At 35.3% G+C, this 57,671-nt stretch carries 52 protein-coding genes and 4 pseudogenes (2 of these 56 cut by a window edge); 39 read left to right on the forward strand and 17 right to left on the reverse strand.

Features of this window, described 5'->3' with window-relative positions:
* On the forward strand, positions 1-2,547 hold the 3' portion of the coding sequence (locus tag WQ54_RS31810; RefSeq protein ID WP_052737705.1) for a polysaccharide lyase family 8 super-sandwich domain-containing protein. 1,095 nt of this gene lie to the left of the window's left edge; 2,547 of the gene's 3,642 nt are visible here — the last part of the coding sequence; its start codon lies beyond the left edge, outside the window; its stop codon occupies positions 2,545-2,547.
* Positions 2,548-3,241: 694 nt separating this feature from the next.
* On the opposite strand, the gene WQ54_RS31815 is transcribed toward WQ54_RS31810, so the two are convergent.
* Complete coding sequence (locus WQ54_RS31815; protein WP_052737706.1) at positions 3,242-4,780, reverse strand: hypothetical protein; 1,539 nt, start codon at positions 4,778-4,780, stop codon at positions 3,242-3,244.
* 125 nt (positions 4,781-4,905) lie between these two features.
* On the opposite strand from WQ54_RS31815, the gene WQ54_RS07705 reads away from it, so the two are divergent.
* From WQ54_RS07705 to WQ54_RS07715, 3 genes are read left to right on the forward strand one after another with little or no spacing between them, the layout of a single operon-like run.
* Positions 4,906-6,486, forward strand: coding sequence for a PTS transporter subunit EIIC (locus WQ54_RS07705; RefSeq protein ID WP_046514387.1), 1,581 nt, complete (start codon positions 4,906-4,908; stop codon positions 6,484-6,486).
* On the forward strand, positions 6,483-7,859 hold the full coding sequence (locus WQ54_RS07710; RefSeq protein ID WP_046514389.1) for an adenylosuccinate lyase family protein: 1,377 nt from the start codon (positions 6,483-6,485) through the stop codon (positions 7,857-7,859). Before WQ54_RS07705 ends, WQ54_RS07710 begins: the two co-directional genes overlap by 4 nt.
* Positions 7,852-8,346: a PTS glucose transporter subunit IIA gene (locus tag WQ54_RS07715; protein WP_046514392.1), complete on the forward strand. Its 495-nt coding sequence runs from the start codon at positions 7,852-7,854 to the stop codon at positions 8,344-8,346. Before WQ54_RS07710 ends, WQ54_RS07715 begins: the two co-directional genes overlap by 8 nt.
* A 227-nt stretch (positions 8,347-8,573) precedes the next feature.
* On the opposite strand, the pseudogene WQ54_RS07720 reads toward WQ54_RS07715, so the two are convergent.
* Positions 8,574-9,428 (reverse strand): annotated as a pseudogene (locus WQ54_RS07720) (aldo/keto reductase); the annotation flags it as partial.
* Between the two features lie 132 nt (positions 9,429-9,560).
* On the opposite strand from WQ54_RS07720, the gene WQ54_RS07725 reads away from it, so the two are divergent.
* The 18 genes and pseudogenes from WQ54_RS07725 (at position 9,561) to WQ54_RS07815 (ending at position 28,613) form a co-directional block, all read left to right on the forward strand.
* Complete coding sequence (locus tag WQ54_RS07725; RefSeq protein WP_046514396.1) at positions 9,561-10,463, forward strand: AraC family transcriptional regulator; 903 nt, start codon at positions 9,561-9,563, stop codon at positions 10,461-10,463.
* Positions 10,464-10,641: 178 nt separating this feature from the next.
* Entirely contained in the window at positions 10,642-11,532 is an 891-nt protein-coding gene (locus WQ54_RS07730; RefSeq protein WP_046514398.1) for a LysR family transcriptional regulator, read from the forward strand.
* Positions 11,533-11,825: 293 nt separating this feature from the next.
* Entirely contained in the window at positions 11,826-13,697 is a 1,872-nt protein-coding gene (locus WQ54_RS07735) for a beta-glucoside-specific PTS transporter subunit IIABC (RefSeq protein ID WP_231597472.1), read from the forward strand.
* 34 nt (positions 13,698-13,731) lie between these two features.
* Complete coding sequence (locus tag WQ54_RS07740; protein ID WP_046514401.1) at positions 13,732-15,159, forward strand: 6-phospho-beta-glucosidase; 1,428 nt, start codon at positions 13,732-13,734, stop codon at positions 15,157-15,159.
* Positions 15,160-15,372: 213 nt separating this feature from the next.
* The gene (locus WQ54_RS07745) at positions 15,373-16,554 is read left to right on the forward strand and encodes an MFS transporter (protein WP_046514402.1); all 1,182 of its coding nucleotides are present in this window, start codon (positions 15,373-15,375) and stop codon (positions 16,552-16,554) included.
* Positions 16,555-17,003: 449 nt separating this feature from the next.
* Positions 17,004-17,750, forward strand: a complete 747-nt coding sequence (locus WQ54_RS07750; protein ID WP_046514404.1) for a MerR family transcriptional regulator — start codon at positions 17,004-17,006, stop codon at positions 17,748-17,750.
* Between the two features lie 226 nt (positions 17,751-17,976).
* Positions 17,977-18,333 (forward strand): MmcQ/YjbR family DNA-binding protein, encoded by a 357-nt coding sequence (locus WQ54_RS07755; RefSeq protein ID WP_046514406.1) that lies wholly within the window; start codon positions 17,977-17,979, stop codon positions 18,331-18,333.
* 211 nt (positions 18,334-18,544) lie between these two features.
* On the forward strand, positions 18,545-18,760 hold the full coding sequence (locus WQ54_RS07760) for a hypothetical protein (protein WP_156177807.1): 216 nt from the start codon (positions 18,545-18,547) through the stop codon (positions 18,758-18,760).
* 182 nt (positions 18,761-18,942) lie between these two features.
* Positions 18,943-19,596, forward strand: a complete 654-nt coding sequence (locus WQ54_RS07765; protein WP_231597473.1) for a hypothetical protein — start codon at positions 18,943-18,945, stop codon at positions 19,594-19,596.
* 197 nt (positions 19,597-19,793) lie between these two features.
* Positions 19,794-21,088 (forward strand): annotated as a pseudogene (locus WQ54_RS07770) (IS110 family transposase).
* A 659-nt stretch (positions 21,089-21,747) separates the two neighbouring features.
* Entirely contained in the window at positions 21,748-22,227 is a 480-nt protein-coding gene (locus tag WQ54_RS07780) for a hypothetical protein (protein WP_046514416.1), read from the forward strand.
* A 610-nt stretch (positions 22,228-22,837) separates the two neighbouring features.
* Positions 22,838-23,914: a hypothetical protein gene (locus tag WQ54_RS07785; RefSeq protein ID WP_046514419.1), complete on the forward strand. Its 1,077-nt coding sequence runs from the start codon at positions 22,838-22,840 to the stop codon at positions 23,912-23,914.
* Between the two features lie 288 nt (positions 23,915-24,202).
* Positions 24,203-24,481 carry a hypothetical protein gene (locus WQ54_RS07790; protein WP_046514422.1) on the forward strand — a complete coding sequence of 93 codons (279 nt, stop codon included), beginning with the start codon at positions 24,203-24,205 and terminating at the stop codon, positions 24,479-24,481.
* Between the two features lie 64 nt (positions 24,482-24,545).
* On the forward strand, positions 24,546-25,040 hold the full coding sequence (locus WQ54_RS07795; RefSeq protein ID WP_046514424.1) for a hypothetical protein: 495 nt from the start codon (positions 24,546-24,548) through the stop codon (positions 25,038-25,040).
* A 128-nt stretch (positions 25,041-25,168) separates the two neighbouring features.
* Positions 25,169-25,567, forward strand: a complete 399-nt coding sequence (locus WQ54_RS07800; protein ID WP_046514427.1) for a hypothetical protein — start codon at positions 25,169-25,171, stop codon at positions 25,565-25,567.
* A 415-nt stretch (positions 25,568-25,982) separates the two neighbouring features.
* Complete coding sequence (locus WQ54_RS07805; protein ID WP_052737707.1) at positions 25,983-27,014, forward strand: DUF1835 domain-containing protein; 1,032 nt, start codon at positions 25,983-25,985, stop codon at positions 27,012-27,014.
* 138 nt (positions 27,015-27,152) lie between these two features.
* Entirely contained in the window at positions 27,153-27,602 is a 450-nt protein-coding gene (locus WQ54_RS07810) for a hypothetical protein (protein WP_046514429.1), read from the forward strand.
* A 342-nt stretch (positions 27,603-27,944) separates the two neighbouring features.
* Positions 27,945-28,613: a DNA alkylation repair protein gene (locus WQ54_RS07815; protein WP_046514432.1), complete on the forward strand. Its 669-nt coding sequence runs from the start codon at positions 27,945-27,947 to the stop codon at positions 28,611-28,613.
* 483 nt (positions 28,614-29,096) lie between these two features.
* On the opposite strand, the gene WQ54_RS07820 is transcribed toward WQ54_RS07815, so the two are convergent.
* Positions 29,097-30,416, reverse strand: coding sequence for an MFS transporter (locus WQ54_RS07820; RefSeq protein WP_052737708.1), 1,320 nt, complete (start codon positions 30,414-30,416; stop codon positions 29,097-29,099).
* 84 nt (positions 30,417-30,500) lie between these two features.
* Positions 30,501-31,556: a zinc-binding dehydrogenase gene (locus tag WQ54_RS07825; protein WP_084821888.1), complete on the reverse strand. Its 1,056-nt coding sequence runs from the start codon at positions 31,554-31,556 to the stop codon at positions 30,501-30,503.
* A 210-nt stretch (positions 31,557-31,766) separates the two neighbouring features.
* On the opposite strand from WQ54_RS07825, the gene WQ54_RS07830 reads away from it, so the two are divergent.
* From WQ54_RS07830 to WQ54_RS07865, 9 genes are all read left to right on the forward strand, one after another.
* Positions 31,767-32,987: an ROK family transcriptional regulator gene (locus WQ54_RS07830; protein ID WP_046514435.1), complete on the forward strand. Its 1,221-nt coding sequence runs from the start codon at positions 31,767-31,769 to the stop codon at positions 32,985-32,987.
* 16 nt (positions 32,988-33,003) lie between these two features.
* Entirely contained in the window at positions 33,004-34,098 is a 1,095-nt protein-coding gene (locus tag WQ54_RS07835) for a Xaa-Pro peptidase family protein (protein WP_046514438.1), read from the forward strand.
* A 25-nt stretch (positions 34,099-34,123) separates the two neighbouring features.
* On the forward strand, positions 34,124-34,900 hold the full coding sequence (locus WQ54_RS07840; protein ID WP_231597477.1) for an SDR family NAD(P)-dependent oxidoreductase: 777 nt from the start codon (positions 34,124-34,126) through the stop codon (positions 34,898-34,900).
* Between the two features lie 35 nt (positions 34,901-34,935).
* Positions 34,936-35,889: a sugar kinase gene (locus tag WQ54_RS07845; protein ID WP_046514443.1), complete on the forward strand. Its 954-nt coding sequence runs from the start codon at positions 34,936-34,938 to the stop codon at positions 35,887-35,889.
* A 16-nt stretch (positions 35,890-35,905) separates the two neighbouring features.
* A complete protein-coding gene (locus tag WQ54_RS07850; protein WP_046514446.1) occupies positions 35,906-36,544 on the forward strand; it encodes a bifunctional 4-hydroxy-2-oxoglutarate aldolase/2-dehydro-3-deoxy-phosphogluconate aldolase in 639 nt (212 codons plus the stop codon).
* Between the two features lie 6 nt (positions 36,545-36,550).
* Positions 36,551-37,699 (forward strand): galactonate dehydratase, encoded by a 1,149-nt coding sequence (gene dgoD / locus WQ54_RS07855; RefSeq protein ID WP_046514449.1) that lies wholly within the window; start codon positions 36,551-36,553, stop codon positions 37,697-37,699.
* A gap of 49 nt (positions 37,700-37,748) precedes the next feature.
* Positions 37,749-38,621 (forward strand): SMP-30/gluconolactonase/LRE family protein, encoded by an 873-nt coding sequence (locus tag WQ54_RS07860; RefSeq protein ID WP_046514451.1) that lies wholly within the window; start codon positions 37,749-37,751, stop codon positions 38,619-38,621.
* A gap of 260 nt (positions 38,622-38,881) precedes the next feature.
* Positions 38,882-38,998 (forward strand): alpha-galactosidase, encoded by a 117-nt coding sequence (locus WQ54_RS35610; RefSeq protein WP_084821889.1) that lies wholly within the window; start codon positions 38,882-38,884, stop codon positions 38,996-38,998.
* A gap of 100 nt (positions 38,999-39,098) precedes the next feature.
* Positions 39,099-39,317, forward strand: coding sequence for a hypothetical protein (locus WQ54_RS07865; RefSeq protein WP_046514454.1), 219 nt, complete (start codon positions 39,099-39,101; stop codon positions 39,315-39,317).
* A 194-nt stretch (positions 39,318-39,511) separates the two neighbouring features.
* Here the strand turns inward: WQ54_RS07865 and WQ54_RS07870 are convergent, their stop codons facing one another.
* Entirely contained in the window at positions 39,512-40,069 is a 558-nt protein-coding gene (locus tag WQ54_RS07870; RefSeq protein ID WP_046514457.1) for a hypothetical protein, read from the reverse strand.
* Positions 40,070-40,342: 273 nt separating this feature from the next.
* A pseudogene (locus WQ54_RS07875) lies at positions 40,343-40,540 on the reverse strand (small, acid-soluble spore protein, alpha/beta type).
* Positions 40,541-40,800: 260 nt separating this feature from the next.
* On the opposite strand from WQ54_RS07875, the gene WQ54_RS07880 reads away from it, so the two are divergent.
* The 4 genes from WQ54_RS07880 to WQ54_RS07895 all read left to right on the forward strand — a co-directional run bounded on the left by WQ54_RS07880 (position 40,801) and on the right by WQ54_RS07895 (position 43,256).
* Entirely contained in the window at positions 40,801-41,196 is a 396-nt protein-coding gene (locus WQ54_RS07880) for a nucleotidyltransferase domain-containing protein (RefSeq protein WP_197089566.1), read from the forward strand.
* On the forward strand, positions 41,186-41,590 hold the full coding sequence (locus tag WQ54_RS07885) for a DUF86 domain-containing protein (RefSeq protein WP_046514462.1): 405 nt from the start codon (positions 41,186-41,188) through the stop codon (positions 41,588-41,590). Before WQ54_RS07880 ends, WQ54_RS07885 begins: the two co-directional genes overlap by 11 nt.
* Before the next feature lie 90 nt (positions 41,591-41,680).
* The gene (xerS, locus tag WQ54_RS07890; RefSeq protein WP_046514465.1) at positions 41,681-42,802 is read left to right on the forward strand and encodes a tyrosine recombinase XerS; all 1,122 of its coding nucleotides are present in this window, start codon (positions 41,681-41,683) and stop codon (positions 42,800-42,802) included.
* A gap of 121 nt (positions 42,803-42,923) precedes the next feature.
* On the forward strand, positions 42,924-43,256 hold the full coding sequence (locus WQ54_RS07895) for a DUF3895 domain-containing protein (RefSeq protein ID WP_046514467.1): 333 nt from the start codon (positions 42,924-42,926) through the stop codon (positions 43,254-43,256).
* 137 nt (positions 43,257-43,393) lie between these two features.
* On the opposite strand, the gene WQ54_RS07900 is transcribed toward WQ54_RS07895, so the two are convergent.
* Entirely contained in the window at positions 43,394-44,422 is a 1,029-nt protein-coding gene (locus WQ54_RS07900; RefSeq protein ID WP_046514470.1) for a hypothetical protein, read from the reverse strand.
* Between the two features lie 91 nt (positions 44,423-44,513).
* A complete protein-coding gene (locus tag WQ54_RS07905) occupies positions 44,514-44,906 on the reverse strand; it encodes a hypothetical protein (protein WP_046514473.1) in 393 nt (130 codons plus the stop codon).
* Positions 44,907-45,350: 444 nt separating this feature from the next.
* On the opposite strand from WQ54_RS07905, the gene WQ54_RS07910 reads away from it, so the two are divergent.
* Together WQ54_RS07910 and WQ54_RS07915 are read left to right on the forward strand one after the other, a co-directional pair.
* Positions 45,351-45,905 (forward strand): recombinase family protein, encoded by a 555-nt coding sequence (locus WQ54_RS07910; RefSeq protein WP_046514476.1) that lies wholly within the window; start codon positions 45,351-45,353, stop codon positions 45,903-45,905.
* 29 nt (positions 45,906-45,934) lie between these two features.
* Positions 45,935-48,892 (forward strand): annotated as a pseudogene (locus tag WQ54_RS07915) (Tn3 family transposase).
* Positions 48,893-49,703: 811 nt separating this feature from the next.
* Here WQ54_RS07915 and WQ54_RS07920 read toward each other — a convergent pair.
* The 9 genes from WQ54_RS07920 to WQ54_RS33480 all read right to left on the reverse strand — a co-directional run bounded on the left by WQ54_RS07920 (position 49,704) and on the right by WQ54_RS33480 (position 56,935).
* The gene (locus WQ54_RS07920; RefSeq protein ID WP_046514479.1) at positions 49,704-50,567 is read right to left on the reverse strand and encodes an RNA polymerase sigma-70 factor; all 864 of its coding nucleotides are present in this window, start codon (positions 50,565-50,567) and stop codon (positions 49,704-49,706) included.
* A gap of 13 nt (positions 50,568-50,580) precedes the next feature.
* The gene (locus tag WQ54_RS07925) at positions 50,581-51,876 is read right to left on the reverse strand and encodes an NAD(P)/FAD-dependent oxidoreductase (protein WP_084821891.1); all 1,296 of its coding nucleotides are present in this window, start codon (positions 51,874-51,876) and stop codon (positions 50,581-50,583) included.
* A 71-nt stretch (positions 51,877-51,947) separates the two neighbouring features.
* Complete coding sequence (locus WQ54_RS33465; protein ID WP_156177809.1) at positions 51,948-52,103, reverse strand: hypothetical protein; 156 nt, start codon at positions 52,101-52,103, stop codon at positions 51,948-51,950.
* A 127-nt stretch (positions 52,104-52,230) separates the two neighbouring features.
* On the reverse strand, positions 52,231-53,418 hold the full coding sequence (locus WQ54_RS07935; RefSeq protein WP_046514485.1) for an MFS transporter: 1,188 nt from the start codon (positions 53,416-53,418) through the stop codon (positions 52,231-52,233).
* A gap of 169 nt (positions 53,419-53,587) precedes the next feature.
* A complete protein-coding gene (locus WQ54_RS07940) occupies positions 53,588-54,169 on the reverse strand; it encodes a TetR/AcrR family transcriptional regulator (protein ID WP_046514487.1) in 582 nt (193 codons plus the stop codon).
* Positions 54,170-54,674: 505 nt separating this feature from the next.
* Positions 54,675-55,970 (reverse strand): beta-N-acetylhexosaminidase, encoded by a 1,296-nt coding sequence (gene nagZ, locus WQ54_RS07945; RefSeq protein WP_197089565.1) that lies wholly within the window; start codon positions 55,968-55,970, stop codon positions 54,675-54,677.
* On the reverse strand, positions 55,967-56,110 hold the full coding sequence (locus WQ54_RS33470; protein ID WP_156177811.1) for a hypothetical protein: 144 nt from the start codon (positions 56,108-56,110) through the stop codon (positions 55,967-55,969). The genes nagZ and WQ54_RS33470 overlap by 4 nt, the downstream gene beginning before the upstream one ends.
* A 207-nt stretch (positions 56,111-56,317) precedes the next feature.
* Positions 56,318-56,485, reverse strand: coding sequence for a hypothetical protein (locus WQ54_RS33475; RefSeq protein ID WP_156177813.1), 168 nt, complete (start codon positions 56,483-56,485; stop codon positions 56,318-56,320).
* Positions 56,486-56,776: 291 nt separating this feature from the next.
* Positions 56,777-56,935, reverse strand: coding sequence for a hypothetical protein (locus WQ54_RS33480; protein ID WP_156177814.1), 159 nt, complete (start codon positions 56,933-56,935; stop codon positions 56,777-56,779).
* A 170-nt stretch (positions 56,936-57,105) separates the two neighbouring features.
* Here WQ54_RS33480 and WQ54_RS34610 point away from each other — a divergent pair, with 170 nt between their 5' ends.
* On the forward strand, positions 57,106-57,423 hold the full coding sequence (locus WQ54_RS34610) for a hypothetical protein (protein ID WP_231597474.1): 318 nt from the start codon (positions 57,106-57,108) through the stop codon (positions 57,421-57,423).
* Positions 57,424-57,671, forward strand: partial view of a glycosyl hydrolase family 18 protein gene (locus tag WQ54_RS07960; RefSeq protein WP_231597475.1) — the start only. The gene runs 601 nt beyond the window's last position; the window shows 248 of its 849 coding nt (coding positions 1-248); its start codon is at positions 57,424-57,426; the stop codon falls past the right edge of the window.

Below are 57,671 nucleotides of genomic sequence, written 5' to 3' on the forward strand. Positions count from 1 at the left end.
CTGGCTTATTCAATCGAAGGTTCAACATTAAAAGGCAATCAAACGTTGAAGGAAGACATTGTTAGTGGCTTAGATTGGTTATATGCACATCGCTATAATGAAAATAAAAATCATTATGGAAATTGGTGGGATTGGGAAATAGGAACCCCTCAAGCGATGAACGATATAGTGGTGTTGATTTATAACGATTTATCTTCCACTCAAATAAAAAACTATATGAGAGCAGTTGATCGGTTTGTTCCAGATCCTACAACCCGTGAATCTCTTAATAATCCAGACTTTCGAGAAACAGGGGCAAACCTTTTAGATAAGGCTCTTGTCGTATCTATTCGTGGTGTAATCGGAAATAATAGTGCAAAAATCTTGCTGGGAAATCTTTCAATTGGTGAAGAATATCATTATGTTGAAAGCGGTAATGGCGTTTATAGGGACGGTTCTCTTGTTCAACACTCTAATATAGCTTATACAGGGGGATACGGAGCTGTTTGGCTTGGTCGTACAGCTGACATGATGTATTTGTTAAAAGATTCCCCGTGGGAAGTCAATAATCCGAATGTAAATAATGTGTTTAACTGGGTAACAGATTCCTTTGAACCACTTATTTATAAAGGTGCAATGATGGATATGGTATCTGGAAGGGGGATTTCAAGGCAGGGATCTACCGATCATTCAAAGGGAAGAGCGACAATATTAAGCTTACTGCGATTGTCTGATGCTGCTCCTCCTGAAAAAGCAATGGAGATCAAGCGGATGGTCAAAGAGTGGATCCAAACAGATTCTACATTTACCAATTATACCGAAGGATTATCGATTTATGAAATCAATCTTGTAAAGGATTTAATAAGTAATTCAAACATTGAGCCAAGGGGTGATTTGGTTAAGAATCAGGTCTTTGCAGGTATGGATCGGGTCGTACATCTTCGTCCTGGATTTGGCTTTGGGATTGGTATGTTTTCTGATCGAATTTCAGGTTTTGAGTATGGTAATGGAGAAAATAAAGAAGGATGGTATACAGGAGCTGGGGCTACTTATTTATATAACAATGACCTAAAGCAATTCAGCAATGATTTTTGGCCAACTGTAGACAGTTATCGATTACCAGGTATAACAACAGATCAATCAAAAGGAATATTGAGAGATTGGGCAAGTTACTATAACCCAAGAACATGGGTTGGGGGTTCTAATCTTAATGGAATTTATGGTGCCGTGGGGATGGATTTCTCCTTTGAGAAATTAACAGGCAGCTCACTGCAAGGTAAAAAATCATGGTTTATGTTCGATGATGAGATTGTTGCTTTAGGAGCGGATATTTCGAGCTTAAATGAGTCTAAAGTAGAAACGATTATAGAAAATAGACACATAAATGAAAATGGTAACAATAAGCTGATCGTTAATGGGGAAGAAAAACTGAGTCAACTCGATGATTCCGATACGTTCAACGAGGTCAAATGGGCTCACATAGAGGGGAATGTTCAAGGCTCAGATATAGGCTATTATTTCCCTGCATCATCAAGCGTGTTTGGATTACGTGAATCGAGAATAGGCTCTTGGAACGAGATTAATAATGGTGGATCCTCTGATTCTATTACAAGAAACTATATAAGTTTAGCGTTTGATCATGGGACAAAGCCTGTAAATGCCGCTTATTCTTATGTACTTCTCCCTAATAAAGATGTTACTCAAACAGAAAATTACAGTAGTAATGCTGATATAACGGTCCTTGCAAATACGCCAGCGGTTCAGGCAGTAAGGGAAAAGACTCTTGGGATAACAGCAGCAAACTTTTATGAAGCAGAAACGGTTGACTTTATTACCGTGCAAAACCCTGCATCTGTTATCGTACAAGAAGAAAGCAATGGATTGACACTTTCTGTGTCTGATCCAACGCAAAAACAAGCGAAAGTTATAGTTGAATTAAATAAAACAGGCTTGGATATAGATGTAAAGGATGAAACAATTACAGTTCTACAAACATCACCAACACTAAAGGTTGAAGTAAATGTTGCAGGTTCGATAGGGAAAACACATTCTAGCAAATTTAAGGATATGACGTCCCCTACCATTACAGCACCAAAATCATTAGAATTTTATCGTACAGATTCAGTCAATCTGGATTTTGAGATTTCTGATTCCTTTAGCGTGATTTCAAGGAATGAATTCAAGTTAGATGGAGTGAAGGTAAGTCACCCAATTAAAATAGAACCATTTTCATTATCAATAGGAGATCATACTATTGAGGTCACTGCAACCGACCGAGCTGGAAATGTTACAAACGAAACCTATAAAGTAAAGGTTACCATGGACATTGATCATTTAGATGAGGCTATTAACTATGCAAGCGAGAAGAAATGGATTACTAATAAAGGAATAGTTACTAGTTTGCTGGCAAAAATTAACAATATTCAGAATGACGACAAACAGACTCTTGATGGTTTATATGCATTAGAGAATGAAGTTCGAGCACAATCTGGAATAAAGGTGAACACAACCTTTTCAAACATGTTGCTTGTTGATATTTCTTATTTAAAAAAGCTTTATGAGGAGTAAAACTAAGATTAATAATATATCCGCTTTTGGTGAGTTTTCGTTTCGAAGCTTGACCTGGATTGATGAAGTGCAAGAATAATTTTTATTGAACTATAATACCTGTCAGAAGTACCATGTTCTGTCAGGTATTATTTTGCGATTTTATTTATTGACCTAGCATGGTATGATTGTTCGTTTGGTTTTCGACCAAAACGCAATACCTATCAAGTATGGGTAAAATAAGAAAAGCCAGTAAGAAATGTTTTTGGGTAGTAGACGTCAATATCCAAGGATATTTTGATAACATTAATCAAACCAAATTGATGAAATTATTAGAACAAAAAATTAGCAACCAACGGTTCCAATGTGTTTGTTAATAATGGATAACACCAAGAGGCATGAATTCCATAACTATTACTCTGTGGTTTATTAACGAATGTAGAACTTTATGTTCTCTATCTTTTAAACCATTTTTGGACCTTGCCAAGTCCACCTGGCCACTACAGCTACTATAATAGTTGTAATTATCCTATGAGAGAGGGGACAATCTTTAGATAATTAAATTTCGTGTATAATCCTTCTCTTATGAGTATTTGAAACAATCCAAATAATGGAAAATATAATTAACAACTACATTCATAAATTATAAATAAAAGAAATAAGGGTTTCCTAAATATTAGGGAACCCTTTTAAGTAAATAATTATTGAGTCACGTTTAGAGGAAATGAGAAGGATAATGATTGATTAAGAATTCCTTAAGATCCTTTAGGGGTCTCTTTCCTATTTCCTTTATAAAATCATCTGTAATAATTTTTCGTCTAGAACTGCTAGAAAATCCGAACTTTAACAGTCTATTTATATCTTCATCCTTAAAATAATATTGAAGTTTAATACATTGAAAACCATACTCTTGAATTAAAGAAGCGAGCCGATTAGAAAATGTAATGATAAAGTCATACTCAAGACTATTTAATTCATGAAGTTCATTAATGTGTAATGTTTTAATAATTTTAATATCAAGAAAATGAATTAAATTTGAAGCAAAAAAGTTGGCTTTTTCAATTGATGAATTTGTTACAATCACAATATTTTTTGTGTTCCTCCCTAACACTTTATTTTCCATGATATGTTTTCTAAAGATAAGAGTTAGAGTTGAGATTTGATCTTGCGAAAGGTTGAGTTCATTTGCTATAAATGAACTTTCTGAGATAAGGTTAAATAAGTTAGGTAACTCGATAGATGTCTCATCTAATTTATTATCATAAAAGTTAAAATGGAAAGCAGTACGTAACATACATTTAATTATAAATTGATAGACCTCATTGAAAAGATCGTTGTAAGAAAAAATTTTAGTGATAATTCCCTTTTGAATATGATTGATAAACTGAGTAACTCTTTCTTTAAAAGCGATACTTTCAATATACGGTTGTGATGACTTGGTATCCAAAGAAAGCAAGAGCGCATATAAAGTTTTGTTCTCAAGGGGATTCTCAACTATGTAAAATGAATTATCTACTTCAAATGGCAAAGCAACTACTTTATTTATATAATGACCACGGTCATTACGGTATAGCATCAAAATAAGATAAAGATAAATGAACTTCTTAGATGGATAGGATAAGTCATAGTAACCAGGAATAAGTTCTGTTACTATTTTTTTTGCTGTATTTGCATGAAGAGCAGTTTCTCTTATGAAATATTCTGCAATTAATACTTCCATTGGATTATTAGCTTGTCTCAATTTTAGTTGATTGTTTGCATCAAGTTCAAGAATCTTTAAAAGAATCTTAGTTCCTTCAATTCTTATAAAAGTCTCATTCCCTTTGATAGTGATCCCTTTTTTACGAGCAATCTCCTTAGTCAACTCCATTTTAAATAAATAATCAGTTAAGCATCGGTTATCTTTTTTCTTGGTTGATAGACTGAGCCCTAGATGCTCATAAAGACTAGTTGTATTTACTACTTCCTTTAGAATCGATTGAATGATAATAAATGAGAAACGCTCACTTTGTGAAGAAGAGTAAGTATAAAAAGGAATGCTTTGAATGGCTTTAATATAATCTTGATAATTTATGTTACTATACACAACATGATTTTCAATATATAGCTTTTTATTATCTGGTAGTAAAGAATTGATCGATTCTATCCGACGATGAATACTTAGTTCGCTACGCTTAATAATTGAATTATCTAGTGTATGTAATGAGCCGTGTTCTTGAAGGTGGCTTAGAATTTTTATATCAAGTGCATCCATGATTGGACTCCTTCCTTTCATTTGAAGGTCATTTAATGAAAATGAAAACGCTAATAATGTTGCCTTGTTTACCCTTTATTTCAAATCTATACTTAAAATCAACCTAGAGAGAAAGGAAGAACATAATGAAATTAAAAGACATTATTCAACAATTTGGCCGTTCTTTATTATTACCCATAGCCGTTATGGCGCCAATTGGTATGATAATGGGGATATCTGGCGCACTTGGCCAAGAATATATGATCGAGAAACTACCTTTTTTAGATCATACCATTATTCAAACCATCATAAGTAGTTTAGGTAATATTTCATCAGTTGTATTTAACAACATTCCTCTTTTATTTGCAATGGGAGTTGCTTATGGAATGTCAAAAAATGAGAAAGGTATCGCTGTATTTGCTTCTGTGTTGGGTTATTTAACATTAATGATAGTTATGAATGTCTATTTAACTGTTACAGGTACTTTAGAAAATGATCCAGAAAAATTATCTAGAGTGGGTCAAGGTGTTATTCTTGGAATACAAACTTTGCGCATTGATGCATTTGGGGGGATTATTGCTGGGCTAATAGCAGCTAAAGTTGCTGACCGCTTTTATAAATTGGAATTACCTTTAGCATTTGCCTTTTTCGGAGGGAAAAAATCGGTTCCGATTATCACATTTTTAATTATGATACCAGTTGGACTTATTATACCTTTTATATGGGGATATTTTACTCAGTTCTTATTGAGCATATCATTTATCTTTTTGAATGAATATTACGGTGTAGGAGTATATTGGTTTGCTCACCGAGCCCTAATACCATTTGGTCTTCATCATGTACTTGCATCCATTGTTCGTTTTTCTGAGGCCGGCGGAGTTTATATGATCGATGGACAGAATTATATCGGAATTTTAAATGCGACAAATAAAATTCTTTTTGATCTAGGGCCTTCTCATGAAAGTTGGGATCGATTAATGCCGGATTTAACTAAATATCTAGCTTCGGGACAAATGTTAATAACCTTATTTCGTATCCCAGCCATAGGTTTAGCGATGTATCATACTGCTTTTGCTTCGAATAAAACCATTGCTAAAGGGACGATTATTACAGTTGTACTAACTGCATTTTTAGGAAATGTCACTGAGCCATTAGAGTTTACATTTTTATTTATCGCTCCTGTACTATTCATTGTTTATGCTGTTTTAAGTGGAATTATGGCGTTGCCGTTAAGCTTTTTAGATGTGTCAATTGGATATATTAGAGGAACCATCTTTGACTTTGGGATATTCGGTTTACTTTATGAAAACACAAATTGGTATCAACTTGTAGTTTTAGGGATTATTAACTTTGTCGTTTTCTATGCTGCTTTTAGATTTGCTATTACAAAATTTAACTTAAAGACACCAGGCAGAGAAGCAGTGATAAGAAATGTTAACTTGTTAAAGGAAAAAAGATATCCTGAAATTGCATCAATTGTAATTGAAGGATTGGGTGGTAAAGAAAATATTAAAAATGTTGATAATTGTGTTACAAGACTACGAGTAGACTTAGTAAATGATGAAAAGGTAGATCAAGAAAAACTGAAAGATTCAGGAACATCAGGTACGTTTATGGCACAAAAGAATCATATACACGTAGTATTTGGCCCACATGTTGAATTTATTAGAAATGCTGTTGATGATTCCATGAAAAACCAAATAAACACCAAGGAGATTAGTAGATGAGAGCACTATATGATTCTAAAACAAAATCAATGAATGACTACGGAATTCGTTCCTTTTTAAATAAAGAACAAAAATATCAGGCATGGTTAGAAGTAGAAGCAGCATTGGCAAAAGCTCAAGGAGAATTAAATATTATTCCAAAAGAAGCAGCAAAAAATATTCAAAAGGCAGCAAAACTAGGAAATATTGATTTATTAGAAATGGAAAATCTTCAAGAAAAAGTTGGTCATGGTTTTGTACCATTTCTCAAAATGCTTGTTAAAGCATGTGATCAGGAGAGCGGTAAATATGTACACTACGGAGTAACCACTCAAAATATACAACAAACAGCACAATTATTAATAGTGTCTAAAGTACATGAAAAATTCAAAATCGTTCTAGCGGATATTTTAGGAAATTTAGCCGATTTGGCAGAAGCAAACAAGAGTACAGTGATGCCTGGAAGAACGCACGGAAGACATGCAATTCCCATAACTTATGGATACAAAGTTTCCGTTTGGATTAGTGACATTATAGCATCCATTGATCGTTTAAACGAAGTTTCAAAGCGCACTTTTCAGGTGATGATGGGTGGTGCTGTTGGATCGTTTAACTCATTTGGAGAGATTGGAAGGGAAGTACAAAATAAGGTTGCAGAATACCTTTGTCTTGGCTCCATGCCTGTTCCATCTCGAAATATAACAAGTCATAAAACAGAATACATCATGGCATTATCTTTACTTTCAAGTGCTTTTCATAAAATCGCTGAAGAAGTATATTCAACGTCTCTTGAAGAGATTGGTGAAGTTATGGAGGGTTTTACCAATGGAACAGTTGGATCAAGTACTATGCCACACAAAATTAACCCAAAGCTTTCAAAAGGTATTATTGCTAACTCACAGAAGTTATATTCACTACCCCAACTTTGCTTAAACTCTGCTGCAAGGCCTTATGAAGGTGATAGTAGTCAATACATGCTGTTTGACGCAGTACTTGAGGAAGCAATTGAGTTAACAACCGAGATTTTGTTGCGTGCAGAGGAATTAACAAGAGACCTCTATGTTAACACAGAGAAAATGTTAGAAAATGCTTACTTGAATAAGGGGTTAGATAATAGTGAATACGTTATGATGCAACTTGCTAAAAGGTTAGGAAAAGATAAAGCGCACTCTATTGTCTATGAAAAAGCTATCAAAGTCCAGAGAGAAGCAAAAGATTTTAAACATGCATTGTTAGAAGATAAAGAAATTAAATCTTCTTTTACAGAAGGTGAAGTTGAAAGTATGCTTAATCCTAAGTCTTACACTGGGTGTGGTGAAAACATAGCTATGGAACAAGCTGAACGAGCTAGAAAAGTAGAACAAATGTTAAGAGGAGGTCAAGTTTATGTTTAAAAGCTTATTTCGAAAAAAACACGTTGAGCAAATCACAAGTCCAGTTAATGGAACTGTTATTGAGTTAGCAAATGTACCAGACCCAGTATTTAGTCAGAAAATGATGGGAGAGGGACTAGCTGTACAACCTGCAGTTGGGAATGTAGTTGCTCCTTTAGATGGTGAAATTGTTCAACTTAGCGAAGAAACAAAACATGCTTTCGGAATACGATCGGAAAATGGTATAGAAGTGCTTGTGCATATTGGTTTAGAAACAGTTGCTTTAAAAGGAAAAGGTTTTGAGGTGTTAGTTAAAGAAGGACAAAAGGTAGAAAAAGGTCAACCTATGATTCAAGTAGATTTGACTTACATTAAGCAGCATGCTTCCAGTGACCTTGTTATTCTCGTTATAACAAACTCACAGGATGATCGCTTTAGTCTAGAATTTTTAGACGAGCAAACTGTACTCGCTGGTCAAACTGATTTAGTAACTGTTATAGTAAAATGAAAAAAAATTTTTAAGCAAAGAGTCCGTAATTGGATTCGTTTGTTTTTTTATATAACATTGTACAGTTTCAAATTATATGTGCCCACTAATTTTAGAGAATATTAAAGATCTTCTTTGAATTTGAATTAAACTTTAAATAAACAGAGTTACTTAATCCAAGTATAGAAGAAAAACCCAACCTTATCATTATGGAAGATTGGGTTTCCTTTTATTTATCAGCAAAACACTTAGTTGTAACCAACTATTGGATGTGGTACATATGGCTCTTCAAGAAACGTAATTTCTTCGGGTGTTAGCTTAACCGATAAAGCACCTACAGCATCTTCAAGATGGGATATTTTCGTAGCACCGATAATTGGTGCTATTACTGTCTCTTTCTGTAATAACCAAGCAAGTGCAATGTGTGTGCGAGGGACACCATGTTTTTCTGCGATGGATGCTACTCGCTCCACAACCAATCTGTCGGCATCAGCAGTCGCATCATACTTGGATTTTTGGACCTGGTCTGTCTCAGACCTATGTGTTGTTACTGACCAGTCACGCGTTAATCTCCCTGATGCAAGAGGGCTATATGGAGTGACACCAATTTTCTCCTCCTTACAAAGAGGTAACATTTCTCGTTCTTCTTCACGGTAGATTAGGTTTAAGTGGTTCTGCATGGAGACAAACTTCGTCCAACCATTTTTTTCAGCCATATGTAAAGCCTTTTGGAACTGCCAAGCATACATGGCAGAAGCACCAATGTATCTTACTTTTCCAGACTTCACCACATCATGCAATGCTTCCATCGTTTCTTCAATAGGGGTATTGTAATCCCAACGGTGGATGATATAAAGATCTACGTAATCCGTTTCCAACCTCTTAAGACTTTTATTAATTTCACACATGATTGCTTTTCGAGAAAGTCCCGAACCATTTGGACCTTTATGCATTTGTCCGTGTACTTTTGTCGCTATTACGACTTCATCACGATTCGCATAATCTTTCAGAGCTCGTCCAAGATATTCCTCACTTGTTCCTAGTGAGTATACATTTGCTGTATCAAAAAAATTAATCCCTATCTCAAGGGCTTTTTTTATAACGGTATGTCATAAAAATTAAACAAACCCTTATCACATTACTATCAAGTTTTTGCCTAATCCTCTCATCCGTCTTACTCATTCAATGAATATCAGATATAATAAACCGAGGATGAAGAAAAAGGAGAATACGTTATGTCTGAGAAAACCTATAAACAGCAATATGAACTCGCTAATCTTATTGAGTGTTTTTCAAAAAAGGACGGGGTTCACCCTACACCTATTCCATCTTTATTTCTCATCCGTGAATCCATTATTACTGAACCTATTTCTAGAGTTAACGAGCCGTCTTTTTGCATTATCCTCCAAGGAGAGAAGGAGGTATTATTAGGACAGGAACGCTTTTTGTACGGTCCTGGCAATTATATTGTGGCATCCGTTGACTTGCCAGTTACAGGACAAGTGATTAAAGCCTCAACAGAATCGCCCTATTTAGCTCTAAAACTTGAATTTACACCGAGCCAAGTTTTAGAAGTATTAAATGAAATAGATATTCAATTAGGACAGGGAAAGAACACTAAACGAGCTATGTTTGTTAGTGAAGTAGAACCTTCTTTGTATGATGCAGTAATCAGACTAGCTTCTTTATTAGAAAATCAGAAGCATATCCCTGTTCTTGCTCCATTATTTAAAAAAGAAATTATCTATTGGATTTTACAAGGTCCACATGGCGAAGCGCTTGAACAAATGGCATTAGAAGGTAGCAATGCCTCTAGAATAAGAGACGTTATAGACCATATAATCAATAATTATGAAGAGTCTTTTCGAATTGAAGAGCTTGCTGAAATAGCGAATATGAGTGTTTCATCGCTACACCGACATTTTAAAGAGGTATCGGCAATGAGTCCTATTCAGTTTCAAAAACAACTGAGATTGCAGGAAGCAAGACGTTTATTATTAGCTGAATCAACAGATATAGCTGATGTTGCATTTAGGGTTGGTTACGAAAGTCAATCACAATTTAGTAGAGAATATTCACGAATGTTTGGATTTCCACCTAGAGTAGATATAAGGAGATTGAGAGAGAACTACATTTAATGGCGTAATTACACAAATTGATGAAAAGTTATATGTAAAATAACGGGGTATTGATCCTAGAAGGACAAATGCTTATTGACAGTTAAATACTATGATGATGTATAACGATAGTATGAAAGTAACGAAAATGTGGGAAAGTGAGAGCTAGGTATAAGTATTAAAGTGATGGGGGAACAGCATGGAATTAAGGATGCTTCGATATTTTCTAACAGTTGCTCGTGAAGAAAATATAAGTCGTGCGGCTGATATTTTACATATAACTCAGCCTACACTTAGCAGGCAACTGATGCAATTAGAAGAAGAATTAGGTACACAACTCTTTTTACGAGGAAAAAGAAGAGTGACATTGACTGAGGACGGTGTCCTTTTATCTCAAAGAGCAGAAGAAATTCTTACTTTAATGGATAATTTAGAAAGAGATGTTGGACAGAACCATATTTCCGGGACAATATCTATAGGTAGTGTAGAGTCTATATTGGCTTCACAAATTTTATCTAATCTAATAAAAACTTTTTATTTAAAATACTCGCAAGTTAAATTTAATCTCTACACTGGAAATGCGAATGATATTAGGGAAAAGATAGATAAAGGTTTACTAGATATTGGTCTTTTATTAACGCCAGTTAATATTGAAAAATACGATTCAATTAGGCTGCCTCAACAGGAAAGATGGGGGATTCTTATGCCTAACAATGCTGCGCTTACTAAGAAAGAATATGTCATGCCAGATGATGTTGTTGGCTTACCATTAATTATTCCGAATCGACCAGTCGTCCAACAAGAGATAGCAAATTGGTTTGGTAATCGTTACGATAATTTGCAAATCTTTGCAACGTATAATCTAATATATAACGCTGCTGCACTCGTACAACAGCACTTAGGATATGCTATCTGTCTTGAGAGTGTAATGGAGATTCGAGGTATTGAAAATACTTGCTTTAGGCCATTTTCCCCTGAATATACTTCAAGCTGTTTGTTTATTTGGAAAAACACGAAAGTTTTTACTCCAACTACCGCAAGATTTATTCAATTTATGAAAGAGACTTATGAAATAGATAAGTTTTATTAATACAAAAAAAAGCCAAAACCGTTACTAATAAATGGTTTTGGCTTTTTTTAATTTAATCATTTTCCTTATCCATCTTATCTTTCCTTTATTATTAAAAACTATGCCTTATAGGCATAGTCATACATGTAATATAGGTATTAGTTATACTTTGGTATTCTTGCTATATTAAGGATGTTAAGGTCTTATCGATAAGAAATTGCTCTACTATTCATGAATAAGGAAAAGTTAAGGTCCAATTTTAGGGTTTTAAGAGGGATAAAGAATAATAAATCTGCAATAAGTTTGGAGGGGAAATGATGAGTCAAAAATACGAAAGCCTAGCTCTAGAAATTGTAAATAATATCGGTGGAAGTGATAATGTATCAACACTTACTCATTGTATGACCAGGCTTAGATTTGTTCTAAATAATAATGATAAGGTTGATAGAGAAGCTTTTAAAACGTTAGATGGAGTTATTAATGTTATAGAAAGTGGCGGACAATATCAGGTAGTTATCGGAACGCACGTTGAAGAGGTTTACGAAGAGGTAATAAAGTATATCAAGCCTCATTCTGATTCAGACCATAAAACTTCTAAAAAAGAAAAAGTAAGCGTTTTAGACAAACTTATAGATTTTGTTTCAGGAACATTTAGTCCCCTCGTTCCAGCTATTGCTGGTGCAGGGATGATAAAAGCACTTTTAGCTTTACTCGTTTTATTTAATTTGGTTTCAAGAGAGTCACAGACCTATTATGTAGTGAGCTTCATTGCTGATGCTGCTTTTTATTTTTTGCCCTTCTTATTGGCATATTCAGCTGCTAGTAAATTAAAATGTAATCCTGTCTTAGCAATGGTGTTAGCAGGTATATTAATACATCCAAATTTTATTCAATTAAATACAGCCGGAGAAGATGTTCACCTTTTTGGTATTCCTATGAGACTTGTTTCTTATGGCTCCTCTGTAATCCCAATTCTTTTGATTGTTTGGGCACAGTCCTATATAGAGCGCGGGGTAAAAAAGATAATTCCGGATGCTATTAAGATTATTTTCGTACCTATGATTACAATTTTTGTTACTGCAATTATAGCTTTAACTATATTAGGCCCACTTGGTTCTTTTGTTGGGGATTATATGGCGATGGGATTTGAGTATTTAGGATCCTATGGATCTTGGTTAATTATTTTCTTGGTTGCAACTTTATGGCCAATACTGGTTATGTTTGGTATTCACCATAGCATTGTTCCATTGTCGTTAGCGCAAATTACAACATTAGGGTATGAAAATATCCTAGGCCCTGGAGCTATTATTTCAAATATTTCTCAAGGTGTCGCTGCATTGGTAGTAGGCTGGAGAACGAAAGATCAATCATTAAAACAAATCGCAAATACCGGTGGAATTACAGGTTTGATGGGAATTACAGAACCAGCACTTTATGGTGTTAATTTACCTAAAAAATATCCTCTTTATGCTGCAATGATAGGTGGAGCCAGCGGTGGACTTTATGCTGGATTAATGGGAGTTTCCCGTTATGCGACAGGGGCCTCAGGTATTCCAGCTATTCCACTTTATGTCGGAGAAAACATTTGGAATTTATATAACATATTAATTGCTTCAGTAATTACAGCCGTTGTAACTGCAGTGGTAACTTATTTCTTAAGTTTAAAGTTCGAAAAAGAAACGCCTAAGCAGTTAGAAAATAGCAAAGAAATAAAAACGATTACGATTGATAGCACAACGATAACGAACCCAATTAAAGGGCATGTGGTTTCATTAAAAGATGTAAAAGACGATGCCTTTGCCTCAGAAATAATGGGAAAGGGAATTGCCATTGAACCGAGTGAAGGTAAAGTGATTGCACCCTTTAATGGGGAGATCGTTTCACTATTTCCAACAAAACATGCAATAGGTTTATTGTCAGATGACGGGGTTGAAATACTTATCCACGTTGGGTTGAACACAGTTGAACTGAATGGAAAGTATTTCGAATCATACGTTGAGCAAGGTCAAAGAGTTACCAAAGGACAGACTTTATTAACGTTTGAATTAGAGAAAATTAAACAGGAAGGATTTGTAACACAAACCCCTATTATTGTTACGAATACTCATAATTATTCTGATGTGATAGTAAAGAACAGTAACCAAAATATTGATTTCAACAATGAGTTGTTAGTTCTAAAATCATAATCATATAAAAAAATAGATTTCAGGAGTGTATAAAATGGGATTAAGAAAAGATTTTCTCTGGGGAGGAGCAACTGCTGCAAACCAGTGTGAAGGTGGATATCTTGAAGGGAATAAGGGATTGACTACAGTGGATGTTATACCGGCAGGAAAGGATCGCGTCGCTGTAATGAAAGGCAAAATGAAAATGTTAGAATGTGATGAACAGCATTTTTATCCAAGTCATGAAGCAATAGACTTTTATCATCATTATAAGGAGGACATAGCTTTATTTGCAGAAATGGGCTTTAAATGTTTCCGATTATCTATCGCATGGACACGAATCTTCCCTAATGGAGATGATGCAATACCGAATGAAGAAGGTTTGAAATTCTATGAAAATGTTTTTGATGAGTGTTTAAAACATGGTATAGAACCATTGGTAACCATCACTCATTTTGATGTACCTATTCATTTGGTAAAGGCAATCGGTTCTTGGAGAAATCGTAAGATGGTTGATTATTATGAAAGATTATGTGAAACCATTTTTTCTCGTTACAAAGATAAAGTAAAGTATTGGCTTACTTTTAATGAAATTAATATGTTGTTACATTTACCATTTGGGAGTTCAGGTTTAGTATTTGAAGAGGGTGAAAATGAAGAAGCTGTAAAGTATCAGGCAGCACATCATCAGTTAATTGCAAGTGCGAAAGCTACTGAAATTGCACATAGGATAAATCCTGAATTTAAGATTGGCTGTATGCTTGCAGGCGCAAGTACTTATCCGTATACATGTGCTCCGGAAGATGTATGGAAAGCAATGACAAGGGATAGGGAACATTACTTTTTTGTTGATGTCCAATCCCGGGGGGAATATCCGAATTACGCCAAAAAAATGTTGGAAAGAATGAACATATCCTTAAAAATGGAAGAAGGCGACGAGGAACTTCTGAAGAATAATACAGTTGACTTTGTTTCATTTAGTTATTATAGCTCAAGATTAACAAGTGCTGATCCAGAAGTAAATACCCAAACGGCTGCAAACCTATTTCCAACATTACGAAATCCATATTTAAAAAGAAGCGAATGGGGATGGCAAATTGATCCAATTGGGCTGAGAATAACTTTGAACGCTTTATATGACCGTTATCAAAAGCCTTTGATTATTGTAGAAAACGGATTGGGTGCTAAAGATACACCTGATAAAAATGGTTTTATTGAAGATGATTATAGAATTGAATATATTCGTGAACATATCAAAGCATTTAAAGCTGCTGTTGAAGAGGACGGAGTAGACTTGCTTGGCTATACTACCTGGGGTTGTATTGACTTAGTTAGCTCTAGTACTGGAGAAATGAGCAAAAGATATGGTTTCATTTATGTCGATAAAGATGATAATGGAAACGGAACTCTGAAACGAAGTAAGAAAAAATCCTTTGATTGGTATAAAAAAGTAATAAAAAGCAATGGTGAAGATTTAGATTGATAATTGAAGGTGGCACTACACATAGCTATCAAAAAGTTATGGTGTAATGCCTCCTTTCATTTTTTTGAAGTTTATGGGAAAGTTTGTTCGTTGTGAATTTGTATATGAAAATTGTTGATTTATAAATTAATATTGTTACCTAATCTATTGATATATAAGTAATTAATAAAAAGAATAAAGAACACTATTCCCATAACCCAGGAGGAATGAAATATGGAACGACTATGGACAAAATCATTTATTCTTATGACTGTAGGGATGTTTTTTTTATTCACTGCATTTTATATGCTGTACCCAACGCTCCCGCTGTTTATCAAGGAGATAGGTGGCAACGAATCGCAGGTCGGTTTAGCCATGGGGGCATTTATGCTATCTGCCGTCGTTTTTCGTCCCTTTGTGGGTGGGCTGTTGGATCGGTTCGGTAGACGACCTTTCATAGTCTCGGGACTGCTACTCTTTGCGATATCAATGTACATGTTTAATTTGATTGTTGGAATTACTGGTTTGATGGTTATTAGAATATTACAAGGGATTATCTGGGGTATATCCACAACGGCAATTCTTACCGCGGTTACGGATTTAATTCCAACCTCGCGTCGTGGAGAAGGAATGGGTTGGTCAGGCATGGCAATGACTCTAGCTATGGCAATTGGCCCGATGTTCGGTCTATGGGTTACTCAGAACCTTTCCTACCATTCACTGTTTCTAATTGCAGTAGGGCTCTCTGCTACATCTCTGTTCTTGACATTAGGTGCAAAAATGTCTTACCAACCACGACCTGAAGCAAGGAAAATAGAATTTTTTGAAAAATCAGTTTTACCCATCACTACATCAGTCTTTTTATTGTTTATTGCTTACGGGGGCATTACCTCCTTTGTACCTTTGTTTGCTGATTCGATTAAAGTCAATTCGGGAACTTTCTTTCTTGTCTATGCAGCAACACTTGTCCTTATCCGTCCTGTTGCGGGGAAACTTTCAGACAGGAAAGGTGAGACGTTTGTCATTATACCTGCCCTTGTGATTACGATTTCAGCCCTCCTTGTCTTAGGGTTTTCGACCAATTTGTTAGGTATCATTTTTTCGGCAGTCTTGTACGGTATTGGTTTCGGTTCTGCACAACCCGTTCTTCAAGCGGCAACAATAAGTCTTGTTAACCCAGAAAGAACTGGGGTTGCTAATGCTTCATTTTCGACTGCTACCGATCTCGGTATCGGACTAGGTGCAATCATACTAGGGTGGGTTTCCGAGTACACTAGCTACCAAGTTTTGTTTTCCGTAAGTGCAGTATCTGTCGTGTTTTCTTTATTGATGTTCATTTTTTTAGTAAGACGTTTATTAAAAAAACAAAGTCTTTCGACTTTAAAACAGCCGTTTACGATCAAAAATACTGGTTAAAGTAGATTTACAATAAAAATTTAATTGGGGGTTATTATATAAAAAATTTATGAAACATAGTAATATTATTTGGGGATTATAACTTAAAAGTTTTTGCCTTTGAAAAAAGACAACCTTTTAAGTATTGCAAATATTACAAACTTCTAACTCCTTCAGATCTATACACCTTAAACTTTTCACCTGGCGCCAGAACGTGTAATTTGATTTTCCCATGCACTAATTCTTGAGGCCAATTCCATTGGATTACCATCAAGAGCTTCAATGTCAGTGTATAATAATGGATCTTCCAGTGAAGATCCTTTTTTCATGCCGATAATACATGATTATGTTAACTCTTTACATAATTCGAGAGAGGTTTTCTAATAAAAAAATTTTCATCTAAATTATAGATTTAGTTATTGACCTTTACCTTAGAGTAGCCTTTAGACTGAAAAACGAGGTGGATAAGTGTGCTATATACAGTAAAACAAATATCTGAATTAACAAATGTGACGATAAAAACCCTATATCATTACCATAAAATTGGTCTTTTATTGCCTTGCAAAATAAGTGAGGCAGGTTATCGTCTCTATGGAATAAAAGAGCTGGAGCGTTTACAACAAATCTTATTTTATCGAGAGTTGGACTTTCCCCTCAAAAAAATACACCAACTATTGGATGGTGAGCCAGAACGATTATCTATATTGTCTGATCAAAGAAAACTACTTCTTGCACGAATGGAAAGAATAAAGCGTTTAGTTCAGACACTAGATGAATCGATTCACTTCACCATGAAAGGAGAAATTATGGATAAATCAGAAATGTTCAAAGGATTTGAAAGTGAAAAAGAGTGGGTGGAAGCAATGACGAATCAAAATGAATATCTAAAAGAGAAATATGACTACGATTTACTTAAAGAAAATCAAATTGATGTTCAGTCAATGAATGAGCAAGCTTTAGAGGCAAAACACTTTATGGATGGTTTAGCTAATTCGCTTAAGAAAGGATTAAAGTTTAATGATGAGAAGGTACAAGCTTTAATAAAACAACATATTGATTTCTTAAATAATCAGGGACATAATACCAGAGCAGAAGATTTTGCCATACAAGCACGCTTCTTTTTAAATGATGATTTTCATAGAAATATGCTTGAGTCTCAACAAACTGGACTTTCTTATTATCTTTGCATTGCAGCCGAGACATTTGCTCTTAAGTAAGAAGTTCTAATATAGAGTAACAAAATAAGTCAATCTTTCTGGATTGACTTATTTTGTGCCTATAATGTTTCATTATGTTAACTAAAAATGTATAGAGTATTCATCCAACTCTTGGAGAGCTTTTTCAGCAAACGGGGCTGGTTAGTGCAATAAAGGGTCCAAGGGTTATAATTAAGGATGCGATTAAAAAACTAGCAAGTTTATTATGTTAGAGAAGAGGTTAACAATGAAAAATAGAGAGGAAGCTATCGGTTACTGTTTGGGGATGGGTAATACATATGAGGATTATCCATTTCGCGATAAGAATTGGACGTTAATGCGACATATAGATAACAAGAAAGTGTTTGCGTGGATATTTGAAAAAGATGGCCATATTTGGATTAATGTGAAATGTGAACCCGGTTTTTTGGACTATTGGCGTCAGATTTACAATTCGGTAGTTCCGGCATTTCATCTTAATAAGGACCATTGGAATTCGATAATTCTTGATGGTACTGTTCCAAAGGAAGAAATTTACGAAATGATAAAACAAAGCTATATGTTAACTAAAAAAAGTAATAGTAAAGTTAATTTCAAAAAGTGAAGGCATTGATTCAGCAGGAAGGATTAATGTCTTTTTCTGTGGAACTTACTATGATTGTGAAATAATCTACTTAAAGTAACGGGTAGCGTTTATAAAATTAGCAGTTATTCTTCTTAAAGGGGTTGAAAGTAAAAGTCTTATGATTATTAAAATTGACTTTGGTAACGACTTTATTCAATACATTTCTTGTTCAACAAAAGTAGGTAGGAAGATGAAATTTATTCAAAAAGACTTTCTAGATTGGATATTTGATGAGGAAAAGAATACAAAATATTGGGCTTTAGAAAATGGAGAGAAAATTCACCCAAATTATGATGCAAATGCAATTATAGAGTGGTTGAACAATGTAAGATTTAAGAAAGGAATAGCGAAAGCCAGATTAATTACTACACCTCAATTATTAGCGAAAAAGAATTTATATTACTAAATTGATTTTAAGATTGTGAAAATGGGTATTTAAGCTAACGGGTGCAAGAGTTGAAGAGCTGTCGTAGTGGCAGCTTTTTCTTATTCAATTAACGATGCAATTTAGTTTAATAAGTCCAAATGATAAAATAAAAGAAATACTGGCAAATTTCGGGGTGATTCAAAATGGATAGCTGGAGGAATATGGCGATTTGGTTTGAACAAATACCAGATAATCTTCAAGCTTACTTAAACTTAAAAGAAGATAAATTTAATGAGATGGAGCTTGAAAACATTCAATATTTAACTCTCTGGCATCATAAAAAGAATAAGCTCGGCAATTTTGTTGGTTTTCCAGAAAATCTCCTCTATCTAGAATTAAACTGGTCTAATATACAAGATTTCCTTGGTATAGATAAAATGAATAAATTAAAGCGTTTAGAATTACATTATTGTACTAAATTACAAAATGATTTTGGATTGTCTGGATTAGCTGATACGCTAGAACATTTACATATTAATCAATCAAAGAAATTTATACCAAATGAAGAATTATTCTGTTTGAAAAATCTTCGGGTTCTGTGCCTTAATTCTTGTGGAAATCTTGAGAATCTGAATTTTTTAAATCAATTTCCTAACCTAATTGACTTTAGATTTGTTGATACTAATGTGTTAGATGGTGACTTAACACCAATTTTAGACCATCCTACAATCCGAAGTGTGGGCTTTCTAAATAAGAGACATTACAATATCAAAGATGATAAGATGGATGCTCTATTAAAGGATAAAAATGGTGGAGAAGAATTTGAAACTGTTATCAAGTATGGAAAGTATGAGACTTTTAGATATATCTATTAACTCAGATTGTTATTGAACTAACGAAAAAATGGGTTGCTGCGGCATCCTTTTTTCTTTATTGTTCTTCAACCAAAGGGGCAGCATTCCTGTAATAAAGGAAAATAGAGTTTCAACAAAAAAATAACCTCTTGGTAGAATGAGAGAGTCCAAAAGCTGGCCAGCGAAAAGGACAATACTCAAATACCAGGAGGCCTAAAATGAATTATAACCAAAATAAAAAGATTGCTCAAATTACTTCTCAAACTCTAATTATAGGGGTCGACATCGCAAAGTTCAAGCATGTGGCACGTGCCCAGGACTTTAGAGGAATGGAGTTTGGATCACCTTGTTATTTTGAAAACACAAAAGAGGGATTTCAACATTTTATTAAGTGGATTTCAGATATAAAGAAAGAACAAAGCATGGATAAAGTAGTAGTTGGGATGGAACCGACAGGCCATTATTGGTTCAACTTAGCTCACGTTTTGAAAGAAAATGAGATTAAGTTTGTAGCTGTTAATCCCTTGCACGTTAAGAAAAGCAAGGAACTTGATGATAATTCACCAACTCAAAATGATGTGAAAGATGCCAAAGTAATTGCCCAGCTTGTCAAGGACGGAAGATATGCCGAACCTACAATACCACAAGGAGTTTATGCCGAACTCCGGGTGGCTAAGAAAATACGCGATCTTTTAACGGATGACCTCCAGACGGTACAAGGCCAGGTTCATAACTGGATTGACCGGTACTTTCCAGAATTTCTTACAGTCTTTAAAAAGTGGGAAGGCAAGGCGGCATTACAATTCTTAAAACTATATGCTTTACCGCATGAAATAATAAAATACTCTGAACATGAACTGCTTATCCACCTAAGAAGAGCAGTAACTCGAAGTGTGGGACTAAATAAGATTAGAGAGTTAAAACAAGCAGCCGGTAAGTCCATCGGACTTCGACAAGGGTCTGATATGGCTAAACTAGAGCTGAAAACGTTACTTGATAAATATGAATTAATCTAGATTAAATTCAAAGAATTAGATGCCAAAATAGATATTTTACTTGATGATATACCAGGTGTACCACAAATGTTGGCCATTAAAGTTGTTGGAAGGGATACGGTTGCCGGTTTCTTTGCGGAAGTAGGTGACCTAAATGATTATACTCATCCCCGAAAATTATTAAGCTGGCTGGCTTAAGTTTAAAAGAAAATACATCAGGTAAGCACAAAGGAAAAACGACAATTACAAAGAGGGGCCGGAAGAAATTAAGGGCTCTGTTGTTTAGAGTTTGTATGATTCTAGTCGCAAAAAATTCAGCTTTTAAAGCATTACATGCTTACTATACTCAACGTTCTGATAATTCATTAAAGAAAATGCAATCTATTATCGCTTTATGTAATAAACTGATCCGTATTTTCTTCAGCATAGGTAAAAAGCAATATGAATTTAAGGAAGAAAAGATGTTAAAGGATATTCCTCACTTTTCAGTAGAAAAGAAGGTAGAAATGGCCGCTTGATTTTGTTTTAGATTAGATTCAATAGTAGCTGCAATTTTAAAGATTTGGGTACATTTGAAGCACGGATTAGTCGGCAAAGTAACTAAATTACGGGCATAGGACCCTGTGGGGCAGCATGGCTGACATCCACCTCATGGAAAGGTTGGACGAAGGAATTTGAGAGTGAAGACTCTGTGAGGCATGGGAGGGTAGACCTCCATGAGAAATGTGGAGATCTACCAGTGCGATCATATTTTAACTCATTCACCAATTTCTGTAAGTAATTGGTTGGTGGGCTATAAGTCTTTTTTCTCAACGGGTCCAGATTTATCCTTTTCAGTAATATACACCCAACTATTGAGCAATTACCGCAAGGTAAACTACTATGAAAATCTAAGAAAAATGGAGAAATCGGGAGTTTTTCCTTTCTTTATTGAGGGAGGATAGTTAAAGAAGGTATTTAGGACATTTTATTGAATATTATAATTTGAGATGAGTTAAGTTGAGAGAAGAAGAGAAAGGTGAGATGAGTTAGATGTTTTTTATTAAAGTGTTGGTTTCAGCTATTATTATTGCATTGGTTAGTGGACATGGATTGAAACCTTATTGGTTTGGAAAAAGTAATAAATACAAAAAAGGGGAAAGATACTTAATAAAAAACATGTAGGTGTATATATTATATGGGCAAAAGTTTTAATGTCATTAAACCGAGGGCAACTAAATCGGATATTTTTTATAAAGTTTATGTTACGAATAACTCTTTCTATTTTATTAAAATTGGTGGTCAATTCCATAACCGTTATGCATACGACAAACAGCTTCCCGATATCCTTGAATTTTTATTTTGGTTTTGGTTTAAAAAAGTGGAGCAGAAGCAAGCTGATTTGGAAATTGAGTATGATGAAAAAGTAAATAGTGGTCAAGTATCTGACTTGCTTCAAAAAAAGCATAACTTTTCTATTAACATCACCGATATAAAGGAAATCGTAATAAATCAAAAGGGAACTTTACATACGGGTTTTCATGATAATGGAACCATTTCATTTATTTTGACAAACGGAAAAATACTCAAATTCATTATTCCAAAAACAACTTTACGAAGCTCGGTTATAGAATGCATTAAGGAAGCTCAACCAACAATATCAGTTAAAGAAGTATAGTAAGGATTAAATTTCATGGTAGTTCAGATAAAAATTAAATTATTCGTCGATAACTTTTATTGATTTTATCTTTTTAATTTTTATTGAACTCATATCTTTGGTCTTTTTTCTTGTTTCTTGTTTTCTATATAAACTTGAACCATCGTACACATATATTCTGTCTTCATTAAAAAAAGATAAATTACGTTCGGTAGTTTCTCACCGTTTTTAAGAAAAATTGAAAGGCTATCTCCCTCATTTATATTCTTTAATCTTGGATATTTTTTTAAGGTTTGTGTTTCCTACCGTAATACTCAATTTTCTTAGTAAGTAAAATATCAGATATGACTAGTATAATTGCAATTATCACCAAGAACCACCAACCATAATTTCTCCAATATGTAGTACCAAAATATAACTTCCCAAATATATTGTAAGTTTTAATAACTAAAAAAGATTTTTCATAGTACCCCTTCTTGCTTATATATTCTTAGTTGGTATTGTCCCCCATTAAATAGGTGTTATTAAACTATCCTGGCCCGTTAGCGTACTGTTACCTAATTGAATAGAATTTACACCATTTCTTAATAATAAATGGTGATGCTTAACCTTTAGTTAAAGGGATGAAGAAATGAGCTACGATATTAGTATATGGTCTATAAATAAAACTTCATTTGAGAATAATTTTTTTAAACAAGAGGAGATTAAGTGGCAAAATAATGGATTCACCTATGATGGTCGGAATTGGCAGATTATGGTGAGTAATCCTTATGAAGTAATGGAAGAAGATATTCCAGAACAAGTAATGGGGCAATTACCTGGAATCAGGTATTTTACAGAGATTATTTTAGAACCTATGGGGGCACCAAAACGAGCTTTTCAAATATTAAAGAAGATATCTAAAATTCTAGCTCAATCTTCCCATGGAATAATATTTGATCAACAGGAGGGTACAATCTCATCCCCATCTGGTGTAAAAAGACTGGAAAATGTCTTGGTAAAAGAAGACCCAAGCTTTCTTCAAATGACATGGTGGTTCATCGATGATGATACGTTTAAAAATACTGGATTTGAAGCACTTTTAGATTTAATTGAATCTATTATGCCGGAAGCTATGCCTAGAAGATACGGACTTTATGAGCCTCCACAATTTAAACTATCGGATAAGGGAAAAGGCCATTTTATTGAGTTTATATTAAAAAATTTACATGAAGGGGTAGTTTGGTATCCAAGTAAACCTTTCACTGATGTACATATTGGGATTCCAGATAAGGTAGGCCCTACACGTGAAGGATTTAGATCATGTTATATCTCGATCGACTTTTTGGAAGATGTGATGAATCAACCGGGATGGCCATTAGAAATAAAGCGATTTTGGCTGAAGACCTCTGAGGTGCTAAATTCCTTCTACGGTGAAATTAGAAGGGGATGGAGTCCCGTATCTGCTTGGTGGTGGAGAGGCCTACCTAAAAAGTTAGGAAATGCTGCAATTTTAGGAAAGCCCTATACCGATTTATGGCCGGATTTTGTCAATAGAGCTAAACAAACTGATAATGGTTTGTTTTATATTGAAAATATAGACCAAGATTATCAGGATCTCCATTCAATTATTACAGAAATACCAGAAGACATTGTACAACCCAAGAATACGAAAAAACACTCAAGAAATTGGCCATTTGAGGGGCCATTCTTGAAATATAGTAAATAACATTCCATGTGTATTTTTTAATAGCTTAATCATTTTTCTACACTAATGTTTTGAGGACAAATAAAAGCTAAGTGTCAACTTTCAATTAGGTTGTCACTTAGCTTTTTTGGCATGTCCGTATATTACAGGAGATTTAGTGCTGCAAAAGCCTTCCTTAGCTCAATAATGAAATCCCACAATTTAGTCATAGTAAAAATCATATTACAGAATATATAGTTAAGATATAGAAAGGCAATTTCTATTATAAGGATTAATTTCAATTTTTAATCGCATCGTGGGGTCGATAGAGTGTTAAGAAAAATATACAATGTAGTAATGGCGAGCATCTTTATAGGAGCATTTTGGTTATTTTTCGCTGTTGGTTTTGGATACTTTGGACTCCTTAGTTTTTATATTAATGCATCTGAAAAAGGATTTAGAGCCACACTTTGCGGAACTTCAGGTTGTAGCAATGGTGAGTTTTTCTTGAGTGTAACCTGGCTTTTTGGGGTAATATTTGTTATCTACATCCTTCCAATTTTCATAATTATTTATATTGTTCGCAGAAAAAGAAAAAAGAAACAATAAGAATTCGATTCTTTTTATCAACTATTTTATATGATTATTTATAGTTAAATACGGAGGACAAACTTTGAAACATCAACGAATTATTAAGGGAAAAGTATTGAGGACCCTACTAATTGTTGGAGTATTTGTGTTATTTTTTGTTATGTTTTATACTCCCTCATTAAGAATGCCGATAAGTTGGGCACCCTTTTGGGTAGGAATAAAAGCTGAACCTAGTTATATACCTTTTGAATATAGTGAAAGTTATATGACTAGTACTTCATGCGGTAAAAATTGCCATAAACTAAAGATACATTACTTATCAACGGAAGCCGAACTTGTGGTAACAGCTACTGATTATGTAAGTTGGTATGATGATCCTAAGTGGGATAAAGAAGCCCTTATTAAAGGGACAAAATACTATTATCACGAAAAAAATGGTAAACAATACTGGTATTGGGAAGTGGAGAAAGAAGAGTTAGAATTAGCAATTGAGTATAAAAGTGAAAATGAATTGGCTAAATCAGAAATAGTAAAAATTGCAAACTCGATAAAAGCTGATGGTAAGTTATTAAACTAACAGGTGCTAGAGTTAAAGATGGGGATCGCTGCGTCGATCCTTTTTCTTATTGTACAAGGCAGTTTAGTTTAATAACACTTTTCTAATTGGGAACAATACCAACTAAGAATTTATAAGGAAGGGCTACTATGAAAGGCCTTTTTTGGATATTAAAACTTGTAGTATATATGGGTAGTTATATTTTAGTGACTACATATTGGAGAAGTTTCAGTTGGTGGTTCGTGGTAGTTATTGCACTTATACTAATTATATCCGATAGTTTTCTAACTAAGAAAATTCAGTATTACGAGAGGAAACAAACGTTAGAAAAGTATCCAAGATTAAAAAATTTAAATGAAGGACAAAACATTTCTGTTGTTTTGAAAAGTGGAGAGAAACTAACGAACGTAATTTACCTTTTTTTAGACAAAGACAGAATGTATGTGTACGATGCGTCCAATCTATATGGTAAACAAGAAAAAAAGACTAAAGATATGACTTCAATAAAATTAAAAAAGATAAAATCAATTATGGTAGTCGATGATTGAAAAGAGGTTCCTTAATGAGAGACACTCAATGAAAGAATTTTCAAAATATAAAATTTTATTTGTAATATCAGTTTTGGTTACACTTTATCTATATTACACCGATTATGGAACAGGATTTCTTTTTTATTCCAGAGTATATTTGTCGGTCTTGTTTTACTTTTTGATTTTTTATTTCAGTGTTTCAGAAAAAAACCATTTGCAATATTTATGCTTAAGTTTTTCGTATGGCTTCACCTAATTATAATTATTATTATTTTTGGAGTTACTTTGATTCAAACATTATTTAAGTAACGGGTGCAAGAGTAGAAAAAAGGGTCGCTGTTCGTTCCCAGTTGAGTATTTGGACGAAATAACTTCAAAAAGAACGTTTTTATTATGATTAATACTTTTAATTGATTATAGAAGGAGTTTTTAGGTGGATATTCTCGATATAAAGAATAAAGTAAAGGACTTGCCAGAACAGGAAGTAAGGTCATACTTGCAATTTATCCTTTACAGGATTGCATTGTTGGAGGATAAAGAGAATTCTTTAGTTAAGTTTGAAAAAGATCTTAAAGAAATTTTTAATGAAATTCTCTATCCAAAAGTTACAGACCCAGACCCATTTGGAAAAAGTAATTACAAAAAAATTCATATACAATTTGGATACCCATATTTAAGACAACCATTAAAAGAATTAAACATCCTTGAAGAAGAGTTTATTATAGCTTTCCACGAAAATTTCTCTATTGCTCCTATATACAGTTTAGATACTGAAATGGGCCAAACAGATAGATTTGATTGGTTAAAAAACAACTTATCTAATGAATATGAAATTGAATTTTATAAAGAAAGTTTACCAAAAGTCATTTCTCAAGTATTATCAATTCCTGATAATCTTCCAATTTACATATGGGTATCAGAAAATGCAAATGAACAAACAGCACTTCTTTTTACACTGTATTTGTTACGGGAACGAAAGAATAATATTTGTATCATTAATACCGCAGCATTGTACAGGAGAATGTTTGAAAAAAAGGCTAAGAAATATGTACCCTTTTTTTCGGGTGAAATAATTTTAAAAGAATTACAAGCAATTTATAAATATAGCCAAGAAAATAAGCAGATTTTATCGGACATTGATCGTAAACATTTTGAAAAAGAGTGGTTAGATCTCTCAAATAATGCTGGTACATTAAGAATATGGGAAAACGGAGAAATAAAAGTTGTCTCGGAAGACTATTACGATGATTTTATAATTGAAAAAGCTAAAAAGCTAATAGGGAAGAAAAAAGGGTTTATTATGTGTGCAAGATTAGTCGGTGAAGTGTATGGGCATATTTTTCAATATATCGGTGACGGTTTTTTGGAATATAGGGTTAGAAAATTAATCGAAAAGGGAATTTTTGAATATGAAGGAAGCTTAGAGGCAATGCGTTTATATAGTATAAAATTTAATGTTAAATGATTGTGAAAGTATAGAAGGGGAAGTTCAATAAATGAGTTTCTCTTTTTTTATTGTTGTTAATTAACGGGCAGAATAATGTAAGAATTTATGTTTAGAACTAAAGAGAAAATACATAAGATTAGGAAAGGAATAGGTAAATTGTTCGAATATTACTTTATGCTATTATTATCTGTTCTTATGTTAGTAGGTTCAATTTTTTCTATTCGCTATTATGCAATAAAGAAAAAGAAATCTGGCAATACCTACGTAATGCCAATGAAAGATAAGTTTATTGTTATTGCCTTTTCACTTTTATCATTTATTCTGTTTTTATATACTGTACGATTTTTACCAGCAGTTATATTAAATCAAACTGATGAATATAAAGGGGATTGTGAAATCTATATATACGATAATGCTAGAGGTGGCGGCTTACAGGTTTACTTTGACGAAAAGAATATTTCTTTTTATCGACAAGGATATAGTGTGGAACAAGAAGGTAACTACTATTGTCAAGTAGAGTATTATCATAATTCTGAAATAGGTAAAACAATAATGATATACGAATCTGAAGGAGGAAAAATAGTCAAACCCAAAAAACAATATTAAGGTTAATTAAAAAAGAGAACGTCAGTTGACTGTCCCTTCTTTTTCGTATGAGTATTGGTGTAAGTTTGTGAAGAAATGTACTTAAACTATTGGGTGCGTTTCTTTAAAAAGGAATGCTCTTTTCGTATCCAATTAAAAGGAAGTAAATGTTATTAATATATTAAAGATGGTTGCTCTTCTATTATAGGTGGAGAAAGCTTTAATACTATATATGCTACAATATTAAAAAAGGTAAACTTTGGAGGCACACCACTGCAATAAGCTTATAACGAAATTAAGTTCTTGATATATCCCGTCAAGGACATATTATGAAACAGTGCTTTAATAAAGGAGTTGTATAAAATGGATGAAAAAAAAGATACAGAAATAAAACGCTCTTCAAAAGCAGAAAACATTCTACCTCAGATCAATAGTAAAACTAAGCTAGGCGACTTACGAAAAATCGCGAAGGATATTAAAAAAGATCACGAACTAGCTATGGAACTTTGGTCAACCGAAGAGTTTTTGCCCAGACTATTAGCAATCTTAATTATGGACAAAAAACTTCTTTCACAAGATGTGCTAAATAAGCTTGATAAGGATATGCAGACTCACACTTTTGATGAGCGAAATAACTTAATGGATTGGTTAATGGCTAATCAGCTCACCAAAGACAAGAAGAAAATTGCATTGATGGAGTCATGGGAAAATAGTCCTTCTGCTCTTCAAAGGCGAGCTTTCTGGTATTATCAAGGGCGATTGAGATGGACTGGACAAACACCTCCTGATAACACAGCAGACTTGCTATCTGCATTAGAAGCTAATATTACGCAGGAAGAACCGGAAGTTCAATGGGCTATGAATTTCACCGCAGGCTGGATAGGCGTTTATGATGAAAAGAATCGTGCACGTTGTATTAAACTTGGTGAGAAAACAGGTCTTTACAAAGATGAAATAGTAGCAAAAGGATGTACTCCCAGCTATTTGCCGGAGTTCATTATGATTGAAGTTAACAAACGACATAATAATTAGTTACCTCTGAAAAATTTATTAGGGTTTAATGCAAAAATAAATGAATTCAAAGCCTCAATATGAAAATTGTAATAGGCTTGGACCGAAAAATAAAGAAAACAACGCGTTATGGCAGCTAGTTAGTGAAATTTGCAAGGAAGATGTAAAGGATACCCACTATCTCTTTTTGATCTGTAGGGCGCTTATCTTTAAGAAGAACAACTTTCCAGCTGCGCAGTACAACGATACTGTGCATTAGCAAGGTGTATTCAACAATCGGGCGCGAGTGTTGAAGATCTAATTTCGCATTACTCAAATTAAGATAATAGCTTATCCAGTTGGATATAAATGTAGAATGTTTCGGATAAATGGACAATAAAAAAATAAAAGAAAAATTATATCCATACTATGTGAAATTTTATTGATGATACAGTTTCTTAATGTAGTTTAGAGAAAATGCTGTTGGGAGAATGATCATTCCCAACAGCATCGGAGCTCATATTTCTAAGCTTTCACTTTCACTCTCTTGTTTTCTCCTGGGTCGTCGTTTGTTTTCAGGAAGAACCAAGACAATAGAGCGCTTACAACATACATCCCTGCATAAATAAAGATAATTCCTTCCACTCCAAGGACACCATTTAGTAAGCGATAGACAACGGGTCCGATAAAAGTGGATAGACCGGCTGCTAAGCAATAAATGGCAAGGGAGTTGCCCTTGTCTTTCTCATCTGCAACAGACGAAATCAATGCAGCTACAGGGATATACCCACATAAAGTGATTCCGTAGAGTGTTGCGACAACTACAGCTATAAAAAAGTTATCGCCTGTTAGTTGAGGAACAAAATACAGAAGCAAAGTGGTTATTGCCGAACCGATTCCTCCAAAGAAGGTTAATGTTTTTCTCCAACCCCAACTGTCGCTTACTTTTCCGATAATGGGATTAAAACTCATACCAATTAAACCCATTATTGTAATAAGAGACAAATATTGACTTTGTGTAAAACCAATTTCTTCTGTGAAATAAAAAGGAAGAAAGACAAAGAATCCAAAGTATGGTGTTGTATTAATCACTCGAACAATGCCTGCAACCGTAACGCGAGGATTACGATATAAAATATCAATCCCACTTAATAAAACTTTTGTTGCGGTTGTATTTTCTTGTTTAATATCAATAAACGGTTTACGACCACGAGTTTCCTTTATTGCAAAGATAGCTACGAGTAAACCGATAATAACAAGAATGAGAGAAACCCAGAAGGTGTTATATTCACCAACGTATTGTATGGAAACGATGGCTACGGCAGATCCTAACGTTGGTAATCCTCCAGTAAAAGCAAAGAAGAACCAGCCAGTTGCAGCTCCTTTTAACTCGGGCTTGGTTGTTGATTGAATCCAAACAAGGAATGAATATGCGAACATTGGGTAAGCAATACCTCTTATCCCATAAAAAATTGATGCCCAGATGAAACTTTCTTGCGGAAGGGCGATTAAAAGAAAGCCTAGTTCAAAGATAATCCAAATTAATCCACCTGCTATCATAACCTTACGAGGACCTAACAAAGTTGATAAGGAACCTGCAAGCCAAGATCCGATAGTAACTGTAATTCCATAAAAGGAAATAATTGATGCAGCATCGTTAAGAGTAAAACCATTTCCTGATAGATAAGGAGACAAATAATTTGATTCGACACCGTCTCCGATCATAAAGACTAGAACCGCGATATAACCCCAGAATAGTGCCTTTGGTATTCCAATCTTTTCAAGAAAAGGAACATGACTATTGGTGGATGAGGGAACGTGACTGTTAATAGATATCATTTTCATAATATGTAACCCCTTTTTTAAAGAATAATTATAGTTAGGAACGGAGTATAAAATGAGTCCGTTCCTAACATCGCAACCCGTAAGTTACATCGTTAAACAAACTTTTCCTGTTTTTCCTGAAGCAAAGACTTCATAGGCGCGATTTGCTTCCGATAGAGGGTAAGTGTGTGTAATAATATCCTCAGGATGCAAATTTTTAGCCGATAGGAAATCAATTACTTTTTGCATGCCGTCAAGGCTACATACCCAAGAGCCGTGCAACGTGATTTGTTTGTGAAGAAGTAGAGGACTTGTTTCAAACGTAACATGACCACCTTCTCCGATATAAACGACTCGAGCCCATTCTCTGGCAGATTCAAGACAAAGGTGTCGTCCAGGATTACTTCCAGAACAATCAATTGCTACTTCTACTCCTTTTCCACCTGTTAATTCTCGAATTTTATTATGAGCGTCTTCTCCTGCTTTTATCGTATGTTTAGCCCCAACTTTCCTCGCCATTTCCATGCGCTCTTCAACCATGTCGACTCCAATGACCTCGACGCCTAATGCTGCTGCTAGCATTGTAACAGCTTGACCTACTGGGCCTAAGCCAACTACAAGCAGTCTGTCTCTAGCTGATAAATCTGCCCGTAAAATACCTTGATAAGCTGTTCCGAAACCACAGGCAATCATCGCACCATCTATATAGGATAAATTTTCCGGTAAGTGTAGAAGTGTACTTGCATCGGCTAATAAGTATTCCGCATGCCCACCATCTCTTTGCCAACCGTATGCTTGCCGTTCAGGTGATGTACACCCGATCATATACCCTTTGCGACATTCATCACAGTGTCCACACCCTGCAATGTGGTAAACAACAACTCTATCACCTTCTTTAAAATGTGTGACGCCAGGTCCTACTTGAACAATTTGGCCAGAAGGTTCATGACCAGCAATGACATCGTTGTAGCTTGCTCCTCCAGTTCCTGTGTGTTCATGATAGATGTATTTTAAATCGCTTCCACAGAGACCTGAGGCTTTCATTTTTAAGAGAACTTGGCCGTGTTCGGGTACGGGAATTGGGAATTCTTCTAGATTCACCTTATCTTGTCCAGGTAAACGTACTCCTTGCATTTTGTTAGAATGAGAATATAAAGACATTTTTTAACAGCTCCTATTCATTTTAGAGTCAACCATAAATTATAAAGTTATTTAGTTATTAGTAATAACCAAATAACTATTGAAATGCGTTAACTCATCTGGTTTAATATAAATGTAAGCCCTTATAAATGATTTTTCAAGCATTTTTTTGAATAGTTTTTCTTTTAATAGTTATTTGTAATAATTTAATAAGGAGTGTGGAGGTTATTTATGGGACAATCCGGGAGAATTAATATTGATTTAATGAAAGATTATAATAAAAAGCTTGTCTTAAAGACCATTCAAAGAGACGGTCCAATTTCAAGGGTAGACATAGCAAATAGTATCAATTTATCGCGCCCATCTGTTTCTGAAATTGTCGCACAACTCATTGATGAAGGATGGATTCAGGAATTGGTTGCAGAAACAAAGGTTAGAGGAAGGACACCTAGACCATTAGAAGTTAACCCACATAAAAAATTGATCATCGGTGTTGAAATTGGAGCTTATGCAACAAAAATAATTATTTGTAATCTAAAGGCAGAAATACTTAAAAGATCCGAGATAGCCGTAAATACAAGTAAGGATCCATGTGAAGTTATTAAAAACATCGCTAGCCTTGTAACAAGTATGTCCAATCATTATGTAGGATTAGGCAAAGAAGTGATTGGATTAGGAGTCGGAATGCATGGATTAGTTGATTCGACTAAGGGCGTTGGCTTATATGCCCCGAACTTAGGTTGGAAGAATGTCGATATTAAAGGAATATTTGAAGATTTAACGAAGCTTCCTGTCGAAGTTGAAAACGACTGTAACAGTTCCGCATTAGCGGAGGTGTGGTTCGGGCACGGTCGTGATGAGGACAACTTCATTTCTGTCCTAATGGATTATGGGATAGGTGCGAGTGTCATTAATAACGGCACTATGTTTAAAGGGGTCCATCATGTCTCTGGTCAAATTGGTCATATTACGATTGATCCAGATGGTCCAAGGTGTACCTGCGGGAATTATGGATGCTTAGAAATCCTAACTTCTGAGCCTGCTATTTTAAAAGGAATAAAAAGAAGATTGAAGCTTGGAGAACGAAGCAGTTTAACTGAGCGAGAGGAAGATATAGATAAGATCACAATTGAAGATTTTTATCAAGCCGTTCATCAAGGTGATCCGTTAGCTGTAGATGTGGCAAAACAAGCTGGACGTAATTTTGGACTAGGATTTACCATCCTTATTAATTTATTTGGTCCACGGTTCATTGTTATAGGAGGAGGACTCGTAAAGATTGCTCCTGTACTACTTCCTATTATTAAAGAAGTGATTAGTTTGAAAGCAATGGGAGATGAGGCAAAACAAACACCTATTTTCACTTCCTTATTAGGAGAAGATCTTTATGCGGTAGGAGCTGCTTCTCTTATTGTTGAAAAAGAGTTCAGCCTACCAACGCTATCAATATAAGTGGAAGGAGAAAATCATGATGAGTCCTAAAGAGAAAATTCATTCTTTGATGCAGGAAGAAAACTTAGATGGATTATTACTTGTACGAAGAGATTGTTTTTCATGGTTTACAGGAGGTAGATACAACCACGTATTGCAAACAACAGAAGTGGGAATCGCATATCTCTACGTTACGAAACACTCTATCAAATGTATAACAACCATGAATGAAAAGCCTCGTTTGGAGGCTGAAGAGATTTTTAACAAAGAGATCGAGATTGTTGCATGTCCATGGTTTGAAGACCTCGATACATTTACAGCGTCTTTCTTTGAAGGAAGGGTTGGGAGTGATGATGGGAGAGCTGGCACCGTGAACGTCTTTAAACAGATACAACAGGTACGTGCTAGCTTATCTGAGGACGAAATGAACTCCTACTATTCTCTTGGCCAAGACACGGCTACCCTTGTTGAGCATGTGTGTCTAACTTGTGAGCCAGGCATGAGTGAAAACAAGATTGCTAGTTTGGTTGCAAGCAAGTGTATAAGCAAAGGGATCAATCCTGTATGTTTACTTGTAGCAGCAGATGAGCGTATTGAACAGTATAAGCATCCTATTCCTACTGAGAACAAGCTTAAGCAGGTTTTAATGATTGTAATTGGTGCTGAGCGACATGGATTGAATGTCAGTCTAACAAGATTTGTACATTTCGGTGAAATATCTCAAGCTAAACGAGATAGAATCAACACGTTAGCAAGTATTCATGCAGAAATGATTGCTGAGACAAGGGTAGGTGTACCTTATAAAGAAATATTGGCGAAAGCAATCTCATTTTATGAACGAGAGGGATACGGATATGATTGGCGTCTTCATCATCAAGGGGGAACAACGGGGTATGCGTGTAGAGAGGAAATTGTCACGCTAAAGACAGAAGGGAATGTCATTAAAAATCAAGCCTTTGCTTGGAACCCATCGTTTGTAGGGATAAAAAGTGAAGAGACGATTCTTGTAAAGGAGAATGGAATTCAATTATTAACGAGGACAGACAATTGGCCAATAATCGAATGCAATGTAAATGGAAAGGTCTATAAAATGGCTGATATCTTAATTAGACAGAAAAATGCTACTAAGTAAGAAGGAGTGAATCAAGTTGAGTGAAGTGAATGGACAAGTAGTAATTGTAACGGGTGCAGGAAAAGGAATTGGTAAAGGGATTGCCAAATATTTTGCTAGTAAAGGGGCCTCTGTCGTAATTGCCACACGGGGTGCCGAGGAGGGAATACGAACAGAACATGAAATTTTAGAAGATGGCGGGGAAGCCTACTTCATTGAAACGGATGTTTCAATAGAAACTAGTATTCAGGGGATGGTAAGGAAAACTATCGAGCGTTACGGAAAGATTGATACGTTGATTAACAACGCAGGTATTACAATATTCAAACCGATGATGGAGACAACAATCGAGGATTGGGAAAAGGTAATCAACATTGATTTACGTGGCACGTTCTTATGCGCAAAGTATGTTGTTGCTGAAATGATAAAACAAAAGAAAGGATCCATCATTAACATTTCTTCGAACCATGCCATAGCAACTTTGCCGAATACAGAGATATACGCTGCAGCAAAAGGCGGAGTCAACGCCATGACGAGAAGTATGGCTCAAAGTTTAGGTAAAGACAATATTCGCGTTAACGCCATTTGTCCAGGTTTTACTGACACTCCTCATTATCGCGATTGGCTAGAGTCTATGAATCAATCAGAACAAGTGGAGAAAGAGGTTTTATCCTTACACGCAACAAAAAGAATTAGCTTCCCAGAAGATGTAGCCAAATTGGCATTATATTTAGCTTCCGATGATTCTGTGATGATGACTGGTGAAAGTCTAATTCTTGATGGCGGTCTATCTTCACGACTTTACCACTCAGATGTTTTTTAAAGAAGGAACAAAAACAAAGAAAAGGAGCGGTATTCATGGATGTACTTTCAATTGGAGAAACGATGGTTGTCTTTTCTCCCGAAGAAGAGGGTCCGATGCGATATGCTAGTAATTACAGAGCACGTGTTGCTGGGGCGGAAACAAATACGTTAATAGGTCTTGCTCGACTAGGTCATATGACGGGATGGATAAGCAAGCTTGGCGATGATGAATTTGGACATAAAATACAATCGTTTGTGCGTGGGGAGGGTGTTGACGTTTCTCAAGTAAAGCTGAGTGAAAAAGCAGAAACGGGTATATTTTTTAAAGAGAAAGTAAAAGACGACTTGACCCGCGTGCATTACTATCGGAAGGGTTCGGCGGCTAGTCTTATGGATATGAGTGATATTAATATGGGATACGTGGAACAGTTTAATTACCTGTATGTCACTGGTATTACACCTGCTCTAAGTGAAAGCTGCCGATCTATGATAATCACGTTAATGGAGAAAGCAAAGCAGGCTGGAATAATCATTATCTTTGATCCGAACCTCCGAAAAAAATTGTGGGAAGAACAAGTAGCACGTGACACATTGTTGCGAATGATCTCGTTAAGTGACATTGTTTTGCCAGGAATCACGGAAGGAGCATTCTTATTTGAAGAAGAAGACGAGGTACTGATTGCGCAAAAGATCCTATCTCTTGGTGCAAAAAAGGTTGTTGTAAAGCTGGGTGAGAAGGGAGCCTACTATCAAAGTGAAACAGAGTCGGGGTATGCTCATGCAGTGAAAACAGTGATTGTAAAGGATCCAGTAGGTGCGGGTGATGGTTTTGCAGCTGGATTTATATCTGGTCTATTACATAGCCAATCCTTGAGTGTTGCGGTGGAACAAGCGTGTAACGTTGGTGCAATGGTTACGACGGTCAATGGAGATGTAGAAGGACTTCCTAATAAGAAGGAATTAAAGGAATTTATGAATCAAGAAAAGCAAACAGATGTCATTAGATAATAAGGAGGGAAAGACAATGAATACACTAGAGAACATTTTAGAATCCAAGTTGATTGCTATTATTCGAAATGCAAATCCAGAAGATGTCCTACCTATAGTTGAGAGCTTATACAAAGGTGGGATTTTTGCCATTGAAATTACAATGAACTCACCGAAAGCACTATGGGCAATTGAACAAATTGCAGAGAAATGGAAAGGACAGGTTGTAGTAGGTGCTGGCACAGTACTCGATTCAGAGACTGCGAGAATGGCCATTTCAGCAGGGGCTTCCTTTATTTTATCTCCAACGGTTAATAAGGATACGATCCAACTAACAAAACGATACGGTGTGATAAGTATACCAGGTGCATTTACACCAACAGAAATTTTACAGGCATATCAGCATGGGGGAGATATTATAAAGGTTTTCCCGGCCTCGTTTGGAACAGCTTATATTAAAGATATCAAAGGGCCTCTACCTCATATTCCGTTGCTACCTACGGGAGGAGTAAATCTAGAAAATGTCCGTGATTTTATTGATGCAGGTGCAGTTGGAGTAGGAATAGGCAGCACTTTGGTTAATTCAAAACAAGCTGTAACAGAAGACTATTTGCGACAGTTAGAACAAAAATCTAAGAGATTTTATGACTTGGTTCATTCTTACGGAAAGGAGTGATATTGATTGAAAATAACTGGATTTGAGCTATTTCAAGTACCGCCGAGATGGCTCTTTTTAAAGATTGAAACAGATGAAGGTCTTATTGGGTGGGGAGAGCCGGTTGTAGAAGGCAGAGCGCGTACTGTACAGGTAGCTGTTAAAGAATTGATGGAGTTGCTCAAAGGAAAAAATCCGTTACTCATTGAAGATCATTGGAACATGATGTATCGGGGTGGTTTCTATCGGGGTGGCCCTATTCTAATGAGTGCCATTGCTGGAATCGATCAGGCCCTCTGGGATATAAAAGGAAAGTATTATAATGCGCCTATTCATGAGTTAATGGGTGGTGCCTGTAGAAATTCTATTCAGGTATACTCTTGGGTGGGCGGAGATCGACCAAATGAAACGGCGGAAGCCGCAAAAAAAGCTGTAGATGCTGGATTTAAAGCTATTAAAATGAATGGAGTAGAAGAGCTACATTATATCGATTCGTTCGCAAAAATTGAAGCTACCCTAGAACGTGTACAAGAAGTTCGATCTGCTGTAGGCAATCATGTAGGAATCGGCATTGATTTTCATGGTCGAGTACACAAACCAATGACAAAAGTTCTTGCAAAAGAACTAGAACCATTTAAACCAATGTTTATAGAAGAACCGGTTCTTAGTGAAAATATCGAGGCATTACGGGAAATCACTCAAATTACAAGTATTCCAATTGCAACAGGTGAAAGAATGTATTCGAGATGGGATTACAAGTCTGTCCTTGCAAGTGGATATGTTGACATTATCCAACCTGATTTGTCCCATGCTGGAGGAATAACAGAGACGAAGAAGATTTTGTCGATGGCAGAGGCGTACGATATTGCTGCTGCACCACATTGCCCTTTAGGACCTATTGCGCTAGCTGCATGTTTACAAGTCGATGCAACGTGTCACAATGCCGTTATTCAGGAACAAAGCCTTGGGATTCATTACAATGAAGGTAGTGATTTGCTTGATTATCTCGTCAATCCAGATGTATTTGCCTATAAACAAGGGTATGTTAAAATCCCTAATGGTCCAGGATTAGGAATTGAAATTAACGAGAGCCATGTTCGAAAAATGGCTGAAAAAGGCCACAATTGGCATAATCCTATCTGGAGACATGAAGACGGTAGCATTGCTGAATGGTAATATAGATACTTTCCTTTATTTTTAATTAAAGGTGGAAGGGGTATGCTTAGTGGAAGCAAAGGTGGAAAGAAAATACTCAGGTCAGTTACTTGAAGGACCGTTATGGGACGAGGAACGAGATCGTTTATTATGTGTAGATATTCTAAACAATAAATTGATTAACTATGACCCTACTAGTCAAGCTTTACATGATATTGAATTTTCCTCTAACATTACGAGTGTTGTAAAAGCAAAAGATTCAAAGCTCCTTTTATCAACAAGAAATCAGTTAATTTTATTTGATGAAACCAACAAAGCATCCAAAGAGCTTATTTCATTAGATGATCTTGGAAAGAACATGCGCTTTAATGATGGAAAATGTGATCCATATAATCGGTTTTGGGTGGGTACAATGAGTGAAGATGGAGCAAGAGGAAAGGCGAATTTATACGTTGTAGATGCGAATGGAGAAATGAAAAAAGCAAAAGAAGGATTAAGCATCTCTAATGGGCTTGCCTGGAATCAAGCGGGTGATACGATATTCGTCATTGACACACCTACGAATAAAATTATGTCTTATCCATTTTCCAAAGAGACAACAGAGCTAAAAGAGGGGAGTGTCGTAATTGATTTAAAGGATATTAAAGGATCCCCTGATGGAATGACCATTGATATCAACGACCGGTTATGGATAGCGCTCTGGGGAGGATATCGAGTCATCTGTGTTGATCCACGGCTGGGTAAAATCGTTGCATCAATTACCTTACCTGTTTCAAATGTGACAAGTTGTACATTTGGTGGTTCTGACATGCGAACGCTTTATATTACCACAGCGCGTGAGGGGGTAGGGAATGATAAGCTTAAATTAGAACCGTTGGCAGGATCATTATTCTCATGTCAGTTGGAAGTACAAGGACTAGTTTCTATTCCTTACGTATACTGATTTAGTGAATAGTGTCTGGGGTAGTACCATCGTTCGTATATCAGGGGAAAAGTAGCGACCAGATTATAGGAAATGCTAATTTGCTGCTCCGTATTTCCTCTATCAGAGGTTTCCGGTTATTAATGTTTCCCCTAGGTTGAAGTTAGTAAAGTGAATGAACTACAACAATAGAAGCGCAAGTGGTGAAGATTTAATTTCAAACCATTTCTAACAAACTAAGTTAGTAATGCTTTTCTAGTTGGATATAATAATGAACAGCTTTGGAGAGAGCATGGGCGAGTGATAATACTGACGCGATTTTTCGCTTAAAAATTCAATTTGGAACTAGTCTAGTTTATGCGATCAGTTCAATGGGTGCTCATGATGAAAATCTTTAAAGAGGGAGGAAACTCCCCAATATTTTTAAACTAAACTTCGTGTAAAAAGTTAGTAATGAATTATAAAATAGCTTATAATAAAAAATGGTAGGTGAATGGAATGGAAAAACAAATTCTCGATTTATTAGTTGAAATGAATGAAAGGTTAAAAAGAGTGGAAGAAACCGTAAATAGAATTGAAGCTTCCCAAACTGAAGATGTGGTTGGGATGCTAAAAGTGACTAAAAAGAAAACAGATTTTGAAGTTGATTACTTGAACAATAGATTAACAGAAATGGACAAACGACTATTTAACATTGAAAAGCGAATTGAAAATTAATCCATATGAGCACTGGTTCAAAAACAAGTGCTTTTTTTATTTTATCTACTGATCATATACCAAAATTGTAACGCGATCATTCAAAGGGAGGAGTAAATCATAAAACTAAACTTCGTGTATAATTTAATTATCTCTTGGTCTAAATAAATAACCAGCAAGACTCAATTGTGCATGTGAAACAAGTAAAGGGTTATTTAAGTTTTAATATATGACTTTATTTTTTGTAAACTTTTTGAGTCTAGAATATCCTTATTCATTTGTTCTATTTGTCCCAAAAGTATTAAGCAACTAGTTTTAATTTCTTTTCTTAGATTATTAAAATCTATTTCAATATCTTTAAATAGACCTTCTTTTGAGTTAATAAATTTAGCTTTATTTAAGTTAAAATTTGAATTGTAATATCTCTCTTTCAACTTTACATGACTAAAAGATATTTTACTTAATTTTCTTTCAATAATAAGCCAATTACCAACATCACATGGGGAAAGGATAGCAATAAAATTATCTGTTTCAAGGCTATTGGTTGCATCGATCAAATTATTTAAATGAGTTAATATAGGCTCTGAATACAATCTCGTTTCTTCAAGAGAACTATCTAATGAGGGATACGATGGGTATTCAACTCCATTGAAAACCATAGTGAAATTCCCATATAATTGACCGTAATCCCTATCAAAAGAGCTTTTATTTAATAATTTTAACTCTTCTAATTCTTCTTCGAAAATTTTAAATTTAATATATATATTATTCATTTTATTCCTTCAATCATAAAACTCTAAGGTTTTGTGAAAATTATACCATAACTCAACTTTTTAACTATAATACAGGAAGTGAATATCATACTATTTAAGATAGCTTAAGAGTTTAAAAATGCTGAAGAGCACCGTTTGATAGCTTTAGTTGGTCACGGATTTTTCAATATGATGATAGCAAAAGAATTACAATGTAAGGGTTGAAAGGAAGGAGTTTATCTAAAAAACATAAAATGGAGGAGAACTTTTTTCTCATCCTAAATAGGTTAATTTTTATAAACGACCCATTGATTGTTGTGCCATAGCAACTAGGCGTTTAGTAATTTCTCCACCTACAGAACCATTAGCTCTTGAAGATGTTTCAGCACCAAGGTTAACACCAAACTTTTATGCAACTTCAAATTTCATTTGTTCAATAGCATGTTTAGCACCTGGAACAACTAATTGCTTGATGTTATTATTTTGTGCCATTCAAATCATCTCCTTAAAAGATTGTAAGAATTAGATTATGGATGCTTGCTTAATTAATTTAATGTATTAAGCAAAATCTATACATAATGGTATTTGTAAAAGACGGACTATCCTCGTAAAAGCAATAGGGGAAGAATAAAACATAATTGAATTTCGTGTATAATCTCTGTTTTACGAATAATTAAATATAGATAACAAAACAAATGTTTGCTATAATAAGAATAAGCCAAATTATGGAGGTTTTTCCATTGGATATTAAAATGCAAACTGAAATCATAAATTTCTTAAAAGAAAAAATTTCTCCACATTTAATTTACATATTTGGTTCGACCGTTAAAGGAACATCTAATAAAGGCAGCGATATCGATATAGCATATTTATCCGATCGAACATTAGATGAATACCAAATCTTTATATTGGCCCAAGAATTAGCTTCCATAATAAATATCGATGTAGATTTAATTGATTTAAAAAAAGCTTCAACAGTATTTCAAGGACAGATAGTTAGTACAGGCAAAGTCATATATTGTCCAGACGATAAAATACGTATGAATTATGAAATGAAGACTCTTAAGATGTATGCAAAATTGAATGAAGAACGAAAACTTATTATCGATAATGTCCAGGAAAGTGGGTCTATTTTCAATGAAGAATGATGTTATTTTAAATAAGATAAGCATTATTGAACGATGTGTTAAACGAGTTCATGAGGAATATGATAATAACCCAGAAAATCTTAAAAATTTTACAAAGCAAGACTCAATTGTACTTAATTTGCAGCGTGCATGTGAAGCAAGTATTGATTTAGCGATGCATATTGTAGCTGAAAAGAAACTAGGTTTACCACAAAGTAGCCGTGAAGCTTTTACTTTATTGGAAACGGCAGATATACTCTCCTCTTCCCTGGCTACAAAAATGAAAAATATGGTTGGATTTAGAAACATTGCTGTTCATGATTATCAAGAGATAAATATAGTTATACTACAAAAAATCGTTGAGGTTCATCTTATTGATTTTATGGAATATACTAAAACAATATTATTACGTTAATTAACAATAAAAATATTATGTAAACAATTGTTCGTAAAAATTGTATTATACACATAATTCGACCAAATTCGACATTTAAGGGGTGTTACTTTGGCTTCAACAAGACAGCATATTAAACATGAAAAAAAATATAAAGAATTATTAAATGAACTGCCAGAGTACGTTAGAGATTACGCATTAGCTATGGAAGATATTCATCGCTCCTCCTCTACCCTTTTAAATTATTTAATTGATTATAAAGATTTTTTTACTTGGCTTAAAGAACAAGGTTTTGCAGATGTAAACTCAATAAAATCTATCCCCCATCAAGTTTTAGATACTCTTCCATTAGATGCTGCTAGAGCCTATTTTAATAAAGTATCAAATGAAAAAATTGTTGTATCTGAACATGAAGAGAAAAAGCGTGAACGATCTAGTGTTAATCGTAAGAAGTCTGCTTTACGGTCCTTATTTAAGTATTTAACAACACAATATGAAAATGAAAAAGGTGAACCATTGTTTCACCGAAATGTAATGTTGAAAATTCCGGTAATAAAACAAAAAGAAAGCTTAAATGAACGTAGCAGAAAGCTTTCAAATGTCATCTTTCATGAAGATAAAGATATAGATTTCTTATACTTTATAAAAAATGAGTATGAACATGGGTTATCCGATCGTCAAAAGAGTTATTTTCTTCGTGATAAAGAGCGTGATTATGCCATACTTTCCATTTTTCTCGGTAGCGGAATTAGAGTAAATGAGATTGCAGATTTAAGAATTAGGGATTTAAACTTCAATGATAATCAAATTAGAGTTATTCGCAAAGGTGATAAAACGGATAACGTACAAGTATTTTCAGAAGTTATGGATGATATAAAAGAATATCTAAATGTCAGGAAAGAACGATATGGTGGTTCAGATGCTGAATATGAATATCTATTTCTAGCAAAATATAAGGGATCTTCCTCCCCTCTTTCTATTCGTTCAATTCAAGACTTAGTTAGGAAGTATACTAAAGCTTTTAATACCGGAAATGTAAGCATGTCTCCTCATAAGCTTAGGCATACGTATGCTACTAACTTAATGGATGAAACAAAAGATTTATCATTTGTTATGGAGCAATTAGGTCATTCTTCAGAAACAACAGCACTACTTTATGTTCATACAAGCCAAGAAAAGGCCAAAAAAGCAGCAGAAGCACTGGGGAAAAGAAGATCAAAACTGAATGAATGATCTTGATCTTTATCTTATACAAACTCTTACTCTAGATCAGGTGTAATTCTACACCCTCATAGCATATAAAACAGAGAAATCCTTTACACTTTAAGAAATAAACTAATAAGGAGGTGATCGCTTGTCATACAATGCTATTCCATTTTATATAGATGAATACCTAAAAGGCCAAAACGAAATTTCCTCAACAGTATTGTCAAAATTTTTAATTGAAAACCATGGTTGCTCTAATAAAGCTTATTCCACTGGTAGGCCAAAAATATATTTTCAAGTTATAACATATTTAGAGTCTCTGGTTTCAAGTGGTGTTCTTGGGATAATAAAACAGGATAGAAATGACTGTGTATATAAGGTCACCAATAATAAAATAGAAAATCTGAGTGAAATTGTTACTGTGGAACAGGAATTAGGTTCAGATAATGATCAAGTAGAACAACAACTTTCTCTTTTTTAACTTTTTAATTTTCATTTAAGGGGTCCTACCAACAAAACGCGGAAAACATACGCTAAGCAAATTTCAACATGAATAAAGCCGATTTTCCTACGCTAAGGAATAATTATCGGCTTTTGTGTTACCTACTCTAAATTACTTTACTTTTCTACAAAGAAATTAACAATTTCTCCATTTTCTTGAGACCAAACTTCAAAATTTTTTTTCGTTACTATATCGTAGAAATTTAAAGTTACTTTATTGGGATTTTCATCACTAAGCATTATTCCTTTATTCTGATCAGCTAAATAATAAAATCCACTTTTATTTTTATTATATTCAGGTTCCTTCATACCGATTTTTGAATCCTTTAAGAGTAATGTTACTTTTTGAGTTGCTATATCAATTGTGGCTATATTAGACGTTAATTCTTCCTGATTATTAAAATAACTAATTAAAACATCTTTCCCATCTGAAGATAACGATGCACCAGTTAAGAAAGAATTAATAGTTGTTATATCTTTTACTTTTTGTCCATCAGTATTATAGATAGATAAAGTATAAACAGGTGGGTCAGGTGAAATCCCCTTTTTATTAGCTTGTGTAATTTTTTCATATTCTTTTTTTACTGAATTTGTTACTAACAGTATCTGTTTATTATTTGGATTATAATCCATCAAGTGCACTGATATGTCCTCATCTGTATTATCCCATTTATAAGCTTCTTGGTCCTTTAAATCTAAAATAGATAATTGAAAGTTACGATCGCCTTCATACATTAACACTCGCATAAAAAGAAGCTGCTCTTCTTCATCTAATTCTAAGAAGTCAACATGACTAAATTCATTAGTAAGTTGTGTCGTTTGATTATTATTAAGGTTCTTTTTAAAAGCTTGAGCTGTTTTATTTTTTGATTTATATGTAAAAAATACCTCATTTTTTGATTTAGAATATGTTGCAGTAGGATACTCTGATATTTTTTCTTTAAGTAATATTTTATTTATTTTTTTGTTTAGATCATATTGATAAAAAATTTGATTTAACTCCTTATCTACAAAGTTTATGTATAAATGATTATCTTCATTTTCAATAAAAGAAGTAACTCTTTCAGTTTTTGTAATATTAATTATCATTATAGTTATTAAAAAAATAGGAATAAGAAGTATTGAAAATTTTATTATTTTTCTCATAAAAGTCACCTCAATAAAAAACCTCATCCGAATTATTAATTTTTCCTTCAGATGAGGTTGCTGTTTTAAAAGTATGTACTTTTTTTCTGTATTAATACATTACTTTTCCGTTACTAATATACCTTGCTGTTGTACTTCCACCTAACTTATCTCTAAATACTGGTATAAAAACATCTAAAACTACCCCATATTTGGCAAAATCACCCGAAGTCCATTTGTAGACAGTAGCAGATTTACCATTACTTTGATTAGTTGCAATCATTGCTCGACCTTTTGGAATAGAATAAAATTTAGAGATATCAACTGCAGCATCATTTACAGTCATTGCCTTACCATCATGACCTATATCGCCCAACATAGAATCTGGCATATAACTAATTTTCCCATACATAGTTATTGCACTGGTTTCCTTTAACCCACCAATACTAAATACCAATCCCGTTATTGCAATACACATACTAAGCTTTTTCACAAAATTTTTCATTTTATCACTACCTAATAGATTTAAAATACTTAATATACTTCTCTACCAATTTTATCAATATTTTGGTATAAAATGGTTATAAATCAACCGACAAATTTCTTTGTTTTCTTATCATTTTTTACTCGAAATAGAAAAATAAATAATAGACTTAGGTTTCTGAAGATACCAGGTAGGTAGATACATAATTTTTTACAACCCCTTTTTTCAATAGACAGGCATAAAATTCTTTATAAGGTTATAACTAACGAAAGGGTTAGAATATCAAAAGTATTTGTCCAGAAAGTCATCAATTTCTGAACACATAAAAATTTAAATAGTTTTCTAGCTTTCTATACGCTATAAGTGTTCAAAAACTCTGTAAATAAATCTATGTTCAGATATTACCCCTAACATTAAGTTATGTTACGATAAAACAGAAAAATTAAAAATCAAGGGGAGAAATTAATGAAGGTAGGATATGCCCGTGTTTCAACAGGTGTTCAAAATCTAGATTTACAATTGGATGCTCTTAGAGAACATAGTTGTGAAGAAATATTTACAGATAAAATTAGTGGCGCCAGAGACAAAAGACAGGGATTAGAAGCAGCTCTTCGATTTGTACGCTCTGGTGATACGATAGTAGTTTGGCGCTTAGATCGATTAGGTAGAAATATGCAACATTTAATTGAAATTGTGAATGAACTTAATGATCGAGGCATTAGTTTCCATAGCTTGCAGGAAAACATCACAATGGACAAAGCTAGTGCAACGGGACAACTTATGTTTCATCTTTTTGCAGCTTTTGCCGAATTTGAGCGTAATCTTATTCAGGAACGTTCAGCAGCTGGCCGTGCTGCAGCAAGAGCCAGAGGGCGACTAGGAGGAAGACCGGAGAAATTAGATAAGAAGGAATTAGAAATGTTAAAGACATTGGTGGAAAATGGGACTCCTATTACGGATATCGCTCAAAGGTGGGGTGTTTCCCGAACAACTGTTTATAGGTATCTTGAAAAGCAATAAGTCTTTGTTAACGTGAGGATGAGAAGGGAATGGCATCAAGAGGGAAAGAACTACTTACAGCAGATCAAAGAGCAGAATTTGTACAAATACCAACTGATATGACTGAACAGGAACTAGAAACCTATTATACTTTTTCACAATTTGACTTGGAAATTATTAAACGCCATAGAAGAGATCATAATCGTCTAGGATTTGCTGTCCAATTATGTGTCTTGCGTTATCCAGGATGGTCCCTATCTGATGTCGAGCCGATTCCGGAATATGTAATTCAATACATAGCGCGACAAATAGATGCTAATCCTGATTCTTTTTCTTTATATGCCCAACGAGAACCAACAAAGCATGAACATATGGAAGAAATTCGACAGGTATATGGATATCAGAATTTTTCTACAAGTAAATATCGGGAAATAGCCCAATATCTTTTGAAACACGCTCTTCAAAATGGGAATTCTATGTATCTACTTCGAACTGTTCAAGAAGAACTTAGGAATCGAAAAATAATCCTGCCTGGCATGACTACAATAGAGCGACTTGTATGGGAAACTCGTCGGAGGGCAGAAGAAAAGATCTTTAAATCTTTAACTGCCACTCTATCACAGTGGCAGAAACATAAATTGGATAAACTTATCGATCCTCTTGTGGAGAATAAAAAAACTCCATTAGCATGGTTGAGAGAACTTCCCGGCCAATCATCACCAGAAGCCTTTTTGAAAGTAATAGAACGTCTGGAATATATTCGGGCTTTGAAGCTTCCTACAAGTAAACATGAAGTTCATCCCAATCGGTTACTTCAATTATCCCGTATTGGAGCACGTTATGAACCCCATTCATTTCGAAGATTTAAAGAAAACAAGAAATATGCCATTCTAGTAGCATATCTTATGACTCTTAGTCAGGATTTAATTGACCAAGCGATTGAAATTCATGATCGACAAATGATGATTCTACAGTCGAAAGGCCGCAAAACACAAGACGAAATGCAAAAACAAAATGGGAAAGCTGTTAATGAAAAAGTCGTTCATTTTGCCGATGTAGGTGCTGCGCTAATTCAAGCACGGGATGAAGGGCTTGATCCGTTTAGTACTATAGAAAAGGTAATGCCATGGGAACAAGTCGTTGCTTCCGTTGAAGAAGCAAAAAAATTAGCACGCCCGATGGACTATGACTATCTCGACTTATTAGAAAATCGTTTTTCTTATCTAAGAAAGTACACCCCTACTTTTCTTAAGTCGCTTGAATTTCGTTCTACACAGGCTGCTGAACCTTTATTACGTGCACTAAAAACATTGAATCAAATGAATAAATCCGGATAAAGGAAAGTTCCGGAAGGAGCCCCACTAGATTTTGTCCCAAAACGCTGGAAAAAGCATGTATATAACGAGGAAGGAACAATTAATCGACATTATTATGAGATTGCTGCTCTAAATGAATTGAGAAATCATATTCGTTCAGGTGATGTATCTGTAATCGGAAGTAGACTCCATAAAGACTTTGAGGAGTATCTTGTTTCTAAAGATGAGTGGGCATCAACTCATCTTACAGAAACAAGACTAGCAATACGGTCATCTGCAGAGGAATATCTTGAAGAAAGAAGGGATGCTCTTGCTAAACGTCTAACATGGGTTTCAAATAATCTTGATAGTCTTGAAGGATTAAATATTAAAAAAGATAGGCTTAGAGTGGATCGTTTAGAACGGAATACCCCAGAAGAGGCGCGAAATTTTAGTCTATCCTTATATAATATGTTGCCAAGAATTAAGCTTACGGATTTATTAATGGAAGTGGCCTATTGGACAGGATTTGACGAAATGTTAATACATGCTTCAACAAATCGTCCTCCAAGGGGAGAAGAAAAAGTCGTTCTTATGGCAGCACTCATGGCAATGGGAACTAATATCGGATTGACAAAAATGGCAGATGCTACGCCTGAAGTTACCTATCATCAAATGGCAAATGCTGCACAATGGCGTTTGTATGATGACGCTATGAATCGAGCACAGGCAATTTTAGTGAATTTTCAACATAAGCTTGCTCTATCTTCTTATTGGGGAGATGGCAGTACATCCTCATCGGATGGAATGCGAGTGCAAGTTGGTGTTTCATCACTGCATGCTGAATCAAACCCCCACTACGGTACTGGGAAAGGAGCAACTATTTATCGGTTTACTAGTGATCAATTCTCTTCCTTTTATACGAAAGTCATTAATACCAATGCAAGAGATGCTGTACATGTTATCGATGGGTTACTTCATCATGAGACAGAATTGAATATTGAGGAGCATTATACTGATACAGCTGGCTATACTGATCAAGTTTTTGGACTAAGCCATCTATTGGGATTTCGTTTTGCACCTCGGCTTCGTGATTTAGCAGATGCCAAACTCTATACGATTCAAAAGCCGTCTGAATTTCCCACACTAGAAAACTTACTTCGGGGACGAATTAATACTAAGATTATTCAAGAAAACTTTGATGACGTGCTTCGTTTAGCCCATTCAATAAGAGAAGGAAAAGTTTCCGGGTCTCTTATTATGGGGAAATTAGGGTCATATGCAAGACAAAATAAATTAGCTACTGCTTTACGAGAAATGGGAAGAATTGAAAAGACCATTTTTATTTTGGATTACATATCTAACGAAGCCCTACGTCGTCGCATTCAACGAGGATTAAATAAAGGTGAAGCGATGAACGCTCTTGCAAGAGCTTTATTCTTTGGGAAACGAGGCGAATTACGGGAAAGAGGATTGCAAGATCAGCTACAACGCGCCAGTGCATTAAACATTTTAATTAACGCCATTAGCGTATGGAACACTGTATATCTTACTGAAGCCGTAAAATTGCTGAAAGAAAAAGGAGCTTTACGAGAAGACTTACTAAAACATATTTCCCCACTGGGATGGGAACATATTAATTTTCTTGGGGAATACACGTTTGATATGAACAAAGTAGCAAGTTTAAATTCACTCCGTCCCCTTATCCGATAAAATAAAGGCCGATGATTCCTTAGCGTAGGAAAAATCGGCTTTATTCATGTCGAATTTTGCTTAGCGTATGTTTTCCGCGTTTTGTTGGTAGGACCCCATTTAAGTATAGTGAAAAAGCATCTCTTATCACTATATGAGCAGCAAATGTATTACGTAATGTAATGTGGACTAAGATGAAATCCTAGCTTAGTCCAATAACTATTAAGCATATCCAGGATTGGTAAATCAAATACGGTTTCAGATGAGTATACAAAAACAAACGATAGTTCCACTTTTGTAAATCCCAAATACATTCGTCAACAGGTTCCCAAGAACCCTATATGATGGAAAAATAAGATTCAACTGGTCTGTTTTATAATCGCTAACTGTTTTTTACTCGAAAACTTAGTATAAAATACATTAAAAGTTCCCGACGAATTCCATTGCCCAGCAACAACTATAAGGTACTCTCTGTTTGGAAAAATATCGTTCTTTATTTCCTTAAACAACACTTCATCGTCAAAATTTAAAATAAAAGTGTATTCCTCTCCGACAGTTGATGCAATCAGCGAATTTCACTTTACACATGATGAAGGAAAAAGTGCATGGTCCCATTTAAGAATCGATGTTTCGTCTAGGCAGGGACGTATGGTAACATGCCTCAACCTCCCTTTCTTATCTTTTAAACCATCTTCTCCTGCTTGCTCATATTTTTTCACTCACTTTGGCCATAAGAAATGCCCCCATCAAAGGAAACAGATTTTTATTATTTCATCTGTCTACTTTTTTGGGAGCATATCATTTACCGTAGATGACTTTTTGCGATTATATATTATAAATGTCTCAATTTATCAGGATTGGCAACGGCAAATATATTTTTAATACGATTTGACTCTAATTCAAATGAGTACACATATTTTTGATTGTTGTCCATCTGGATCACAACTCCAGGCCAACCATTGACTATGGTAAACTGGTAAGTGAATTGGTCAGAATATTTGTTTGCTAAGTTGAGTTGAATTTGTGCAACAGCTTCTGCCCCAATGATTGGAATCTTAGCTGCTGTTACTTTTCCACCACCATCAGAATAGAACACGACATCATCATGCAATAGTTCTAATAAGTGATTTACATTTCCCTTTAACATCGATTCGATAAAGTCTTTTACTGTATTCTCGGCAAGTGAAATGGTAAGTTCATCGTCTGCTTCGTGATGTATACTTTTTTTTGCACGATGAAAGATTTGTCGACAATTTGCACTACTTTTTCCAATCATATCTCCTATTTCTCCATAGGAATATTGGAAGACTTCACGTAATAAAAAGACTGCTCGTTCGTTAGCGTTTAGTTGCTGTAGCAGTAACAAATAGGCAGTTGAAATTGATTCTTGTTGTAAGTAGGTTTGTGATGGATCATTGGATTCATCTTGCAACTGTACCAATGGTTCAGGTAACCACGGTCCAACATATAATTCTCGTTGCTTGGAAGAGGAACGAATGAGATCAAGACAGCGGTTAGTCACGATTTTGCACAAATAAGCTTTCTTATTCTCAATCGTATCACGGTTGGGTAATTGATAAAAAGCAATAAACGAATCTTGGACGATATCTTCTGCATCCATCACACTACCTAACATACGATAGGCTAAAGAGAATAGTAAAGGTTGAAGTTTATGATAAATGGATTCAGTAGGCATGTTGTGCCCCTTCCTAGGCAATTAGTAATTGTGTATGAAGCAAATGCTCTACAGCACGACGCGCACTGGCAACAGATGCATCCACCAGAATCTCCCCATGGGAAGCCCAGTCTCCTGCAACATAAAGTCCTTTAATCTCAGGCACTTCTGGTCCAGGTTGAATAGTACGGTTAATATGAGGAAAGTCATATGCTACCGTAATTTTAGGGAGGTATTGGTGGGAAGTCAACTCGTCTCTCCATCCTGGTTGAGCAAGGTCCAACACTTGCTCCAGTTGTCTTCGATCTTCTTCTGTATTTGTTTGTGATCCTTGGTATCGGAGTAGGGAAATTTTATGATCCCCATTCTCACTTAAGTATGCTGGAGTAGGTTTGCCAGATCTGGATTGATCGGTCAAGAAAACAGGTTGATCAATCCCATAAATAAATTGGTGTTTTGGTTTTGGTAATTTTTTTAGCGCAACATCTAGGCAGGCTGCTGTAATAGGCATTGCTTGTTTGTTCCATTTTGCAATTGCAGTTTGGTCTGCATGTGGAACTAATTTTTGTGTGACTGCTGGTGGTGTGGTCAAGATCACATTAGTAGCTTCTATCTTAATACCATCTGCTGTAAAAATCGAGTCAACCTTTTGATCCGAATGCTGAACGGAGGCGATTTTGCAACCTGTCTGTATGTTCACTCCATGATTCACTGCCATTTCATGTAACTGTTCCACAAATGATCCCCAACCTTTATCTGCATATAGGACACCTTTTAGGGAGCGTTTTAATTGTTGTAGAGCAGGACCAGCAATATGAAGGTCAGGAGCAATCACATAGGTAATAGATCGCAAGAAAGAATAGAATAGATTACGGGTCATTGGATCATGTATTTCCGTTTCGATCCATTCACGTATACTTATGTGATTCCATTTACTTGTATCGGCTTTTGATAATTTCGAAAGCCACTTTACGTATTCTAGCTTTCCTTTCCATGATAATAGTGGGGATTGAATCATGGATCCTAGCCCCATTGGAAGAGTAAGCAATTCGTTTTTCCAGAGCCCATAGCCTTCAATCGAAGGAGTAGAGCCTTTTAAATGTAAGCCTAGTTCTTGAAATGTTTCGTATGCTTCACCTTTGTACAAAGCATGACCACCTAAATCAAAATACACTCCTTGTTTTTTATTCGTAATAGCTCTTCCACCTAATTGCTTTTGCTGTTCTAATACAATGGTTTTCTTCCCTGCTTTTGCAGTATAAATAGCTGCCGTTAATCCTGCAATACCGCCACCTACTATTGCTACATCATATTTCATCATTTCAATCATCTCCTTTTGTCTCTCTACTTCTATAACGGATAAGTCGATGAGTTTGTGACAGGATTTTAATCAAAAGTTTATTAAAATAAATCAGAAAATAAATCCTTGGCTTGGAACTTACTTGTCCTTTGAACAAAACCTACTTTTTTGGCCAGCTGTTGGAGAGCTTGTGGAGACAAAGATCGTTGCAATTCCTGTGTAAAGAGGGTAAGGTCATCTGAAGCTTCGCGATACATAAAAAACACCGTCCTTTCATCATATTAGTGATCACTGTACTAATTGTATGTAAGTCTTATTAGTTAAACAATTTAGTCGGCCCCTTATTGAATAGGAACCGACTAAATTTATACTTTTTTGACTGTTTTACGAAGATCCATGTTGTTCATCTGCTCTAATGGTAGACGTATGTTGCGCTTTGCTCTTGCCTCGCAAAATTGGCAGCAAGGAAAGTAGACCAAGAATCGCTAATACCGCACCAACCCACAAAGGTGACACAAGTCCGTATCCAGCGTCGATGGTTAATCCACCAATCGCGGAACCGATAACGATACCTAAGCTAATGACAGAGCCATGAACCGTGGTAACCAGCGATCCAGTGCCGGCAACCCGCGTGATGCGGGTTGCCATAGCAGGATTCATTGGCACCCCCACTAGGCCAACCACAATAACGGCAATCATAGCGATGGTTGAACTTTCGGCAAAGAGACCGAAGGTAACCAATGCAACGGCTAGTGAGACAAGTCCGATGGTTAGGATAGGCATCATATAGTGATCGGCGAGCCTGCCGGTGATAATATTTCCAATAACGGTTGCTACACCGTAGATCGCCAAGAGAAGTGGAACTGTCTTAGTAGTGAAGCCTGTGAGATTGGTCAGGATCGGTGAAAAGTAACTGAACGCAGCAAATGTAGCACCGATAATTAACATACTGGTAGCGTAGGCAGCCCACAAGTTACTATTCCTGAAGGCCCCCAGTTCACTCCGAATGCGGACCGATTCCGGTTTGGGTGATGAAGGAATAAACAATTGCCCCAACAAACCCGACAGAAGAACCAGGACAACAACCGCCCAAAAACTAGCGCGCCATCCGAAGTACTGGTCAAACATCATTGCCGCTGGCAGTCCTATAGCAGTGGCGACCATTAAACCACCAAGAACGATGGAAGCCGCCCGTCCGCGTGACTGGGGACCGACAAGGCTAAAGCAGATTGCAAGTGAAACACCAAAGCAGGCAGATGAGGAAATACCAGTGATCACCCGTGCAATCAGCATCACTTCATAATTGGGAGCTACTGCACCAAGGGTCTGCCCGACAAGAAAGACTAAGGCAAGTGCTAGAAAGGCTTGTTTGCGTGGCATCTTCAATAGTCCGACCGTCAACATTGGACCACCTATAATCATACCCGCAGCGTAGGCAGAAACAAGGTATCCAATGGCTGCAACCGATACCTCGAATTCAGTCGAAAGCGAGGGCATCATTCCGGCCACCATGAACTCGGATGTAGTCTGGGAAAAAATCATAAGACCTAACACGTAGATAGCGAATGGCATAAAAACAACTCCTATTCTTTATAAAATAATTTATATATTATAACGATCAGTACAAAATTAAACACAATATTGTAATGATCGGTACAAAATTAGACGTAAATTATCCAAGTGATTAAAAACAAATAAAACAGGCTCTTGTAAGAAAGGTCAAGGGTATAGCAACACGGTGTCATAGTGCCGCTAGTGTACCCTCAACAACATCCAACAAGGCATCACGGTCTTGCTCGACTTTGGTAAGCACACGTAGTCCGTAATAGCTGCTCCTGAAAAATCGGGCCAGTTCCAAGGCAGGACGCTTGGAAGTGATTTCACCTGAGCGTTGTCCGAGTGCTAAAACGTGGCATAACGCCTGTTCCAGACGTGCGAAGTGATGACGAACTGCACGCGCAATCTCGGGATCCTTCCTTCCACGCTCCATTGCAGCATTAATTGACAGGCAACCTCTGCGATCGGGATCATTCAAATCAGTATCGATCACCCACTCCATTAAAGTGCGTAAACGGTCTTTAATAGGACCTGGATGTTCCAATATTTCCAGTTGTGCTTGAAGCCCTAATTCGATATACCGTAGCAGAGCTTGCTTATAGAGATTGTGCTTGCTCCCAAAAGCATTGTACAGACTCCCCTTGCCAAGACCTGTACTTTTACAAAGGTCCTCCGTTGAACATGCATCAAAACCTTTAACCCAGAATACGTCCATTGCAGCTTCAATCACTTTCATATCTTTAAATTCTCGAGGTCTTCCACTCATGTAATTCATTCCTTTCTTGGTCCAGTAAGTTCCATTTCAATGATAGTCACATATCTACACTCTCCTCCCACACAGAAGATATTTGTAATAACTATTATAGATATTTTGTACTGAATAGTCAAAATTATTACATAGCAGGATAACCCTTTCAGGGCTCAAAAAATAAGAAGCTTGATGGTATCCGACTAAAAATGTTGTGAAAGATGCCAGAGTTATAGTACAGCTGTCAAAGATGGGAAGCTACATAAATACTCGGTATCAGCAATGTGCTTTCCTTTTGTGTACAGCTGTACTATCTGTATTTTAATCATTGTAGTTTCTCTGAATGTATTATCTGTAGTCTACTTGATCTTAAAAGAACTGTCCAACTAAGTGTAGCCTATCTATACTTATTCCCTTCATGGCCTGGGACTCCCCCCTATAGATTGCTCCTATTCTGGGTCCACGCAAAAAACCTCACTCAAAACAGAGTAAGGTTTTCCTTATAAAGTTTCCAAGTGTTTAATTAAATACCTTCACCATGACTAGATGACAGCTTATGAGTCAAAATTTTCCTCACCGCGTCATCAATTCTTTTCTCTGATAATTCCTTTGACTCAACCGCCTTTAAAATGCCATTGAAAACAGCCTTTTGATTTTCTAATGTATGGCATACAAGAAGAAGATCTGATCCCGATTCGACTGCTTTGTGGCCTAAATCTTGATACGTGAAATATTTGTTCACAGCTCCCATCTCCAGGTCATCTGTGACAACGAGTCCTTTAAATCCAAGCTGCTCTTTTAGTAAATCTTGAATGATCACTTTAGAAATACTTGCAGGGTTTTCCTTATCATAAGCTGGGTATTTAATATGCGTGACCATCACAAAAAATTGATCATTATCCACTTCTTTAATTAATTGCTTGAATGGATAAATATCATTGTTTTCTAGATCTAACTTATCTGCATTAACAGATGAGGTTTCAATGTGTGGATCGACGTTGCTACGGCCGTTTCCCGGAAAGTGCTTTAATGTTGTTGTAATGCCTGAATCCATCATACCTGTTACAACCTGATGACCAAGCGAATAAACCTTTTTAGTATCCTCCCCGAATGAACGACTGTCTGTTGCTGATAAGTCTAATACTGGTGCAAAGTTGACGGTAAAGCCCATTGATAACAGCTCTTTACCTGTTCGCTGAGCAGTTGTATACACCTCTTCGGGATCACTTTTTTGACCAAGCTCCTGTTGAGATGGTATTGGTGAAACCTGATCACGCATTCGGACAATTTGACCTCCCTCTTGGTCAATACCTAAAATAAGTGGAAGTCCATTTGAGTCTTTTGATAACTGTTGCAAATCTTTATTCAATGATGCGACTTGATCTTGAGTTTCCATATTTCGGTCAAAAAGAATCACGCCGCCGACATGATAATCTTCAATCATTTCTGTAATATGATTATCAATAGTTGTACTGTTAAATCCGACAACCATCATCTGACCAATTTTTTCACGAAGTGTCATTTTTGATAATATATCATCTACTTTTTGTTCAATGCTGTCCAAGGGCTTCAAGGTGAGATCTACTTTTCCCTTTGATTTGGAATCCTCTTCTTTTCCAATACTAGTATCTTCACTGTTAGTTTCCATTTTTTCATTAGAAAGCTGAGGATGTCCCTCTGTTTCACTTTTTGGGTTAACGCTTGTATTTGTATGCTCTAAAATTGCATACATAAAAAACCCTGTACAAATCGCGATAAGAGTGGAAATGGTCATGATTATTTGAAGCCTATTTAGCTTTCTTTTTCGACTTCTCCTCATTGCGCTTCCACCCATGAATCTACTTTACTAAACTCAGGGTTATCAAGGGTCCAACGTTTATTTTGTTTCAAAAGATCCCAATAGTCAGACCATTGTTGAAATAAAGTTGTTCCATCTTTATTATCATCATATGAAGTCATTTCAATATATGTCCTTCCTTTATTGTCTTCTATTTGTTGAACTTCAACATACGTCAGGTCATCATCATGTTTGCTTGAAGTCCTTTTTCCCAACCTTTTTGCGTTATTTTGCTTTTTTTATTCGATGAAAATTGAGGCACCTGTATCATCCAATGTTTTTACAGGATAAGAATCTGTTCCTGCAAGATATACCGATGTGTCCTCTGATTAGAATGAGTCTTCATAATAGGAATCCTCTTCATAGGAGGAGTAGTTTGTTGCTTCTCGAACAGTTTCAGTATGCGTTTCTTCAGTATATAATAATTTATTTACTGTTAAACGATTGTCACCTAGAACTTTTAAAATATAAGAGCTGTTAAAGCCTTTTTCATTCACTGATCCATCATTATAATATATATAATACTGTTCGTATGTTGAAACTTTGTAGGTTGATTTGGTCTACTTTTATAAAATCATTTACTTGATAATTAATAACTTCCTGTGTAATTCCTTTACTCTCGAGAAAATCAATATACTCCATTTGTGTGTTATACGTATCTCCATTCGGGTCAAATAAATTCTCTACAACGGCAAAGTTACATCATTTACTGCCTGAATTGTTGCAGTCGAATACTGATTCATAAACCCAATCACTTGCTCTCGAGTAAAAGATGGAACAGCCTTTTCCTACTGATGAGGTGGTTCTACTGGATCGGTAGGTTCCACCGTCTCTTCAGCAGCACTTGTCTTTTCTGTTTCTACAACTTCTTCCAATTCGCTCGAAACTTCCTGTTCCGTTAGCTCAACAGATGTTTCTGTTTTAGAATCGGCGAATAACCCGATCACAAATAATAATGCCAGGTTCTTGTTTACAAAAATCCATCATACTTAGCTACTCATACTAATTAATCTTAACTAGGACTTTATATATTTATTGGGTTATATCACTTCCCAGTTCCTATTTTTTTTTGATACTATTTTAATTGGCGATTTTTTACGAAAAGGGGTGTTGTTTTATGAAGAAAAACTACCACCTTCTAACAATAGCAGCATTGCTCATTTTTATAGGAGGATTTTTTTTAGTATTTATATTTAAAAGTACCAATACAGAAAAAGGCCAAGAACAAAGTCAACACAAAATAGGAGAAGCACCTAAATCAGAACAACCGATTAAAAAGAAAAACCCCCAGATAGAACCAGTCGATTCAAAAGTATTAATAGGATATGTACAGGATTTTCGAGATCCGGGATCGATTGATTATTCGAAGTTAACACATATTATTTTTTCATTTGCCCATCCAGAAAAAGATGGAAGTCTCATTATGAATGGTTAGATGGCCTTATCAAATCTTCGCAAAACAGTAAAAAAAGCACATCAAGAAGATACAAAGGTGATGCTTGCTGTAGGTGGCATGAACCACTTGAAAGGCGGAGAATCTTATGACTATTTTAAAGCTGCTTTAGTAAATCCCACTTCTCGTACAAAACTTATTAACGAACTCATTGAAATAACGAATGAAGAGAATCTTGATGGGATTGATATTGACTTTGAGCACCCTCGTTCAAAAGCGGACGCACAATA

The organism is Bacillus sp. SA1-12, assembly GCF_000981385.1.
Taxonomy (GTDB): Bacteria; Bacillota; Bacilli; order Bacillales; family Bacillaceae; genus Metabacillus.

Excerpts from the sequence above, each read along its gene's own strand:
- WQ54_RS31815 (WP_052737706.1), bottom strand. The coding sequence starts at position 4,780 with ATGGATGCACTTGATATAAAAATTCTAAGCCACCTTCAAGAACACGGC.
- WQ54_RS07705 (WP_046514387.1), top strand. The coding sequence starts at position 4,906 with ATGAAATTAAAAGACATTATTCAACAATTTGGCCGTTCTTTATTATTA.
- WQ54_RS07710 (WP_046514389.1), top strand. The coding sequence starts at position 6,483 with ATGAGAGCACTATATGATTCTAAAACAAAATCAATGAATGACTACGGA.
- WQ54_RS07715 (WP_046514392.1), top strand. The coding sequence starts at position 7,852 with ATGTTTAAAAGCTTATTTCGAAAAAAACACGTTGAGCAAATCACAAGT.
- WQ54_RS07725 (WP_046514396.1), top strand. The coding sequence starts at position 9,561 with ATGTCTGAGAAAACCTATAAACAGCAATATGAACTCGCTAATCTTATT.
- WQ54_RS07730 (WP_046514398.1), top strand. The coding sequence starts at position 10,642 with ATGGAATTAAGGATGCTTCGATATTTTCTAACAGTTGCTCGTGAAGAA.
- WQ54_RS07735 (WP_231597472.1), top strand. The coding sequence starts at position 11,826 with ATGATGAGTCAAAAATACGAAAGCCTAGCTCTAGAAATTGTAAATAAT.
- WQ54_RS07740 (WP_046514401.1), top strand. The coding sequence starts at position 13,732 with ATGGGATTAAGAAAAGATTTTCTCTGGGGAGGAGCAACTGCTGCAAAC.
- WQ54_RS07745 (WP_046514402.1), top strand. The coding sequence starts at position 15,373 with ATGGAACGACTATGGACAAAATCATTTATTCTTATGACTGTAGGGATG.
- WQ54_RS07755 (WP_046514406.1), top strand. The coding sequence starts at position 17,977 with ATGAAAAATAGAGAGGAAGCTATCGGTTACTGTTTGGGGATGGGTAAT.
- WQ54_RS07760 (WP_156177807.1), top strand. The coding sequence starts at position 18,545 with ATGAAATTTATTCAAAAAGACTTTCTAGATTGGATATTTGATGAGGAA.
- WQ54_RS07765 (WP_231597473.1), top strand. The coding sequence starts at position 18,943 with ATGGCGATTTGGTTTGAACAAATACCAGATAATCTTCAAGCTTACTTA.
- WQ54_RS07780 (WP_046514416.1), top strand. The coding sequence starts at position 21,748 with ATGGGCAAAAGTTTTAATGTCATTAAACCGAGGGCAACTAAATCGGAT.
- WQ54_RS07785 (WP_046514419.1), top strand. The coding sequence starts at position 22,838 with ATGAGCTACGATATTAGTATATGGTCTATAAATAAAACTTCATTTGAG.
- WQ54_RS07800 (WP_046514427.1), top strand. The coding sequence starts at position 25,169 with ATGAAAGGCCTTTTTTGGATATTAAAACTTGTAGTATATATGGGTAGT.
- WQ54_RS07815 (WP_046514432.1), top strand. The coding sequence starts at position 27,945 with ATGGATGAAAAAAAAGATACAGAAATAAAACGCTCTTCAAAAGCAGAA.
- WQ54_RS07820 (WP_052737708.1), bottom strand. The coding sequence starts at position 30,416 with ATGAAAATGATATCTATTAACAGTCACGTTCCCTCATCCACCAATAGT.
- WQ54_RS07825 (WP_084821888.1), bottom strand. The coding sequence starts at position 31,556 with ATGTCTTTATATTCTCATTCTAACAAAATGCAAGGAGTACGTTTACCT.
- WQ54_RS07830 (WP_046514435.1), top strand. The coding sequence starts at position 31,767 with ATGGGACAATCCGGGAGAATTAATATTGATTTAATGAAAGATTATAAT.
- WQ54_RS07835 (WP_046514438.1), top strand. The coding sequence starts at position 33,004 with ATGATGAGTCCTAAAGAGAAAATTCATTCTTTGATGCAGGAAGAAAAC.
- WQ54_RS07845 (WP_046514443.1), top strand. The coding sequence starts at position 34,936 with ATGGATGTACTTTCAATTGGAGAAACGATGGTTGTCTTTTCTCCCGAA.
- WQ54_RS07850 (WP_046514446.1), top strand. The coding sequence starts at position 35,906 with ATGAATACACTAGAGAACATTTTAGAATCCAAGTTGATTGCTATTATT.
- WQ54_RS07865 (WP_046514454.1), top strand. The coding sequence starts at position 39,099 with ATGGAAAAACAAATTCTCGATTTATTAGTTGAAATGAATGAAAGGTTA.
- WQ54_RS07870 (WP_046514457.1), bottom strand. The coding sequence starts at position 40,069 with ATGAATAATATATATATTAAATTTAAAATTTTCGAAGAAGAATTAGAA.
- WQ54_RS07880 (WP_197089566.1), top strand. The coding sequence starts at position 40,801 with ATGCAAACTGAAATCATAAATTTCTTAAAAGAAAAAATTTCTCCACAT.
- WQ54_RS07885 (WP_046514462.1), top strand. The coding sequence starts at position 41,186 with ATGAAGAATGATGTTATTTTAAATAAGATAAGCATTATTGAACGATGT.
- WQ54_RS07900 (WP_046514470.1), bottom strand. The coding sequence starts at position 44,422 with ATGAGAAAAATAATAAAATTTTCAATACTTCTTATTCCTATTTTTTTA.
- WQ54_RS07905 (WP_046514473.1), bottom strand. The coding sequence starts at position 44,906 with ATGAAAAATTTTGTGAAAAAGCTTAGTATGTGTATTGCAATAACGGGA.
- WQ54_RS07910 (WP_046514476.1), top strand. The coding sequence starts at position 45,351 with ATGAAGGTAGGATATGCCCGTGTTTCAACAGGTGTTCAAAATCTAGAT.
- WQ54_RS07920 (WP_046514479.1), bottom strand. The coding sequence starts at position 50,567 with ATGCCTACTGAATCCATTTATCATAAACTTCAACCTTTACTATTCTCT.
- WQ54_RS07925 (WP_084821891.1), bottom strand. The coding sequence starts at position 51,876 with ATGATTGAAATGATGAAATATGATGTAGCAATAGTAGGTGGCGGTATT.
- WQ54_RS33465 (WP_156177809.1), bottom strand. The coding sequence starts at position 52,103 with ATGTATCGCGAAGCTTCAGATGACCTTACCCTCTTTACACAGGAATTG.
- WQ54_RS07935 (WP_046514485.1), bottom strand. The coding sequence starts at position 53,418 with ATGCCATTCGCTATCTACGTGTTAGGTCTTATGATTTTTTCCCAGACT.
- WQ54_RS07940 (WP_046514487.1), bottom strand. The coding sequence starts at position 54,169 with ATGAGTGGAAGACCTCGAGAATTTAAAGATATGAAAGTGATTGAAGCT.
- nagZ (WP_197089565.1), bottom strand. The coding sequence starts at position 55,970 with ATGAGGAGAAGTCGAAAAAGAAAGCTAAATAGGCTTCAAATAATCATG.
- WQ54_RS33470 (WP_156177811.1), bottom strand. The coding sequence starts at position 56,110 with ATGACTTCATATGATGATAATAAAGATGGAACAACTTTATTTCAACAA.
- WQ54_RS34610 (WP_231597474.1), top strand. The coding sequence starts at position 57,106 with ATGAAGAAAAACTACCACCTTCTAACAATAGCAGCATTGCTCATTTTT.